Source organism: Paenibacillus filicis (genome assembly GCF_038070315.1).
Lineage (GTDB): Bacteria > Bacillota > Bacilli > Paenibacillales > NBRC-103111 > Paenibacillus_G > Paenibacillus_G filicis.
On the sequence record NZ_JBBPCC010000003.1, the window covers coordinates 1 to 57,671 of the forward strand.

The window sequence follows — 57,671 nt, forward strand, 5'->3', positions numbered from 1 at the left end:
CCCCCAGCCAGCTTCGCTCCGGTTACACTCTGGTCCGCCACCTGTTCTGTATGCACAGAGCCTGCCGATAGATGCTCCGTTCTTACAGCCCCCCCAACCAGCTTTGCACCATTGACGCTCTGATCAGCCAACTGTTCCGTATTCACAGAGCCTGCCGACAGATGCTCTGTGTTTACTACCCCCTCAGCCAGCTTCGCACCTGTGACGCTATAGTCAGCCAACTGTTCCGTACGCACAGATCCTGCGGCTAAATGCCTCGTGCTTACGGCTCCCTCGGCCAGCTTTTCACGGGTAACAGTCTGGTCGGCCAACTGTTCCGTATGCACGGAACCTGCCGCTAGATGCCCCGTGCTTACCGCTCCCTGGACCAGTTTCTTACCCGTTACGCTCTGGTCCGCCAAATTCTTCTCTTGCACCAAGCCTGCCGACAGATGCTCTGTATTTACGGCTCCATCGGCGAGCTTCGCACCGGTTATGCTCTGATCGGCTAACTGTTCCGTCTGCACAGAACCTGCCAACAGATGTCGCGTGCTTATCGCTCCGTTAGCCAGCTTTGTACCTATCACACTTAGGTCAGCCAACTGATCGGAGTGCACGGAGCCTGTAGATAGATGTCCCGCGTTTACCGTTCCAATGGCCAGCTTCGCACCTGTGACGCTTCTGTCGGCCAACTGCTCCGTCTGCACGGAGCCATCGGATAGATGTTCCGTGCTTACGGCGGCACCAGCTAGTTTGGCACCCGTTACGCTTTGGTCCGCCAATTGCTCTTCCTGTACCGAGCCTGCCGCCAGCTTCTCGGTGCTCACCGTTCCGTCCGCCAGCTTGATACCCGTCACGCTATGGTCAGCCAACTGCCACGTCTGCACCGAATTCGCTGCCAGATGCTGAGTATTGATGGCTCCATTGGTCAAATGAACCGAGGTGACGGACTCCTCAGCCAGTTTATCCGCTGAGACCGACCCGCTCTCCAGCTTGTCGCGAGTCACCGCGCCTGTAGCCAGCTGCTGAGTCTTGATTGAAGCCGTCCCCATGTGCGCATGTTGAATCGTTCCAGGGGCCAGATGCTCGGCCAGTACTGCTCCCTTGCCTAACTTATCCGCCGTCACGCTACCTTGAGCCAGCTTGGCAGTCGTGACAGCCAAGTTCGTCAGCTTATCGGTGGACACCGATTCACTGGATATCTTGGACGTCGTCACGCTATGGTTGGCCAGATGCGACGTCAGCACGGCTGCCTCATGCACATGCTGGGACTGGACGGACCCGGAGGCCAGCTTCTCGGCCGTCACGGCGCGTTCGGCCAGCTTCTCGGCCGTCACCGCCTTCTCCAGGAGATGATCCGGGCCAACAGCCTTAGCTGCCAGATGTGCGCCAAGGATGCTCCGGTCGGTGATATGATCGGCGGTGATCGCCCCTCGAGATATATGCTCAGCCAGGATGGCGTGCTTGGTAAGCTTCTTGGGTGTGACGGCCTGATCAGCCAGCTTCTCCGTCGTAACCGACTGCTCGGCGATCTGCGGCGTCTGTACACTGGCTGCGGCCAGCTTATCTCCGGTCACAGAGCGGGATGCCAAGTGGCGTGCTTCCACAGCACCAGCGGACAGATGCCTCGCATCAATGGCAGATTCCTGTACATGGGCCGCCTGTACAGCGCCGTGAGCCAGCTTGGCGGCAGTTACCGCACCATCCTTCAAATGCACAGGCAGCACGGCCTGCTCGGTCAGATGCGTAGAGTCGATCTGCTTGGGAGTCAGGTGCGTACTGCGGATAAGTCCGCTGGACAAGTGCTCCGTGATGATCGCTCCCGGCTTAATCCGCTCCGATGAGACGCTCCAGGCAGCCAGTTTATCTTCGGTGACCGAGCCGTCTTCTAACTTGGAGGCTCCCACGGAGCCGTCGGCCAGCTTGGAGGCGGTGACCGAGTAATCGCGCAGCTTCTCCGTCGTGACAGACAACTCAGCCAGCTTAGAAGTGTTGACCGCCCCGTTGGCCAGACTTGACGTCTGGATAGCTCCGCTTTTAATTTTATCCGTCGTAATCGACTGGCTCTGCAGCAACTCGCCGGTAATGGCCTCTTCGGCCAGATGTTTGGTATGAATGGAATGTTCGGCAATTTTCATGGCATCTATCGTTTTGTCCGCCAGCTTCTCCGAAGTGATGCTGCCGTCCTGCAATTTATCCACGGAAATGGAAAGCGGTTGGATTTTTTCCGTTGTGACTGCTCCGTTGGCCAAATGCTCGGACGTCACAGCCCGCTGCGCAAGCTTTTGGCCGGTGACGCTTTGCGCAGCCAGCTTGCTGGCATCGACCGCGTAGTCTGCTAGATTATCGCGTTGTATGGTACCACGCCGTATACGGGTTCCGTCGACCGCATAACGGGCGATTTTTTCATGGGTTACGGCCTCATCCGCCAGATCATCCGTGTACACGACCGCCCCGCTGCTCCTTCTCGGCTCGGCCTGTGATTCCTGATATCCGTACTGTACAGCCTTCTCCTCTTTCACGTGCTCCAACACAGGCATGCCGCTTATGCTGGCTTCTTCCTGCGTGGGGTAGCGGCTTGCACCCGCGTCGTTAGCCTCCTCCAGCCAACTAAGCTCGTTGACCATGGAACGAATCCGCTTCGGCTGAAGCAATTTGGATTTTCCGGGTTCCCGGCGGCGGTTCTCCTTTTTCATCGGTGTTCCTCCTAATTTAACAATTCGCATCCAATCATTGGTAACATATGCATTCACCCATTTCATGGATAGCTGTCCCGTAAAATTAGGCGGTTCTCCCAAGCCCGTTTTTTCAGCCTGCCGGTTCAGAAACGGCTTAGAGACGCTCGCTGCGGAGAAGCTCCAGCCAGCGCCGGGCTGTACACTCCCAGGTGAAGCACTCCCTTATCCGCTGAGTGCCGCTCTCGCCGAACGCTCGCGCCCGCTCATGATCCAGCAGAAGTACAGAGATACGGTCAGCCAGTTCACGCACGGTGTCAGCAGGATCGACAGTGAAGCCAGTAATGCCCTCCAGCACGATTTCCGGCATCCCACCGGATCTGGTCGCCACTACAGGAACACCCGCCGACATCGCCTCGACGTTGACCAGTCCAAACGCTTCATGCCTTGCCGACGGCACAGCCAGCACATCGCCCAGACGGAACCATTCGTCAACCTCCTGATGAGACACATACGGTATGAACCGGACATTCGAGCGAAAGCCCTTGGCCATGGTACGCAAGCGCCTCATGTAAGGCGTGACGCGCCTAGATCCGTAGAAGGCGCTGCCGACTACCAGGAGCGTTGCATCGGGAACCCTGGCGATGATTTCCGGCATAGCTGCAAGCAGGTGATGCACACCCTTAATCGGAATCAGCCGACCCACATACAAAATGATCTTACGTCCCTCCAGCCCTTGCTTGGACAGAAATGCCTGACGCTGGGCGGCTCCCTCCGGTGTCCACCGGGAGACAAACCGTACCGGATCGACCCCCAGATGGTTGACCGCAATCTTGCCCTCCGCGCGCGGCGCCCTGCGGATCAGCTCCTCACGCAGATAGTGGCTATTCACGATGATCCGGTCCGCTGCAGCCAGACAGCGCCTCAATTCCTTCCTGCCCATATGAGGCCTCGAGATGAATGTGATGGAATGCAGAGACAGCCAGATGCGAGCCCGGGGATGCTTTCGCTTCAGTACCCGGACGAACCTGGGCCGGTTCTCCACCTGAATGACCTGTGGAGACAGCTTGCCCAACTGCCTGCTGATCGAGCGGATATAGGCCCGAGGCGACGGGGCCGGAACCCGTATATACTCGACGCCTCCCCTTCTCTCCTGGGGTGGCTGTCTGATGCCACGGCGACCGAGCACAGCCACTGCAACCCGTCCGTGCAGGCGGCGTGCCACCTCCTCGGCGACGATTTCTACCGAGCTGCTTTTGCCTGAAGGAACGGGAAATGAACCCGGCGTGATCACGGCGGCGTCCAGTCGGCGCTTCATGAGGCTCCCCTCCTCTTGGTTGGCTTACTGCCAGTGTATTCAGCGGGAAGCTGACGCGGATGGGCCTTTGCTCTCCATCACAGAACCAAACGCCGGCCAGGTTTGTAATCCAGGCTGGTAATCCGCATAATAAAGATACACAGGTGATTGGCGGTTCCAGGTGGACGAAGCTGTGAGTTTGCGGCTCGTCACTGGTTGCCTGTGAATACAAATATAATCAGGGCAGGTGATCTGCGCTTGAATCCATCCATGTTAACTGCAATCGAACGTTACGCCGAATTGGCCGTAAGTGTAGGGATTAATGTCCAGCCCGGGCAGACGCTGGTTATTCAGGCTTCGATCTATAACGCTGATTTCGTGAGGCTGATCGCCAGGAAAGCCTATGAAGCAGGCGCCAAGAACGTTCATGTCGAGTGGGATGACGATGAGCTGAAGCGAATGAAATATAAGATGGCACCCGACGAAGCCTTCGATGAATTCCCGGCCTGGAAGGCTCAAGGTTATACCGACATGGCCAGCAATGACGCTGCCTTCCTAACCGTCTATTCGCCGGCTCCCGATCTGCTGCAGGGTGTGAAGCCCGAACGGCTGGCTGCAGCCAGCAAGGCATACGGCACAGCCATGCGTCCCTATCGGGCGATGATGCAAGCCGGCCAGATCAGTTGGGCTATCGTATCGGCTCCTTCCCCGGCATGGGCCCGCAAGGTGTTCCCCGATGCCGAGGGAGAGGAAGCCGAACGGCTGCTATGGGACCATCTGCTGCAGGCAGCCAGGGCGTATGAGGCAGATCCGCTGGAAGCGTGGCGTCTGCATCTGGGAAGGCTGCGCAGCCATGTCGAGCGGATGAACGGCAAGCGGTATACCCGGCTTATTTACCGTTCTCCCGGTACGGAGCTAACGGTCGATCTCCCTGCCGATCATCAGTGGGTCGCCGGGGGCGTCCATAATGCCAAGGGAACCTTCTTCGTGCCAAACATCCCCACGGAGGAACTGTTCACCCTGCCGCATCGTGACAGTGCGAACGGCACGGTGTCCAGCACGAAGCCGCTCAACTGGAACGGCCAGGTGATCGACAAATTCACGCTTACGTTCAAGGACGGTGTGGTTACGTCATGCACCGCGGAGACCGGACTGGAGGCGCTGCAGAGGCTGATTGCCACCGACGCGGGAGCTGCCAGACTCGGGGAAGTCGCGCTCGTGCCGCAGGATTCGCCAATCGCCAATATGAACGTGCTGTTCTACAATACCGGACTGGATGAGAATGCATCCTGCCATCTCGCCCTGGGCAATGCGTACCCGCTGTGCATCGAGGGCGGATCGTCCATGAGCCGGGAAGAGCTGGATGCCCGAGGTGCGAACTCCAGCGTCGCCCACGTCGACTTCATGATCGGGACCGACCAGCTCGATATCGACGGCGTGCTGCCCGATGGCAGCGTGGAGCCTATATTTCGCCAGGGCAATTGGGCCTAGATCGGGCTTGGAACAAGTTCCGGCCATGCTCGGCAACAGCACCCTGTACGAGGAAGCATAAGCGAGCATCCATAGCAACTCTTCCACGGTCCTAAGTGAGCGGAATCGTTTAACAGTTGACACAAGCCTTCCAGGCAGCAAAGCAAAAAAGAGGTTAATTTGGGACGGTTGCATCCCGAGTTAACCTCTTTTTCCTTAACTGCGAAACATCCTAATTGATAAATCCGGCCTTCTGCAGCAGCCGCCGCAGTACAACCGTACCTTCCGCACGGGTAACGGTACCTGCTGGGACAAATGCTCCCTCTTCCCGTCCCTGCAGCAGTCCGGCCCCCACCGCTTGAGCCGCTGCTTCGCGAGCCCAGTCGGACACGCTGTCGCTGTCTGCAAAGCCAGCCAAAACTGCGGAGGACGAAGGCTCAGTCGTCCAGGCTCCCGTCCACTTCAGAGCGCGCATCGCCAGCACGCTCAACTGCTCGCGGGTGATCGCGTCATCCGGACGAAACTCGCCGTCTCGGAAGCCATCCACAAGTCCCGCCTGTACGGCAGCCCCGACGGCAGTCGCGTACCACGCATCGGTAGGGATGTCGCTAAACTCCGCAGCCGCTGTCTCCAGCCCGAGAGCCCGAGTAAGCAGAGCAACGAACTCGGCACGGGTCAATGTCCCTTCTGGCGAAAAGGAGTCTTCGGAGATCCCTTCTACAATCCCCTTCGACGCCAGTGTCTCGACTTCTTGCCTGGACCAGTGGTCGGCTAAGTCCGCGAACCGGACATCGGAGACAACAGCGGCATACGTGCCGCTGCTTCGATCCAGGATGACCGCTTTCCAGCTCTCTCCTCGGGCTTCGCTTTCAAAACGGCCCGGTACAAAGAGGAGACGGCCTGTTTCCGTATCCGCCTTGACGACGGCGGATGGGACGGGATCGCTCACTTGCCCGGGGACCTTGAGCACCCGCTTCGTGTAACTGCCCAGCTTGGGCAGCGTTTGCGACTTTTCTCCCGATTTCACTTCGATCCGAAATGAAACCGGAGTGTCCAGCAGCTTCATACCTTGGCGGACAGCCTGAGCGTTCAGCTCTGCCGCCTGTGCCGCTGAGGCCTGCTCGATGCGCAGCACCAGCTCAAAGTCATCCTGCTGGGGCAGCTTTCCCTGGAGCAAGCCGAGAGGCAGCTCGTAGGCTCCCAGATGGGATTCAACATACAGCAAGGTGCTTGGAGCGGCTCCTGCTACCTGGCGGATGATTGATCCCGGCCAGACGACGGCAGCAGACGATTCGCTGCCCGGTACTTCATAGCGCAGCTCTTGTCGGGACTGCCCGGCCAAGGCGGCAAATTCCTTCTTCAGCGCATCGGCACGAACGGTAACCACGGTCGTGCTGCGTCCGTCCGCTCCGGTCTGCTGCGAGACTGCGCTGCGCTCCAGGGAGGCTGAGGCTGTTGGACCGGGGTTGCCCGAACCGCTGCCGGAATCAGAGCCGGACCCGGAATCTCCATCCGTGCCAGAGCCTGAATCCGATACAAAGACCCGAACCTCCGCTGAGGCGCGATGTCCCTCATAGACCGCCCGGATCACGCTGGTTCCTTCCTTGAGCGCGGTCAGCTTCCCTGTCCGATCGACCTGGACCACAGCCGGCTCTGAAGAGATATAACCGGCAAGACCGGTCACATCCAGAACTGAACCCGCATATTCAGCCTTGGCGGACAGCTGACCCTGTGCTCCCTTGCGCAGGTCGATACGGCCGGGTACGAGCTGCAACGACTTGATGGCTTGGTCATCGCGAAGGACCGTAACCGTCTTCTCATTCGTCTTGAAGCCGTCTACCTTCACGACAACAGTTACCGCATTCAGACCCGGCTGCAGAGACAGATTCGCCTGAAAGCTGCCGTCCTGCCCTATGGGGGTGGCTGTGCCATTCACGGTGACCTCTGCCGTACCTGGACCGAGCACCTTCACGCTGCCGTCCAAGATCAGGTGCTCCGCTCCCGTTCGCAGCTGCTCGAAGGGCAGGAACCCGCTGAGCGCCGCAGCCCGGACCTGATCCCCGACCTGGTAGGCGTTTGCTACCCCTTGACGCTTAGTACGAGTACCCGAAGGGTCCATCGCGGATACGACAAAGCCTCCCTGAGGGATGACGCTGTTCGTTTCCTCGGGTTGCCCCCAGCTCCAGTTGATCGCCTGAGCCCGGTTGGCGACACGGGTCACACGGCCCGTGCTGTCCACGACAGCTTCGACACCGAACCTGCTATTGCCGGTCGAATAACCGAACTCCTCAGTCAGTACGCCGATGTTCCCTTCGATAATGCTGGCATTGTAATAGCTGCCCTCCAGGAAAGAGTCCGGCTGCCCCGGCAAGGAGATGCCGAGCTGGTAATCCTTCACATACGCCTGATCCTTCAGTGCCGCTCCAGCCACGGGCCAGTTGACCTGGGAAGCATCGAATAGCATCAGCCCATTGGTATGGGCAAGTCCGGCCTGGAATACCTCCCGCTGAAGTGCGGGCTCCTGCACATTCGTCATCGCGATGCCCGCGTACAAGGGCACCTCGCCATGTGTCACGATATTCCCCAGCGTCATGTAATGCTGAATCTCAGGCGCCGTCTTCTGGTAAGCACCGATCATGATGAAGTCCAGATTATTGACATACCCGCTCTCGTAATAACCGGCGGTGTACATGGCCGAGTCCTTCCAATTCAAGTGCTCGTCATACCGGAAATTCGGGCTGCCCCAGTGAACACCGTTTAAGTAATACGTTTCAAACCACGAGCCGACATAAGCGGATACTTCCACCTTCTTGCCCTTCTGCGCCGTATACCGGTCCGCCAGCTCCCTCACCTCGGAGGTGAAGCCCTTGATCGTCTTCGACCGGAATTCCCACCAGTCGTTAATCAGCGGGCCATCGACTCTAACATTGTTCACATAACGGAAGACATCCGCCGGCCAGTTCACCAGCTGCTTGCCGCGTGTCCCGAGGAAGGCTTCGAATTTCGCTTTCGTCAGATCGCTGAAATCCGCCGTCTCATTGTCATAGCGTGCCCGGTCCAGTACGACCCCGTCCACGTCATAATGCTGGAGTACTTCCTCGATCGTCTTCAGCTGAAAATCCCGTACCCCGTCATGGGACGGGTTAACGAAGGCCACAGCTCCCTGCTTGCCGGACTCGCGCAGCCGCTTGATCTGGCCGTTATCGGCTGCCGCATACACCCGCTCCTCCCAATCCAGGTGATCATTCAGCACCGCATACTCCCGGCTCGTGATGGAGCCTTCGGCAAAGATATTGAACGCTGCATGAATATCAAGCCCTAGCTCCCGGCTATACTTGACAAATTCTTCAAGCAAATCCAGATCAGGATTGGAGCCTGCTTTTTCCGGCGCCTGAATCATACTGACATACGGGCGCTGCGTCAGCGTACTCTTCTTGTAAGACACGAAGCCCTCGACGCCCTTCACATCGAGCACGACCGAGGTGACACCATGCTCCTTGGCCGTTTGCAGGAATTGCCGCACATGAGCACTTGTCTTGAACTTGCGAGCATTGGCCGCCTGATCGACCCACAGGATGACCTTCTTGTCCGAAGTAAAGCCCGGACGGCTGAACACGACCACACTCTTGGCGTCCTGCGCCTTGCCGTCGCGGGTCACGGCCAGATCCACGTAATTCACGCCTGCCGATAACGGGTGCTCCGTACTGAAGCGTCCGTCCGGACTGATCGGGACTGGGATGCCGTTCACGGTTAGCTGCAGGCGAGAAGCATCCGCAAAGTTACTGATCGAGCCGGAGAGCACGGTGGAAGGCTTCGTTTCCGTGTACATCGCATATTGGTCCAGGGTCAGTCTAGCCGTTGGACCGTTCGCATTCATCAGATCCCTTACGGGTACGACCAGTCCGTTCTTGCGAAGCTTGATGGTGTCGCCAACCTTGAAATTCACAGCCAGATATTTCTTAATGTTCTGGGTCGCATAGCTCGTATCCTGCGCAACTAGGAGATAGCCTCCCGGCGGAATGACCAGCTCTGTCGGTCCCGACCAGACTGGAGGCTGACCGCCTATGGACGGGTTTACGACCTGTAGTACCTTGTTCGCAGCGTCGACCTGGACTGCCACGTTGAAGGCCGGGACCATAATAGGCATCCCCCAGTCGTTCGTAAATAACGCAAGGGTATTCTCGATGCCGTTGATCTCGCGATCGATGTCGTTGATCTCATGACGAGGCCCTTCCACGCTGATCGTAATATCGATCGGAGCCGCCTCCACCTCAATCATGCCGGCGGGGGGCTGCGAGGAGTTATAGGTCACGGTAACTGTGGAGACCGCGACTGCTGTTGCACCCTTGAAGAGCTGGATGGCAATAGCATTGGCTCCAGCCAGCAATTGCACGGTGCTTTGGAAGCTCCCGTCCGCCTTCACCGGCGCCTCGGTACCATTCACCGTCACCCGGATGCCTTGTCCGGCTGCATACCCGGTCACCCGACCGGCTACGGTGAACGCAGGCGAGGTAACTGTCGTTCCCGAAGGAGTCTGCAGCTGCAGACCGGGATCGGGGCTAAGAAAGTCTTCGGCGTGCACGATATCACTCCCCCTATGCAGGGTAAGGAGATCGCCTGCTTTGAAATGCTCGAATAACGGCTTCCTGTACACGGAAGTCCCCCAGGAGGAGTCATTGGCCAGCAGGACGTAGCCACCTTCTGGAATCGGCAGCTGCTGACTCTCTTCCCAGCCCGTTCCCGTCACAGGGATCGTCGTCGGACCGATGACACGGCTCACCCGGTCATACTTGTCGACCGCGATGGCGACGTTCGTCTTCTTGATATATACCTCATGCGGACTGGAGCTGTTGGTCACCTGCGCCCCGCTGGTGAATAAGGCGACGTAGTTATTTTTTTGCGGAGCGGCATCGACATTGATGTTGATCAGGTTCACCGGAAGCTGGAATTGTCCGTCAGCCAACTGCACATACACAGCCTCCGTCACTCCGGACGCCGTGATCGCAGCGTGCTGTGAGGCACCTGCTCCCTCTCCATCGCCTGGTGCCGAAGCTCCTGCCAAAGCCTGGGGAAATAAAGTAAAAAGCATCATGACGATCATCAGCGTGTTCCATCTGGACAGCAACATGTTTTTCATCAACGGCTCCTTTCTTCAGTCGAAACTAGCCAAACCGGAAGCAGCAGGCAGTAAGAAGCCGCTCGGCAGTGGGGCGGAAGTTCTCTCTGTGAACCCCATAGTCGGCGAGGTCCTCTGTCTGCTCTGTAACCTGTGAAGCCATTCTTCCCTAGCCTAAGGCACCTCCTCACATCAGCACGCCAACCTTCGGATTCAGGGCTTGATGGCTGCTTGGTCCTCTATTTACAGTAACACAGGGCTCATATGGGCAATACTGGAATACTATTACTATTTCTGGTACTCTAATTGCCGTTACACTCCGGAAAGAACTGAAGTGAAGCTTGGGGGCCATACGGGTTACGGAGAAGGAAGTATATGGTAAGCAAATGGAATAAACGAGAACCGGGGTCAATCGCGGGAGAGAATAATTGGAGAGGATGAACGTTCTGAAATAAAAAAGAAGGGGGCATCAAGCCTCCCCTTCTCCTGCTGCAGCCAGCTCCGCATAGAGGAAGCAATCGGCTGTATGGTCCATCACCATGCCTGTCGCCTGCATGAAGGCGTAGCAAATCGTCGATCCGACGAACGTGAAGCCGCGCTTCTTCAGTGCCTTGCTCATCGCCTCGGATTCCGGCGTGCTGGCCGGTACATCACGCAGTGCAGCACGATGATTCACCTTCGGAGCCCCGCCGACGAAGCTCCAGATATACCGGTCGAAGCTGCCGAATTCGGCTTGTACCTGCAGAAAGGCGCGGGCGTTTTTGACCGCTCCAGCCAGCTTCAGCCGGTTGCGGATCAATCCCGCATCGGCAAGCAGCTCGGCCAGCTTGCGCTCTCCGTACCGGGCGACCAGAACAGGATCGAAGCCGTCGAAGGCCTCGCGGTAACGGTCTCTTTTTTTCAAGACGGTATACCAGCTAAGGCCTGCCTGGGCTCCCTCAAGGATCAGCATTTCGAACAGCTGGCGGTCGTCGTGTACAGGCACGCCCCATTCCTTGTCATGATATTCCAAGTACAACGGATCATCGTTGACCCATCCACAGCGGCAAATCATTGCATCCGACTCCTTTTCATACGCTTAGGGTACACGCACCTGCTTCTATCCATCTAGCATATCATAGTTTAATAGCCGGGGGGTGCCGATCTTGTACCCGGGATGCATACTTTGCTTCCAAGCTGCGTATCAACTACCATAAGCTTGTTGGAAATGTGTAACCTGAGGGGGGCATCCGATGAACGACCGATATACGATTTATGAGCAGCAAACCGCGCGTGCGCTGATTCGCTGGGAGAAGGAACTGCTGAAGCCTCCCGGGATGCTGGAGAAGACATCCCGGGCCGTCCAGTCCAAGGTCAACCAGGTGATTCCCGAGAAGGTGCACGCCGCCATTACGGCTGCCGTCAAGGGGATTGTCCAGACGGCCTTGTTCACGATGGACTATACGCCCAAAACAGCTCCGCTTACGGACCTGTCTCTAGCCCTGCGCGATGCACGCGCCGAAGAATTGCTCAGCTTCTACAAGAAGCTTGCCGCTGCGGAAGGAGCCGGGGCGGGTGCCGGCGGACTGCTGCTCGGACTGGCAGACTTTCCGATCCTGATCGGCATCAAGATGAAATTCCTATTCGAGCTGGCTCATGTCTACGGACATTCTACACGGGATTACCGGGAAAGACTGTACATCCTGCATATCTTCCAGCTTGCCTTCTCCAGTCAAGAGAAAAAGCCGATGCTGCTGAAGACACTGGAGGAATGGCCCGAATATGCCCGGACCTTGCCTCCCGGTGAAGCCGTAGGCGAGCAGATCAACTGGAGGCAGCTTCAGCAGGAATACCGCGATACGATCGATTTCCGCAAGCTGCTGCAGCTCGTTCCCGGCATCGGAGCCGTCATCGGCGCCTGGGCGAATTACGGGCTGCTAGAGGAGCTTGGCCAGACCGGAATGAACACTTACCGCATGCGCTGGCTGCAGGAGCTTTGATTCACCGCCGCCTATCCCGGGTAAACCTATACCAAGACAAGCTAACAACATTCAGCCTACGGGCCCTGGAGAGGCGGTTGACTTTTATGCTGAAATACTCGATGCTCTTCCTGATCATTGCGATCGTCGCAGGTATTTTTGGCTTCGCCGGCATTGTATCGGCGGCGGCCGGGATCGCCAAGGTGCTATTCTTCATCTTTATCGTCCTGTTCCTTATCTCTTTCCTGATGGGCAGAGGCTCGAAAACCAGAGTATAGCCAGGCTTATGCCATCCTACACATGAACCTTGGAAAGACGGCTCCTTCTGCCCGCGGGCGGAGGAGCCGTTTGTCATATCCCGGCACGTTCAGCCCTGCGGATAAGTGCTGCTGCGGCAGTTAGTGTGACAAGCCGCTCGTTTGCAGCCCTAATCGGAAAGCCTGTAAACGAGCATCTCAAGCGACTTTTCTCATGCTGGAGGGTCCGGCTTATTGTTTCGCCTCCCGCTCGAACAGGTAATATACGTACAGGTTTTCCAAATCCCACAATGAGAGGTGATGGTGATGCCTTGGACCAAGAGAGACTATCCCCCATCGATGAAAAATCTGGACGAGCGCGTGCGGAACAAAGCGATCGAAATCGCCAACGCCCTGCTGGAAGACGGGTACGAGGAGGGCCGGGCGATTGCGATCGCCACCGCCCAAGCGAAAGAATGGAATGAGCATCATCCTGAGCAGGATAGCGACTCGAAATAGACGCGTGCAGATCCAATGTGGCTAAGAGACTCATCACCTCAAGCAAAGGAGAGAGTAACCCATGAGCGTAACGACGAAGGATAGGAAACAGACCCTGCCCCCGCAGCATCAGGACCGTCAGCCCGGATTGGAAAGCGAGATGAAGCCGAAGCCCGTGGCTGTCGACCGCACCTACCGGGGCAGCGGCAAGCTGCAGGGCAAAGTCGCTCTGATTACCGGCGGGGATAGCGGCATCGGCCGCGCGGCAGCCGTCTGCTATGCGGCGGAGGGCGCCAGTCTCGCGATCATCTACCTCGACGAGCACGACGACGCCAAGGAAACGAAGCGGCTGATCGAAGAGCAGGGCAGCGAGTGCCTGCTGATCGCAGGCGACATCGGCGACGCCGCGTTCTGCCAAGACATCGTTAAGCAAACCGTTGATCGCTTCGGACAACTGGATATCCTGGTCAACAATGCGGCCGAGCAGCATCCGCAGCAAGGACTTGAGGATATCTCGCAGGAACAACTGGAGAAAACGTTCCGCACGAACATCTTCTCCATGTTCTATCTGACCAAGGCGGCCCTGCCTCAGTTGAAGGAAGGCTCGGCCATTATCAATACAACGTCGGTGACGGCATACCGCGGGCATCCGGAACTGCTCGACTACGCTTCGACCAAGGGAGCGATCGTCGCCTTCACCCGCTCGCTGTCGCAGAATCTGATCGAGCAGGGCATCCGCGTGAATGCCGTCGCGCCGGGTCCGATCTGGACGCCGCTGATCCCGTCCACCTTCGACGCGGAGAAGACAAGTGAGCACGGTGCCTCGTCCCCCATGAAGCGGCCCGGCCAGCCGGAGGAACTGGGTCCAGCTTATGTGTTCCTAGCCTCCGACGACTCCTCGTACATGGCCGGTCAGGTGCTGCATCTGAATGGCGGAGAGATTATTAACGGCTAACGGCATGCCAGTCAACGACAAAAACCTCGCCATGATTAGGCGAGGTTTTTTCTAGGTATGGCGCGTTGGAAAGGGCCGTTATCATCAGATCCGGAACCGGTACCCGGCTCCCCAGATCGTCTCGATGTATTGCGGGTTCGACGGGTCCTGCTCGACCTTCTCCCGGATCTTGCGGATATGGACGGTGACTGTGGCGATTTCGCCGATGGAATCCATGCCCCACAGATGATCGAACAGCTGCTCCTTGTTGAACACCCGGTTCGGGTTCGACGCCAGAAAGGTCAGCAGATCGAACTCCTTGGTTGTGAACACGACCTCTTGATCATTCACAAATACCCGCCGGGCTGTCTTATCGATCAGCAGGCCCCGGATGCGCACCTCGTCATTCTTCGATTCGCGTTTGCCCATCAGCCGGTCGTAGCGGGCCAGATGCGCCTTCACCCGGGCGACCAGCTCGCCTGGGCTGAAGGGCTTGATGATGTAATCGTCGGCACCCAGACCGAGGCCGCGGATTTTATCGATATCTTCTTTCTTGGCGGAGACCATCAGGATCGGAATATCCTTCTCGCTGCGGATGCGGCGGCAAATTTCAAATCCGTCGACCTTGGGCAGCATCAGATCCAATATGATCAAGTCATAATCCTGGCTAAGGGCGCGCTGCAGCCCTGTATCCCCGCTGATCTCGATATCCGCCTCAAAACCGTTGATTTCCAGATAATCTCTCTCTAGCTCCGCGATGCTCTGTTCATCTTCTATGATCAAGATCCGGCTCATGCTCGCTTATCCCCCTGCTCCCGCTGATGTAGAGGCAAGGCCAGGTAAACCGTCGTTCCCCGGCCCACCGTGCTTGTCGCTCCGATCCGTCCTCCATGCTCTTCCATAATCTGCTTGGCAATAGCGAGTCCAAGCCCGCTTCCGCCCGTCGCCGTATTCCGGGATGGGTCGGCTCGGTAAAACCGGTCAAAAATATGCGGCAAGGCCTCCTCCGGGATTCCCTGCCCGTTGTCTTCTATGTGAATGACGGCCATGCCGTCCATTTCCTGCATCGCCATGCGGATCGTACAACCCGATTTGTCACTGTATTTGATGGCATTCTCGATGACATTCAACAGTACGCGCTTGAGCTTTTCACGGTCGGCCTGAACAAGCAGCTTTTTCTCCGGGAGCTCGCGCAATCCGAAGTCGACGCCTTTCTTTTCCATATCGAATTGCAGCTCCTGAGCGCAATCCTGCAAGTACCCGCCCAAATCCACCGTTTCGAATTGAAAAGGCACTTTCCCCAAATCCAGCTTGGAGAACAGAAACAGCTCATCGATCAGCCGGTCCATATCGACCGCTTTATTGTAGATGGTTTTCACATAACGGTCCAGCTTATCGGGCGAATTGGTCACCCCATCCATGATGCCTTCGACATAACCTTTAATCGCCGTCACCGGTGTCTTCAGATCATGCGAGATATTGGAGATCAGTTCCTTGCGGTTTTCTTCATACTGGAGCTGCAGCTCCACCGATTGCTTCAACCTCTGCCTCATCTCTTCAAAGGCCCGGCTAAGTTCGCCGATCTCGTCATCGGACTGAGGCACGACCCGGAAGTCAAGATTGCCTTCCTTGATTTCTTCCGCCGCACGCTTGAGCGCCTTCAGCGGACGTATAATGCTGCGGGATACCACGTAGGTCAGTACGCCGTTGGTCAGAATCAGAATGAAAATAAACGCGAAGAATACGGTTGTGGAAAACCGGTGTAAATATTTCTGAAACGGACCGCCGTCGAGAAAGATAAAGGCCGACCCCTTCTCCTGATCGGAGAACAGAAAGTCCTCTTGATGGGTGATCCACAGCGAACTCTTGTTATGCTGAAATTTGCCTGGAGCCCCGCCATAGGCAGGAAGCATAGACTTGTTGCGGTCGTCCGTCTCCCTCACCGTAGGAGATGCATAAGTGATCTCTTCACCCTTGCGGATAATCAGGCCCATGTTAATCTTATGCAGCCTGTCTTCCAGTCCGCGCAGGAAGCTGGGGTCGAGAAACTGATCGGGGTTTACTTCCGCCCTCGCCTTGATATACGCGGCGGTATCCGCTTCCTCATCCATGACCCGCTGGATCGGGTTGCCCCTGGAGAAGTCGACCTGAAAGACCGACGTGAGGCTGCCCAGCGTAGCCACGCCGATCAGGATGACGGCCAGTACCGAAAGAGCCAGCGGTACAACAAGCATCGCGATGTAGGAAAGCACCAGCCGTAAGCGAATGGACATCCCGATCAAATCTCCTTTTTATCGAATACGTAAAAGCCTGCTGTAAAAAACAATATACTACACGCTGCCAGAAACATAAAGATACTAGTCAGTTTGCTCCCGGCCAAAGAGCCGCTAAGCCAGAGCATATGCCAATCCGTATACGCAGTCGGCGAATACGTGGCGAGCTGCGGTAGGAAGAACGCCATTACCTTGAACGCCACATACAATAGCAGACTAACCGTCAGCGCCGTGCTGCTGCTGGAGAAGAACTGGGCCAAGAAGGTTGCGGCGATACTCAGCACGATCAACGGGACTATAGCTGCCCCATAGGCGAGCAATCCGTCCAGGATCATTCCTATCCCTGAGGTTTGCTGGAAAAGCAGCGCCGACAAGGTGGAAGCGAGCAGTCCTGCGACCAGATACAGCGCGATATACAGCGCCAGAGCCAGCTGCTTAGAGGCAAATACTTTGAAACGGCTGACAGGACGGGTTAGGACGAGCTTCAGCGTACGGTCGCCTTGTTCACCTGAGAATACGTCGGCCGCCCCCATGAACACGAAGAGCGGGAGAAACACCATCGTGAACAAATTGAGCATCAGGATCGGAAAATCCCTAGAGGCGATCGCTCCAATCCCTATGCCGCTTTGGAAGCGGGAAAGCAGGATGCCTGCCGCTACCGGCAGCACGATCATCACCGCGAGGAAGAACAGCGTTTTCTTCCGTGAGGCGAGCTTGATGGTTTCATTCCATACACCCGCCGTTATACTAGGCATGAGCGGCAAGCCTCCTGACATCTTCGATTTCCCGTAAATACGCCTGTTCTAGCGTACCGCCCTCTTCCCGCAGTTCTGCGACAAGACCTTCCCGTACAAGGCGTCCCTGATGAAGAATACCGATCCGGTTGCACATCAGTTCCATCTCGTGGATGAGATGGCTGGAGATCAGGAACGTGATCCGCTCTTCCCGGGCCAGCCGGACGATGATTTCCCGAATCTGTACCATCCCCTCGATATCCAGGCCATTGGTCGGCTCATCGAGTATAAGCAATTCCGGCTTGGAGAGCATCGCGGCCGCCAGTCCGAGGCGCTGCTTCATCCCGAGTGAATACCCGGCGACCTTCTCATTCTGATAAGGCGCGAGGCCTACAATGTCCAGCACCTCGTCGATACGCTGCCGGCCGATGCCGGGGTAAAATCGCGCGGCCAGCTCCAGGTTGCGCCTGGCGCTCATATACGTATACGCCTCCGCAGTCTCGATCAGCACGCCGACCTTGGCCATTGCCTCCTCGTAATGCGTCTTGACCGAATGGCCGAACAGCCTGACTTCGCCCCGATCCGCCCGGCTTAGTCCGGTCATGATCTTCATAACCGTCGTCTTGCCTGCGCCGTTGGGACCAAAGAAGCCGTAGATATCCCCTTGTTCGACCGTGATATTCACGTCCTCGATCCCCCGCTGATTGCTGAACTTTTTCGTAAGCTGCCGGATTTCCACGACAGACTTCATCATAACCCGCCCCTTGCCGGAAGAAGATAGGGAGGTGAAATGGCTGTGCATTTCGCCTCCGCCCGTTTTGCTTATTTGATCAGGCAGATTGCCTGTTGGTGTTATAGATTCTGTCCCATGCTTGCTTTCTGCTTGTTATTCGTTCTTGCCGCCCCAACGCTTATGGGACAGCTCATCCAGCTTCACGTTCTCCACTTGCTTGCCTGTCAGATCCACCTTATCCGGCGTCGTGCTGTTCAGACTGGAAAGTGCCATGTCTACGTTAAGTACGATATCATGAGCAGCACCTTGGTCGTCCTTGCCCGAGATGCGGATTTCCGCCGATTGGTTGGTAATATGATTATCCGCATCGACCGTAGCATTGACCTCGACCGCGTCCATCTTGATATCGCCTGTTAAGTGCGGCACGCTGTTGCGGATCGTCTGCAGATCAATGCCGAACGTATCGGCTTTGGCCGGCAGCGGGCGCTGGCTGGCTTGTTCCGATGTGCCATGCTTGATGGCCAGCGAGCCAATCGCATTCACGACTGCAGGAATTTGACTGCCGGACAGCTTGAAGTGAATGTCCTTCACATTACCGGCTCCCTCATTCATCGTGACATAGTCTTTCAAATTGCCGACCAGTGCATCCACCACATTCTCTACTTCCTGGATCGTTTGCGGATCAGGCGTATGTCCGCTTCCCTCGCGGGCATGCTTCTGCTTGCCTTGCTTGTCTCCAGCCTCCAGCACCTTGTACACGTCCGAGTCGTCCGTCTTCACAATTTGCTTGCCGTCCTGGTTGTATAGGTACACCTTCTGCGTCTCGGTTCCGCTCGTGACCGCAACCTCTGCGCTGCCGGAACGGTTGCCGGTATCCTGCTTGACCGTGGACTTCACTTGAAGCAATGAATTTCCGTTATCCTTGACCGACACATCCACCAGACGGGTTACATTGTGAACGGTCGCCGTCTGCTTGACGGCAGATTTCAATGCTTCATAGCCTGGAGCTTCGCCGACTCCCGCATATACGCTCGTCACCAGCATCATACCGCCAACCGCCACACCCAATCCCATCATCGTCAGCTTCTTATTCATCTCTTTGCCTCCGCTAAGCCTCTGGCTTAAATTTGGACAGCGTCTCCGCTTCCATAGATCCATCTTAGCCTGCGGCGGTTAACTGCCTCTAAAGCAGTTATAAAAGCCAGGTAAAACAATTCTTAAAATTTTATAAACTGCAAAAAAGCCATCTTCCCGCAAGGTTTTGCGAGAGATGGCTGGAATTCCTCGAATATTACAGCTTAAACTGATTCACCTGCATCAGCATCTCCTCTGAAATACGGCTCACCGAGTCAGCAGAGGCTGAAATTTCCTCCATGGCTGCTAGCTGCTCCTGTGTTGCCGCGGAAATCATCTGCGCGACATCATTCGACCGTACCGCCATATGACCAATCTCCTGCAGGGAGGCGGTGATCTCCTGAGAGCTTGCAGACATTTTTTCCGCGGCGGCAGAGGTTGCCTGCACTTGGTAGACGGTGCTGCGCGTGGCAACGAGAATACGCTTGAACGCTTCGCCCGAATGACGGATCGATTCGACACCGGCTTCGACCTCCTGCTCGCCTTTGTCCATAGCCGCAGCAGCTTCGCTGATATCGAGGCGAATCGCCTGAATCAGCTCCGCCACCTGCAAGGCGGACATTTTCGAGCGCTCCGCCAGCTTCCGGACTTCGTCCGCGACGATGGCGAAGCCTTTGCCCTGCTCGCCCGCCCTGGCCGCTTCGATGGCCGCATTCAGCGCCAGCAGGTTGGTTTGCGTCGAAATATCCGTCATCGTTTCGGCGATTTCGCCAATCTGCTGCGACCGCTCGCTGAGCTTGTTGACCGTCGATGCGAGGCTTGTTACCGTTGAAGACACCGCGATCATTTGCTCCGAAGAATGGTTAATCAGCTCGTGGCCCTGCTCGGCATGAGTTAAGGTGGCCTGAGAGGCCTCGAAGGCCGTCTGTGAAGTGGCCGCGATGCGTTGCGCGCTTGCCGCCAGCTCCTCCATTGCCAGCGTGCTTTCCTGTACGCTCCCTTCCTGCGTCTCATTGCTTGATGCGACTTCCTGCGCCGATAGGGAGATTTGGTTGGTAGCCGCCGTCGTCTCGGCCAAGGTTTCGGATAAATCGCGTGAGGCGGATGACAACGTATCGGCATGGGTGAGCAGCCCCTTCGTAAGCTCACGTAGGTTATTGTGCATCATCTGGAAGGAGGCGAACAAATCGCCGATCTCGTCACGGCTATGTATAGAAAACTCGTTCTCGGACAGGTCGCCCGCTGCGACCAGCCGGGCTTGCTGCGTCAATTGCACCAGCGGTCTGGTAAGCCGCAGCGCAAACCAGGTGATCAGAATCCCGCCTGCAACCAGGCAGCCGATGAGCATATATACGGTCCCTTGCACGATGCGGGTTTGCCCATCCATATAGTCCTGGATATAGGAACCTGCGACGATCGTCCAGCCCCAGTTCGCGTTCCTGAGCGAATAGGCTATTTTCATAGCTTCGTTCGTAGAGTCGGGCAGCGGCCATCTATAGACCGTAAACCCACCGCCCTGCTGCCGTCCCTTCTCGAGCATATCCCGGATATGATAAAATCCGTCGCTCGTGTGCTTATTCAAGAAGCTCTCCCCTTCGGCCGAAGGGTGAGCCAACAGATCTCCCTGGTCGTTCAGCACAAAAAAATATCCGTGCTTGCCGATATCGATATTCGTGCTGATCGTCCGCGTACCGTCCGCTTGTTTCGGACCGAGAAGCAGCTGCTTCACCTTCTCCTGCGCTTCTTCCTTGCTAAGCGCGCCCTTCTGGACGGAGTCTTCGAAGGAGAGCATCAGCTCCGAAGCCATGTTGACCGTGTTTCGAAGATTAGCCTTCATCTGCATGTCGCTTTCGCGGGACGACGCCCAGAGGCTTATACTTGCTACGGACAGCGTCGGGATGATTAGAATGGCGAAGGAAATCCATAATAATTTTTTTCGGATCGTGAGCCGCCACCAGCTTGTTTTCTTACTCATAACTAGGTTCCCCCTGACATCATGTAGTCTCTCTATAGAATTAAAAACAGCAGTCCAAAGTAGCCTTTGAACTGCTGTCTATGGAACGCTGGATTATCGTTTCAACACTTTCAGCAGGGCGGACACGAAGCCCAGATGATCGACCAGATGCAGCGTAGTGGAGACGAGCAGTTCACCAAAGGTTTCAGCTTTCAGAAAGTTCTCTTTCACCGGCACATCCAGCTTACCGTCCAGCAAGACATGGAGCTGGTTGCGCTGGTCCTTCAACTGAGCGATCAGCAAATCCCACGCAGGCGGCTCCTCCTGCCAGTCCGACGGCTTCGTGCCGTAGGCGAACAGTTGCTGATAGTTGGCAGGGAGAACCTGACCTGGCGTATGCTCGGAAAGACCGAATACGTGAAACTCCGTGACGGTGAGCACATGCCCGATATGCCAATGCAGGTTATTTTTGAAGCCTTCCGGAATCGTGAGGCGCTGGTCCTCCGGGCAGGTCTCGACAAGCTCCAGCAATTGCTGGTGGTGTTTGTTCAAAATGTGGAATACAAATTCTGTTCTCATGAGTCATGACCTCCTGAATGTAATTGCATAGTTGGTAAACTCTTAAGATGTTCCCTAACCAAATCGCTTGGCATATGCGCCATAACCCTTGGCTTCCAATTCAGCCTTCGGTATAAATCGCAGGGAGGCCGAATTGATGCAGTATCGGAGCCCTGTCGGCTGCGGCCCGTCTTTAAACAGGTCGCCCAGGAAGGAATCCCCGTCGCGGCTCCGAACCTGCGTGCCCGACAAAAACAATCCGTGGCCCTGCTTCAACACGACATGGTCGGGGTCCAAAGGCTGTGTAAAGCTAGGCCAGCCCGTACCTGCATCAAATTTATCCTTGGAGCTGAACAGCGGTTCCCCGGACACGACATCTACGTAGATGCCTTCTTCATGGTTATCCCAATATTCATTATGGAAGGGAGGCTCGTCGACGTTATTTTGCGTGACGTCGTACTGAAGCTTGGTCAACGTTTTTAGCTTTGCTTTCTTATCGAAATCCGGATGATACTCGTTCTTGTCGGAAATGACCACGACCCGATCGCCTCCCCATGCCTTATTCAAAAAAGAATCTCGTCCCGAGGCCAGCTCTGTCAGCTTATAGCGAATGGGATTTTTGTGAGCGTAGTTCTGCTGGTCTTCCTCCGCCCTGTAAAACTTGCTTGCCGCGGCAATGTCCGTGACAATTGGCTTGGCAAACCGTCCCGAGGTGGCCAGCGCCTCCCTCGAAGCTTCGGCCGATGCTTGCTGCTCCGGGCTGTTGTAGAAGACAGCCGCATGGTACCGAGAGCCGCGGTCCATGAATTGGCCTTCCGCATCCGTAGGATCGATGTTTCGCCAGAACACTTTAAGCAGCTCGCCGTACGTAATGACATCGGGATTGTAGCGAATCTGCACCGCCTCGGCATGCCCGGTTTGGCCGGACGCTACATCCGCATAGGTCGGATTCTGCTTCTGTCCGCCTGTATAGCCGGTGACCACATTCAGCACCCCGTTCAGCTTTTCGAAGGCAGCCTCCGTTCCCCAGAAACAGCCTCCCGCCAAAACGGCGGTTTCGTATTTCGTATCGGATTTGGCAAGTGCTGCAGCCGCAGCGGGATGGGCCTCCATCATGGGGGGCTTGCTCGACGAACCGTACGAGTAATAAACGGCCGCGGCAGCTAGAGCAACGGGCAACAGGTACAATCCAGGTTTTTTGACCTTCAATTCCCTTCACCACCTGATCTCCTCTGACTGCTTACAATTGGATTTTAACAAGATTACGCCCGGACCAAATGTGTGGGAGGTCATGAATAAAAACAAAAAAAGGCCGACTTTTAAGCGCCCAAGCATGAAGATTTTCATGCTCTATGCTAAAAGTCATGCCTTACTGCGTTACAAGAGGTGACGAACTGAAAACACGGCGGCCTGCGTTCTGTCGCGCAGCCCCAGCTTGGCGATCAGATTGGACACGTGGTTTTTCACAGTCCCTTCGGTGATAAACAACAAGTCCGCCATTTCCTTGTTGTTTAAGCCTTGACCCAGCAAGCGGAGGACCTCTTTCTCCCGTTCCGTCAAGTCGTCGACCAGCTCTTGTTCATTCGGGATAAGGAAAGAAGCCGGCTCCGGCTGCTTGGAGGATATCTGCTTGAGCTCCTTGAGCAGCATGGCCGTAATATTCGGCTGCAGCACCGTTCCGCCGTTATAGACCGTTTGTACGGCACTCACGATAGTCTCGGACGGCATGTCCTTCAATAAATACCCGTGAACGCCCTTCTCCAGAACTTGCATGATGAGCTCCGCGTCATCGAACGTGGTTAATATCAGCACCTTCGTCTCTGGAAAATGCTTGAGAATCAGCTCCGAGCCTTCCACGCCGTCCATACCCGGCATCCGAATGTCCATCAAGACCACATCCGGCCGCAACTCCGCCACCTTGGCATACGCATCTCGCCCATCCACAGCCGTTCCCACCACTTCCAGATCCGGCTCCAGATCGAGGATGGTCGCTAGTCCCTCCCTCATTAATCGTTGATCATCCACTATCAGAACTCTCAAGAAGTCACACCTTCCATTTCCGTTGCAGGATAAGGGAATTTCACACGAACCGCAAAGCCCATCCGGTCATCCTTCCCCCAGCTAACCTCACCGTTCCATTCTTTGACTCGCTCTTGCAGATTGATTAGTCCAAACCCAGGCTTCAGCACGGCGGGCACTTCTCCGTCATTACCGATATGGAGAGAAAAACCGCTTTCGGAGTAAACCAACCAGATCCGGGCATGAGTTGCCTGCCCATGCTTCTTGGCATTGGTCAATGATTCCTGGACAATGCGATATGCCGTCAGCTGAAGCTCGCCGGGTAACAGGACGGGGCTTCCTTCTACGTCAAAACTGGTTTGGACCTGGGCAAATTGAGTAAACTCCCCCGCCAGCTTGTCCAGGCTATCGTGCAGAAAGGTAGACTGAACCGGTTCATCCCGGATCGTTCTGACCGCCAGCCGAACCTCCTGCAGAGAAGACCTGACCAGCTCCTCACAGCCCAGATAAGCCTGCTCGCTGCGCGAGGCATCCACCTGGCTCAGCTTGCGTGCGGCCTGCATCTGAACGAGCAGGGCCGTCAGCTTATGTCCGACCGTGTCATGGATATCCCCGGCGATCCGCACCCTTTCCCTCGTGGCAGCCCACTCTTCCGTCTTGACCGCATAATCCTGCAATCGCTCGTGGGATTCCAGCAGCTGCGCGTACAACTGCTGCGTATTCCTGCGCGCTCCCTGATAGAAATGAATCAGCGTGCTGACAATGCCGGCGAACACAATAAACGAACAGGTCGTAAAGTAATTGATAGGATTAAGCTGTTGATACAAAAACCAGTCCACACTCCCCATGGTCACCAGGTAGAGAAACAGTAAAAACAGACTGGTGACGAGGAGCATCCGGATATTGTTCAAGAACATCAAAATAGCTAAGCTCGTAATCCCGATAAACAGCTGACTCGGAAAAAAACCGCCGATAAACACGTACCCGTACGAAGCCGATACGAGAAAATCGAGAATCAGAAGGTGAAACAACCAATTTTGTCGTTTCTTGATTCTGGCGTAGAACAAATTCACAATCAGAAAAATCGCCACGGAAAAAATAACAAAGCTGAGCTTCCAAAACATCGAAATCGACGTTTGAAAGTAAAAAGTAACGGCCAAGACCAAATCGAATACAAGCTTTAACCCAAAGAACAGTTTCCAGGAAAGGGGACCCCTTCTTACATTCACAGCCTGGAACATCGTCGCTTGTTCCCCTCTCATCAAGTACTCCATCCACCCTCAACGCGATTATAGCACAGAACTTCATTCGAACGGGTCGCCCAAACATAATCTCAGGATGAGCATAAACTTAAGTAGCAAAGAGTTGCTTACAGGAGGAGATTATTTGAGCAATATAGACATCGAAGGTTGTCCAGCCCCTCAGAACATTACGCTGGTTCAACGTTTACAACCGATTGTAGGTCAGACGGTAACGGTATTCCAGCCTGGATTTCCTCAACTTACGAAAACGATAGGCAAGCTCTCGGGCGTGACCTCTTCTTCTTTTACTGTGGGATCAACGGTAGTCGTTATCCAAACATCCTTCTTTATCGTCCTGAAAGAACGTGTAAAAACGACAAGACCCTTTGATCTGACGGCCACCGCAGAAGATATAGGTGAGCTTCGTGGGAAATTAATCCGCGTCGGCAGAGATTTTGTCGAGTTTGTTCAGATGCCGGGCCGCATAGTTCCTACCCTGTTTCCACTAAATTTGTTCACTAAAGTCATTTGCGAACGAGAACATGAGGAATAAGCTAGAATCCAATGATCCATTGCGTTAAATGGACACGATATTTCAAAATAGGGAGCAGATTGCCGCGTGCCGGCAACTGTTCCTTTTTTATAGATTAACGGACAGATTAGCGCAATCAGCCTCAAAGGAAAATGCCGTGCAAGGGGTGTTAAGCGATACCGGAGTGTTCCTATTTATATAGCTTTCATGTTCATTATGCCGTTCATTACCCGTTTTATTGTAACATGCTGTAGATTAGACATTAAATCTGGCCGAGCTGTTATTTTCAGTGCAGAAACACGCAATTCTCTTGTCGTTCTCCCCCTTGCCTTGGCTTTGCCCGAAAATTGGAGCATGCTAGTGGCAGCAATTATCGTAACGCAAACTATGGTTGAGCTTGCAGGAGAATTGATCTATATTCGCATCATTCCTAATGTAATTCTACGTGACACAGTAACAGGGCAATCAAGTAAAAATTGAAAAACCTCACAGGTTCAGTCTGTCCTTGTCCATAAAGGTATTCAGCACGGTTATCTCCGTAAGCGGTGGCTTGCCTGCCATGCACGATTTAGAAAGGCATGCCATACTTTCTTTAGACTTCACAGCAAAAAAAACATGCGCAGGCTGTACGCCTTGCGCATGTTCCTCTGTCCTCGCCGCTTGCAGCAGAACTGGCTAAGAGCCATAGGCCGAGTCGAACTCGATGATATTATGATCCGGGTCGAGGACAAAGATCTGGGCGAACCCGGCCCGGCTGTCGGGCCTCGCTTCATACGAGATCGACGCGGCCTCCAGCCAAGCGATCGTGGCGCTGTAGCTCTTGACCCAGACGGCAAAATGTCCGTCGATGGTGCTAATCCCGCTCTCGCGCAGCGTGTCGCCCGCCGGATTCTCCAGCAGGTGAAGCTGCTGCGGTCCTACCGCATACCAGATGCCCTTGCTGTCAAACGGCGGCCGCTGAATCTCCTTCAAGCCCAGCACCTCGGAATAAAACTTACGGGCCCGCTCCAGCTCTCGCACGGCCAAGCTGACATGATGCAAATGCTCGAATTCGATCATTCGCATCTCCCCCTCTCTTGAGCGCACGGACTAGGGCAGCCAGGCTGCCCATTAAAGCGCTTGCTTTCAGCTTACCATATTCCGGACGGAAAGCGCGCTTGGCCATCGACCGTCGGCAAGCAGCCTGCCTGTTTGCTCCTAGTCAGGTCACAGGCTCCCTCCCGGAATCACCAAGGATCAGTTTAGTTTTGACAATCCAACAGTTTGTATTTATTAACAATATAATTCCTTCTAGCTATACTTTCAAAGTGCCAGTTCACCCTTTTCAGTAATTTCGTAAGGATCAGTTACATACCACTGCATTTCCAGGAGGATCGGGGGCAGATAGATTGGAAAAATCCAAGTATAGATACCGTTTGGTTCACGTCTACCTAAACATAGCTCTCCCTTGCTCATCTGCATGACCCATTTGTCATTGGCAACCGTCTTATTGTCTTCTTGCACCATGTGATAGGCTTCTTTAAAATCATACGAAGGGCCAGCGAAGACCAGCGGTTCCAAGGGAGGCAGCGGAACTTCCTCAGAATCCCATACTTCAATAAATTGAAAACCTGTTAGTTTCGCTTCTTCTACAGCTTGTTTAAAACTTTCGCTAACAAAAATGCGCGTCTTTCTAAATTCAGGAATTTTAAAAATATTTTCATTCAATACCAAATTTTCTTGGAATGAATACTTATGAATCTCTTTAATTACATCATACCCTTCGTATTTATCGTAAATCGATTTTGAATAATCTATGCAATCAATTACATTCGTAACATTAATTGCATAGCACTCCAAATCATCGAACTGGTAAGGTAAAACCTCTACATTTTTCTCAAAAAAATGTACTAATTTCTCCAAAGCATTCTTACTAATAGCTGGATTACTGTATATCCTACAATTGTCGTAAATTTTCGATTTTTTGCTTACCTTTTCAATTTTAGTTTTGACCCACTCGTCAATCAGGGTCTCACCGATAAAATAGTCTCTAAACTTTCTTAAATCTGCCTCATTAGATAAAACAAGAGTTGTATCTACATCATCCCATAAATAAATCTTCATCGTTTCTCCTCCAGATCATCAATCTCTTATTTCATATTTCTTTTACATGATGCTTTGGCGGGGATAGAGCCTCATTTTGACGTCCGGCTTGGCATTCGGCCATCAGCATACAGGAACGGCTCCTACTAAATATTTTTGTTTATCACCTAAAATAATCGCTCTCATAATAGTACATTTTTGGCCCAAAATCTACATGAAACTACATCTATTTACAATATATTTAATATTAATATACATTTTTTAGAAATATTTATTTAAATACATATAAAAAAGAGAGCAGCACAAACGCCGCTCTCCCGTATCTTCCTCATCAACAAACGTAAAACTCTATTAACCTTGCCTAAGCCGTCTCCGCTACCATCCGGTTCGTCAGCGCGCCGAGCTTCTCGATCTCGATCGTGACGATGTCGCCGTCCTTCAGATAGACGCGCTGCTCCGGCGGCAGGCCGAGCACGACGCCCTCCGGTGTACCGGTGAGGATAATATCGCCCGGCACCAGCGTCATATGATGCGAGATATAGCTGACGATCTCGTCGCAGTGGAAGATCATGTCCGACGTATTGGAGTGCTGGCGCACCTCGCCGTTGACGGTCGCCTTGATCTCCAACTGGTTCGGGTTGCCGACTTCGTTCGCGCTGACCAGATAAGGGCCGAATTTCACTCTCTTTTGAATGATTTTACTTTTCTTTGTCTAACAAGAAAATATTACTCGGTAAGGACTCATTTCCTGCTTCGTCCACAGCTATTACTCTAAGACCTAGGTATATGGCAGGGTCAATATCCAACTCAACAGTAGTTTGCCCATCTGTCGTTCCTAACAACTTATCCCATGCATAAATTTTATACTGTTTCACACCAACATTATCCTCAGACGCATCCCAAGCCAATGTCAAGCCATTTTCATTTTGTTTCATTAGCACTAAATTTTGGGGTGCTGTAGGTGAAAGTGAATCCTTGATTATTTGCGTAGAACGACGCAAGTCAATAATCTTTTTGTACTCCGCACTTGCCGACTCATAAATTTCTTGCACTGCTTTTTCCACGGAGAGCGATTCATCATTTGGTAACACATTTTGTTCCACCGAACGAAGAAGACTTTGAGATGAAATCGAATTAATTTTAATAGGAACGTTACTATAAGAGGGTTGGGTAGTTCCTAGCTGGTATGAACCATTGGCCCCCCAGCCCCATACAGAACCGTCCGTTTTGACCGCAATGTGATGCGTATAACCTGCTGCCGAAGAAGATACACTATTGAAGTTCGGCATCACTTCAGGTAAAAGTTTTGAGGAGTTTGATCCATTCCCCAACTGACCATACGTACTTGCTCCCCAAGAAAGCACGGTCCCGTCACTGCGCTGTGCCGTACTATGTGATCCCCCTGCTGTAACAGCGACTATGGAGTTTAAACTTGGATTATAAACTGGATACAATCTGGTTGTTCTAGAATTATCTCCAAGTTGCCCATCGTAATTGCCTCCCCAAACCCACACAGTCCCATCATTTTTAAGAGCCATGGAGTGAGTATCACCAGCAGCAATGGATTTTACTGAATTCATAGACCCGATATATTTGGGACTTCTGCTCATCTGAGTTGTTCCGTCCCCAAGTTGACCAGAGTAATTCTCTCCCCAAGTCCATACTCTTCCGTCTGTGCTTTGCGCGATGACATGGTTGGTTCCAGCACTTACTGATTTAATGCCTGATAATCCTGGAACTTGAATTGGGGTGTATTTAGAGGTACTTGAAGTATCTCCATTTCCAAGTTGTCCATAGTTATTGACGCCCCATGACCAAACGGTGCCGTCATTTTTAACAGCAATACTAAAAGAGTTTCCTACTGAAATATCTACCACACCAGTTAGATTTGCAACTTGAACCGGGGTACTCTTTTGTAACCCGCTCCCATCTCCCAGTTCCCCTGCTCTATTGGTTCCCCAAGCCCACACAGTCCCATCACTCCTGAGAGCCAAGGTATGACTGTTAGAATAGGCTACATTAATAATAGAGTATAAGCCTGACACTTGGGTAGGTGTAGCATTACTATTACCAAACTCCCATACACTACCGTCACTCTTGAGGATCAAGCTTTTAAACATTCCAGCCTCTGATAATGTTGGCAGAGCTGCTAATGTCTTAACTGTCACAACATTACTACTTGCAGAATAATTCCCTGAACTATCCTTAGCTTTAACTGAGAATGAATAAGTTGTACCTGAGCTCAATCCTGTAACCGTATAAGAACGAGCATTAACTGATGGCTGTGAATCGACTTGCAAGGTGCCTACTTTCGTTGTTCCTTGATAAACTTCATAGCTTTCAACCGTATAATTATCCGTGGCCTCGGTCCAGTTCAAAATAACCGAGTTTGAAGCTACACCACTAAACGATAAAACGGGGGCTGTAGGCGGAACTGTATCGGTATAATTACCGGGAATTCCTTTGATTTGAATACGTGTAGTCTTATAAGAAATAGACAAATCTCCGTTCCCAAGCGCATAATCCGAATTAGACCCCCACGTCCATACTGAGCCATTAGACATGGTAGCCAAAATATTTTTATCCCCTGCAGAAATCCCCACAATGGAGCCAAGATGCGATACCCGAACAGGTACAAGGCGGTCTACTGTGGTACCATCACCCAAGAAACCTTGACTATTGGCCCCCCAAGTCCATACCGATCCATCGTCTTTGACGGCGGCATTATTGACATAAGCAGCAGCAATCTCTTTGATTCCAGTGAGACCACTAACTTGAACAGGAGTAGCCTGTCCACTCGAAGCTCCGTTGCCAAGCCAACCATTTGTGGAATTTCCCCATGCCCATACGGTCCCATCACTTTTTAAAGCCAAGTTATGCGTGTAGCCAGCGGATATAGCTACTACTGCTTGAAGCCCTGGTACTTGAATAGGAGAAAGTTTATCCTGAGTTGTACCGTCCCCTAATTGACCATTAGCATTACTTCCCCACGTCCAGACACTTCCATCACTTTTCAATGCCATGCTGTGGTAGTAACCGGTTGAAATAGCAACAATGGCGTCTAGATTCCGTACTTTTACAGGCTGTACAGGAGTGGTTTGGCTCCCATCACCCAGTTGCCCGAAGCTGTTACTTCCCCAGCCCCAAACGGTCCCATCCTCTTTTAATGCAAGACTATGGGCTAAACCTGCTTGTACAGAAACTACAGAGACAAGATTCGGAATTTGGACAGGTAAAGGATTTGAAGTTAGAGAACCGCCAGGCACATTCGCATTTCCGTTTGATCCCCAAGCCCAGACCGTACCGTTACCTTTTATCCCAATCGTATGGTTTGCACCGCTTGAAATTTGGCGGAACCCACTGAGATTTGTATTTTGGGTTGGAACCGACTTAATAGCAGTACTTCCATCTCCGAGTTCCCCGCTACTATTTTTTCCCCAAGACCACACTGTACCATCACTTTTAATAGCGAACTGACTACGGCCCGTATTAACGTAAGGACTAGCCAGAGTAATTGACAGTTCATTGCTGGCTGCCGAACGATTATCCACATGGTCCTTGGCTTTAATTGTAAACTTATGAGTACTGGAAGGCGAAATATTTAATGCATGAAACCTGGTTTGATCCGTTGTACCGAGTAAAGTAGCATTATCATATATTTCATATTGCACAGCCCCGTAATTATCCGTTGAAGGATTCCATGCTAAAATTACAGAATTAGCCGTCTTGGTTGGCGCGAATAGACCCGTTGGTACAGAAGGAGGGGTTTTATCAATTTTTACAGTTATAACAGCCTCCGTACTAATATTTCCTGCAAGATCTATAGTCCGTGCGTAAAGCGATGTAATACCTTCCTGGCTAATCGTAACAGTATTACTGTAATCAATCCAGGTGCTACTATTGCCCAATCTATACTGACTTTTCTTGACCCCACTTAAGGTATCTATTCCGTGTGTCAGCGTAACTGTGACATTTTGATTCGTCCATTCCGTAGTACTCGCCTTTAGGACAGGTGTCAAGGGCGGAGTTTTATCCAATTTAACCGTTACTGAGGATTCAGGTCCAACATTGGTAGCTTTATCGATAGTTCTTGCAACTACAGTAGTCGTACCTTCCTGATTAATCTGAAATGTACCTGAGTAATCCATCCATTGTCCGTTTGCAACCAGCTTATACTGACTTTTCTCTGGACCGCTCAAGGCATCCGCTCCATGCACTATGGTTACGGGAATATTTACATTAGTCCACTCTGTAGTCGGCACTTGGATAAGTGGAGCCTGCGGCTTAACTCGATCGATTTGAATAATCTTGGAGCTTTCCTGGCTGATGTTACCCGCGTAATCAACGGTTCTGGCATATACCGTCGTTTGGCCTTCATTTTTCACATACCTTGGCCCCGTATAGTCCGCCCACGCCCCATTGTTTAATTTAAATTCGGATTTAAATACTTTTGATTCAGTGTCATTCCCGTCTTCTATTAGATAATATACTTCATCGTTAATCCAACCCTCATAGCTAAGACTTACCAGTGGAGCAGTTGGTGCCGTTTTATCAATTTGAATTTGAGCCTCAGCAATAGGACTCGTATTTCCCGCCAAATCCAAGGTTCTTGCATAGACCTTTACCCCGGTTGTACTCACAGTAAAAGGATCGGTATAGTCATTCCAATTGCCTTGGCTTCCGATTTTATACTGACTTTTTTGTACCCCACTATGCTCATCCCAGCCATCAGCCAGCTTCACTTCTACATTTCCATTTGTCCAGCCGCCTGGGGAAAGTAGAATACTTGGAACGGTTGGCCCCTCTAGATCAAGGATAATGGTCTTCGCTTTCGCTTTTTCGATGTTCCCTGCCATATCTACAGAACGATATAACACGGTATACACACCAGATTGTTCTAAAGTGACAGCAGTTGTGAAGGGAGTCCATGTTCCCCCTTGGTCTAAGCTATACTCCGTTCGATCCACTTCTGAATAAGTATCCGTTGCCGTAAACGACATTTTAACAACGCTTTTATAATAATCAGTTATTCCTTGCTCTCCCATAAGCTGAATAGTCGTCTCAGGAGATACGGTATCTTCTTTAATAACAAGGATTCGACTTTGAGCGGTTTCCATATTTCCTGCCTTATCCTTGCTTCGATAACTCAACTCTATAGTCCCTGGTGTTCTAAGAGTAACGGGGGATACGTATGTAGTCCACCCTGAATCCGAACCTAAGCGATACTCAGTATAATCAACTCCAGAGCTGTCATCGACCGCAAGGAGTTGAATGCGTGTAAACCCAAAGTATGTGCCTTCTACTCCTGTTGACCCACCTGTTACCTGAATCGTGGTAACAGGTGGCTTACTATCAGCAACGGCCCGAACGTTCTGTGGCGAGATGATGACAGTTTGTATATATAACGCGAGTACTAGAAATAGATAGAACGTTTTTTTTAACAATATCGCTCCTCCTAGCTTTACTTTTAAATTTACAGTTACTTTTTATCATTAATTTCGTAAGGGTCAGTGACATACCACTGCATGTCCAGAAGGATTGGGGGCAGATAGATTGGCAAGATCCAAGTATAAGTACCGTTCGCCTCACGTCTGCCTAAGCAAAGTTCTTCCTTACTCATCTGCATGACCCATTTGTCGTTGGCAAGCGTTTGATTCTCTTCTTGTACCATACGATAGGCTTCTTTAAAATTATAAGAAGGGCCGTCAAAGACTAACGGTTCCAGGGGAGGCAGCGGAACTGCCTCTGAATCCCATACTTCAATAAATTGAAAACCTGTTAGTTTTGCTGCCTCTACAGCTTGTTTAAATTTTTCACTAACAAAGATACGAGTTTTTTTAAACTCAGGTATTTTAAAGATATCTACATTAGATACCATGTCCAATTTAAAAGAATATTTATATATCTCTTTTATTAAGTTATACTGTTCATCTTTAACGTAACCGGAAGTAGAGTAGTCTATGCAATCAATTACATTTATAACATTTATAGCAAAATATTCCGATTCATTCAGTTCGTACGGCAAAACTTCTGCATATTTTTCTATAAAATGCTTCAGATTGTCTAATGCTCTCCTACTTATAGCTGGATTACTGCAGATATTACAATTATCGTAAACTTTTGATCTCTTACTTATTTTCTCTATTTTCATCCTCCCCCACTCGTTTACTAAGCTTTCACCTATAAAATAATGAAAGTAACTGCTATAACTTTCCGATAAAATCAAAGTAGTATCCGTATCATTCCATAAATAAATTTTCATTGCCTCTCCTCCAAACTTATTTATCTATTCCGATCGTCAATGTGCCATTAGATAAAGCTGTTCTTATTTCATTTAAAACTTCTACTCCTTTTTTAACTAACTCTTTTTCATCTAAATTTGCTCCACCAGGTCCAGGCCCATATAAATTGTAAGCATCCTCAATTTTTTTAGAAACATAATCGTAATAATTGTGTGTATGACCACCATTATGAGTGGAAAGTTTAATTTTGACTTGGTCCCAATCTATTAATTCAAGTTTAGCCACACCCTTTTGTTTAGGTAGCCACATGCCATTGGCAACAGAATTTAAATCTATTTTAAAACCAAGTATCAGTATATCTCTTGCATTCTTAGCTCTCTTAGCAGTAGCTGGAATTAAATGATGGGCATCCCATTCAACTATGGTTGAGCGATCCGGCGTTAATCCAGCCCCCTCTAACTCGTCAGCCAATATTTTAGAATTGCTGGAGCCTTTCTTTGGAGCCTTAGTTCTTTGCAGAGACTCTCTAAGATATGATCCTAGAGAAATACAAATCGTATTATGAACCCAAATCCCAGAATCTGCAATAAAATACGTATGGAAATCTTGAACAGTAAAATTATATACCAATACTTTTTCATAAACATGCTCGATCTCATCGATTGAAGCGGTACTTCCGTCTTTTAACAGAACCCGGTCACCAACTTGGAGATCGCTACTTGTTACCCACCCTTTGTTTTCGATCCAAATTGGATGATAAGGGCTTGTGGATATAAGTTCCTGGCCTATATGAAGACGCAGCAGTTCTGTCATTTCATTTACATACGTATCTTCAACCTCTTTATACTCCTGTTGACGAGTTTCTGGATGCTGGGATAAAACTTTGTCTCCAACCTTAATCTCCTCAATCGGCTTCATGCCATGATCCGTTTGGATTAAGGTTCCAGCAGCAAAACAACTGCATGGTTTAGCGATGGTTAAAGGTTCAAAAAACCTTACACCTTTGAATATTTTTTTGCCGCCACCTACTGCTTCTCCGAGTACAGGTACTATTGATAGTGCCGATAGACCTGCATCGGTCCAATTACCCTCTATCAAATAGGCGATCCCGTTGACAGCATCAGCAGGCCCCCCAATAACGGGTATTAATCCAAAGTTATCAAGCATGTCGTGATAATTTTCAATATCACTTTTGTTTTCGTCATACAGCAAATTGTCCATACTATGCCAGAACTTTTGCAAACCATTTGGTCCATACATCTTTTCTAACCATTCTTCATACTGAGGAGCCCCAGAACCGCCGTTGAAATTTAAGACATATTGTATGAAGTAGTCTAAGCAAACATCTCCACAGTCATTCTTATTCTTAGCAGTAATAGGTATCCCATTAAACTGCATTGGAGGAGGAGGAACTACTCTTCCTAGACTTATATCGTTATTCATCACCATAATATTCATGAGATACCTTGGATATTTCTTACCAATCGGATGATCAGGATAAATGACCATATAATAAAGCCCATCTCTTGCGTGGTAACCTTGTATTATCTCACCAAATACTTCAGGATTCTCTAGTTCATAATAAGTTCCATATTGAGTGTTTCTGTTAACAGTTCCATACCAATCATAATAATACTGTGTATCGGCTTCTCTTCTACCAATAGTATCCCTAAATATTAATTGATTGTTATAATTGGAATAAACCTCAACAATTGAACGATCATATGCAGTATGATATTCATAAGGTCCTGCTGATACAAAGTCGATCAAATTAGAAGCATTCAATAAATATTGTTTAATTACTGCCGAATTAGTAAAATCACGATTTTGAGCAGATTTTTTTCCTTTGGAATAAGTGACATTTCCTTTGGAAAATTCAATTTCATATTCATAAACTTTAAAGGTTCTCGGATTATACTTATAAGTAGGGTCATTACTGTTAGGGTAATATTGAACCTTGATGTAGTATGTACCCGGAGATACTGGAACGGTTCCAGGCTTGTTGGCGCTGAATATGCCTTTGAAATTCCCGTTGCTGTCCTCCAATACCGCCGAGTTGGCTGTAATGTTCACCCTCAGTTGGGCAGACTCTGTAATCTCCAGTCTATAATAGTCGGTATCGTACAATGACGAGACATCCCGTGTGAATCCATTCGAGTTTCCCATCACCTGATTCCACACTACTGGTATAGCGGCAGCTCTGGAAGAGTAAAAACTATCTTCTACCATCAATCTGCTATTAAGCCCAGCGTAACCGTTAGCGTCTCTAACGACTACATAGTAAGTGGTACCCGCATTCAAATTATGCTCGATTTTAGAGAATAGTGCTCCGTACGGCTTAGCCCCCACAACATCATTATTCACAGCCAGCCTTGAAGTCAGTTCAGGATCAGCATACAATGATAGTTCTGTATCATTCATAAACCCATTGACTGCGCTAGGGATGGTTAAAAATCGATAAAGCCCAGACTGATTAGGTGTGAACGTATAGTAGGATTTTCCTCCCCCGGGTGCGGAAACGTTAACCGGCACTTTGTTTGCAAGTGGAATAAATTCATTTTGGCGATCAGCCGATGCCTTTAATCGAGTTTTTAACGACCTACCCTGAAAACCAGAAACTTTCACATAATACGTTGTTCCCTTATTTAGATTCAGTTTTAACTGAGAGAATACTGTTCCTCCGAAGTCATCATTAAAACCACCAGGAAGTCTTTGGGTCAGCTTGGGATCGCTAAACACTTCCAATTGGGTATCATTAAACCCGTTACTTGCATATCCTCCGAGAAATCCAGTATTCATAATATATGACTTACTTGACAGAGGAATGAATTGGTAGACAGCACTTTCTTTACCGCTAATGTCCACAGGTGTGTCTTCTTGTAGAAAAGGTATGGAAGAACTTTCTGTCACAACCTTGATCCTGGCAAGCAGCGCTTTATTATTCATACCGTAGACTTTTACATAATAAGTTTCCCCAGCCAATAACACTTGTTTGAGTTCAGAGAATAAAGAACCATTAGCATCATCGTTGTATCCTATTCTAGCTGTTAACGACTCGTCCGAGTACAACTCGATTGCTGTATCATTAATCGTGTTTCCGCCATTATGGGGACTAGTGAAAAATTTATAGTATCCCGTTAAGTCAGGTTTAAAGGCAAACAATTGATAGCTTCCACCAGACTTACTCATATCCTTCGGAGTATCAAGTTGCAAAAACTCTGGTTTCGTTTTGGATACGATTGTAGCGTACTCGCTAGTACCATTTACATTTTCAGAAGCAACTCCTAACGTATAAGAAGTAAGTGGCGTTAGATTCGTAAAATCATAATAATTTTGAGTAGTCGTACCGATAGGTTTGCCATCAAGTTGCAGAAGAAATGACTTTGCTTCTGAAACAGGGTTCCAGATCAGCCTTAACTTCAGATCAGTAGCTTCAACCTTGAGTCCGGTCGGCTTTGTCGGCTTAACCTGAACGATATTTCCCAAGGTTAAATAATAAGGAGTAGCACTGAATGCCCCCGAAAAGCCTGAAATCAAAATGTAGTAGGTTGCACCGGTCTCTACATTAATTGTTAGCTGTTCCTTTACTCCTGATGAATTTTTGCTGGATCCTATCATGTTCTGTGTTGAATCGAACACGTACAAATCATAGTCTTTAGTAGCAGGTACATCCAATACGATTTCCAGAGCTCCAGTAGATGAGGCTTTCAAGCGGTAATAATCAATATCTGACGCGGTTGAAAGATAAGACGTATAGGTCTGGCCAGTATTAACCGTATAAGCTGATATGAAAGTATCATTAGGTTCATATGTATCAGGAGAATTGGTTTTCTGCGTTACGTAGACGGTAAAATAATCATCATAATTGTTATTAGGGTATGCAGGATAATGATACCTGATCACATAGGTTCCTGTAGGAGTTAATTCATTGGTTTGCCACGTATAAGATATTTTAGTATTCAAGCTTGGATTATAGATAATTTTAGAATCCACAATATTTGCTGAATCTTTTGGGTAAACACTGATTTCAATCCTTTGATGAGGATTTTGATTATTTTGATCCCCATCCAGTTTAAGTGATACGGTTATGGAATCACCTGCCTTGACTTGTCCCCCATCACCTTCTTTATCGAAAGAGGAGACATGAACATCGCCTTCTCCTCGCCCAGGAGGAAGTTCAAATTTGACTACACCAGCATCCAGGTACATCGGAGCGATAGCACCATCTATTATTCCAAGTGCTTTGGCTGTATTTAATAGTCCCTTTCCGTAAACATCCCCTAGTACGGTCGTTGTGTCTATCAATCGCTTTTTAACTTGATTATTATCCCAATCTTTATTCTGGGACCATACTAGTGCAGCTCCTGCTGCCACAGAAGCCGCCGCCATCGAAGTTCCTGAAGCTGAACTGTACTTATTGCCAAGCGTTGTACTAACAATCAATGATCCCGGTGCTACCAGATCAAGAGAGGGTCCGGTCGAAGAAAACGACGACAACTGATAGTTGCGATCGACAGAGCCTACAGAGATGACTTCCGGATATCGAGCAGGGTATTGGATTGTATCTGTACCGATTCCTTCATTTCCAGCTGCAGCTATAACCATAATCCCCTTACTAGCTGCGTTTTGAATAGCCTCATGTAACGCCTGGCTATCCGTCTTTCCTGTGAAACTCATCGAAATAATATTCATTTTATTTTGTATTGCCCAATCAATACCCTGAATAATGTGACTGTATGAGCCATTCCCGTGTTCATCCAGGACTTTGACTGAGTATAAGTCAACCCCAGGAGCACCACCCTGTATACCGATTTCATTATCCAAAGCTGCTATGGTCCCAGCAATATGAGTCCCATGCCCGTGCTCATCCTGGTCGAAGTTTCCTTGTACAAAGGATATGCCTCCTTGGATATTAAGATCTTCATGAATGGAAACTCCTGTGTCCAAAACGGCTACCTTGATTCCGTTCCCGTCTATCCCTTGTTGTGAGGCCATATAACTTCCAGTAGCATGACTACCCCAAGTTATGGATTGAGATGCTTCTTTCATTCTATAGACGGATTCATGAACAGAAGACGTTGACCATTCCTGGACGATATTCACTGAGGAGTCTAGTTCGATAGAGACAACAGAGTTATTCGTATACATTTCCTGCATCTCTGACTCTGTAAGATCTGCAATGAGAATGGTAGAATCTCTTCCTTGCACAGATTTTACGTTACCCTCTGGCATTCTTAAGGCTGACTTTCTGAGATTAATTTTCTCTACGACTTCCTTAGTATTCTTCGTTCGAATTAAGTATCTCTTAACGCTTCCAATCTTAGCTGGTTTGTATACATTTCCTGTTGCAGTAGTTTCGTAAACGGACTTAAAAACGTCAAAACCATTATTTCCCAGTGATTGTGCATTTCCAAGACCTGAGATATTAGCTGCTGCTAAAACTTGTCCAGATAACAAAGATAAGCTCAGAAAAACCATGATTGGAACTTTTACTTTTTTGAGAAAACTTCTCACTTTCAACGATATTCCTCCTACTAAATATTTTGGTTTATTACCTAAAATAACCATTCTCATAATAGTATATTTTTGGAATTAAATCCACATTAAACTACATCTATTTACAAAAAATTCAACATAAATAGACATTTTTTTATTTTTTTCGCAATATTTATTTAAATACATATAAAAAAAGAGAGCAGCACAAACGCCTGCTCTCCCTTATCTTCCTTATCAACAAACGTAAACTTCCATTAACCTTGCCTAAGCCGTCTCCGCTACCATCCGGTTCGTCAGCGCGCCGAGCTTCTCGATCTCGATCGTGACGATGTCGCCGTCCTGCAGATAGACGCGCTGCTCCGGCGGCAGGCCGAGCACGACGCCCTCCGGCGTGCCGGTGAGGATAATGTCGCCCGGCACCAGCGTCATATGATGCGAGATGTAGCTGACGATCTCGTCGCAGTGGAAGATCATGTCCGACGTGTTCGAGTTCTGACGCACCTCGCCGTTGACCGTCGCCTTGATCTCCAGCTGGTTCGGATTGCCGACTTCGTCCGCGCTCACCAGGTAAGGGCCGAGCGGCGAGAACTTGTCGCAAGACTTGCCTAGCAGCCACTGCTGTGTGCGCATTTGCAGATCGCGGGCGGACAGGTCGTTCACGCAGCAATAGCCGAACACATGACTGAGTGCGTCCTCCTTGGACACGTACTTGGCCGTCTGGCCGATGACGATGACCAGCTCCGCCTCGTAGTCGACCTCGGAGGTAACCTTCGGCAGCGGGATGTCGTCGCCTTGGGCAGCCAATGTGTTGTTGAATTTATTGAATAGGATCGGGTACTGCGGGATCGGAGCGTTCGTTTCCTCCGCATGCTTGCGGTAGTTCAGCCCGACGCAGATGATCTTGTTCGGACGTGTGACGCACGGACCGAGCTGCAGCTTCGCTTCGTCCAGCCAGTATGAAGCGCCTTCCGATGCGGAAGCGCGGTCTACCAGCGCCTGCAGTGACGCGATAGCAGCTGTGCCCCCTTCGATAACCTCGTGCACGTCAGTCGGCACTCCTGCTTGTCCGTCCGTGAACAGAGCCGCCTGGGCTTGCTCGACGTCCAGGATGCCGAGATCGGTTTTCACGCCCAGCTTGTAGGCTTCTGCTTGTTCGAATGTAACGAGTTTCATCGTATGTCCCTCCTAGGCGTTTTTGCCAAATACGACTCCGCCGTCGATATAGAGCGGCGAGCCCATCATGAATTTCGATTCGTCCGATGCTAGGAAAACAGCAGCCTGCGCCACATCCTCCGGCCTGCCCAGATCCCCGCTGAGCTGGCGGCGCTTGATGCCTGCCAGCCCTTCCTCCGGATCGGCATACGACTGCTTGAGGTAGTTCTCGACGAAGGGAGTCAGAATCGTCCCCGGCAGCAGCGCATTGACGCGGATGCCGTACGGTGCATAATCCACCTGCATGGACTTGGTCAGCGCCAGCACCGCCCCCTTGGTCGCCGCATAAGAGGCCCGTTGGGCCAGACCGATCTCGGCGATGCAGGACGACATGTTGATGATGACGCCGCTGCTCTGCTCCATCATATGAGGCAGCACATACTTGCTCGGTAGGAACGTCCCCCTGATGTTGACGTTGATGACGCGGTCCCAAACCTCCGGCTCCACCTCATGCAGCGCGCCCACGCCGCTGATGCCGGCGTTGTTGAACAGCACGTCGATGCGCCCGTACTCGGCGATCGCAGCCGCGACAAGCGCCTGCACAGACTCGGGGTCGGTCACATTGGCCTTGATGAACAAGGCCGACCCTCCCGCCTGGCGAATGTCCGCCGCCGTCTCCTCGCCCTTGACTTCATCCAGGTCCGCAATGATAACGGAAGCCCCTTCCTCTGCGAAACGCAGCGCCGAGCTGCGGCCGATGCCTGAGCCTGCGCCGGTGATCAGCGCGATTTTCCCTTGCAATCTCATCGTGTTCCGTTCTCCCTCCGCTTGATCTCCCGTTTCCCAATTTTACCCACATTGGGCGAATAGGGTCAACCCTATCCTAGGTCGCAGCCAACCGCAGCTTCGTGTACGGTCAACCGCTTGCAAAGCTTCCTTCCCGGCAGCGCCCGGAATCAGATCCGGTAAAAACGTGCCGCATTGCCGCCAAATACGGCAGCCCGCTCCGCCTCGCCCCAGCTATCCGGCAGGAGGCGCTCCAGCAAGGCGGCAACCTCGCCGTAGCTTGCCGCCAGCAAGCAGACAGGCCAATCGCTGCCGAACATCAGACGCTCCGGCCCGAACAGCCGGCACACCTCGGTCACATAAGGCCGGATGTCCGCATCCGTCCAATGGGCCAGGTCTGCTTCCGTCACGAGGCCGGACAGCTTGCAGAACACTTGCGGGTGTGACGCTACCTTCTCCAGCCCGCTGAGCCATGGCTCCAACTCGCCGCCAGCGATGGCCGGCTTGGCGATATGGTCGACTACAGCTGCAAGCTCCGGCACGCGCTCCAGCATCTCCGCCACATAGGGCAGGTGGCGCGGCCGGACAAGGATGTCCAGCGTCAGTCCCCGCTCGGCGAGCAGAGACAGCGAGCGAAGCACTTGAGAGCGCAGGATATAGGCGTCATCCTCCAGATCCTGGAGCATAGGACGAACACCCTTGAAGTACGGGGAGCGGGCCAGCTCATCCAGCAGCCGCTCCACCCCGTCATCCTCCAGGTCGACCCAGCCGACAACGCCCGCGAGTGATTCCTCCCGCTCGCAGAGCTCAAGCAAGTACCGGGTTTCCCCCACGGTCGGAGCGGCCTGCACGACGATCGTACGCTCCATCTGCTGCTGCGCCAGCTCAGGGCACAGCTCATCCGGGCCGTAATCCCGGTACAGGATGCCCTGCTCCGGCGTCAGCCAGCCGTAATCTCCACGCTCGACCTTCCAATAATGCTGATGCGCATCGATTCTCATCGTCTTCACGCTCCAGTTTCCGGCCCGCCGGCCTGCTGAAGTACAACGCCCTTGGTCAGCACGATATTGGCATACTGCGCCCGTTCTCCGGTAGCCACGATCGCATACGCCTTCTTGGCCCGCTCGTAGAACTCGAACCGCTCCACGAAGGCTTGCCGGATCGGCCGTCCTTCATGGCGGTCTGCGATCTCCCGGTACTGGTCCCAAATCGTTGGTACGACCGGGTCGCCCGGCACGACCTGCATCAGGGCAACCGGCTCGTCGATATACGAGTCGAGCGGGTAAAGCTGGAGCACGGCGTCGAGCAGCTCCGGGATGCCGTGCCCGTCGGCCCGGACGAGACGCCGGGCGCAGGCAGCCGCCGGGAAGTTGCCGTCGGCCAGCACCAGTTCGTCTCCATGGCCCATTTCCATCAGAATCGCCAGCAGCTCAGGCGATAGAATCGCAGGAATGCCTTTTAGCATGAGACTGCCTCCTCCTGAGCGATCTCCTCCAGACGGACCGGACGGTTCTCAGCCATCGACCGGTAAGCGGCGAACACGATCTGCATCGTGAGCAAATTGTCTTGCACGCTGTTCTCCGGCTCGCGGTCCTCCTCAATCGCCCGCAGCAGCTCGCCCATCGTGCCGAGGAACGCATGCGGGAACCATTTGCCGTGCAGGGAAGGCGTGAACCAGTAGTCCGGATGCACGCGCTTCGAATGGAAGCTGAGCGTATCCTCCCGACCGACCGGGTAATTGTACAGCGAGCCGTTCGTACCCTTGACGATCCCCTCGGTGCCCTCGAACCGGTACGTCGCGTACCAGTCCTCCTCGCCCGCGATGTGGTTATGGTTGTCGTGGATCAGGCCGCGCGCCTCGCCGGGGAATTTCATATGCAGCAGCGTGCGCGTCTCGCCGACGCACTGCTGGCCCGGAAACCTCGCCCCGTCCGCATAGATATATTCCGGCGTGCCGAACAGAAAACGGATCGCATCAATATAGTGAATGCTGTGGTACATGAATTCCAGCGTCGGCATCGTACGCAGCCAGCCCCAATTGGCGAACTCCTGCTTGACATTGACCGCGATCGACGCCTGCAGCAGCTCTCCGAGCCAGCCGCGCCGGATGATCGTATGCGTGGCCCGGATGCCCGGCGACCAGCGCATCTGCTGGTTGACCGCGCCCTTTACCCCGGCACGGGAGCAAGCGTCTGCGATCGCCACCGCCTCTGCGTACGTCTCAGCCAGCGGCTTCTGGCAGAGCATGTGCTTGCCCGCCTCAGCCACCCGGGCCGCGATCCCCGGCTGCGCCTTGGCCGGCACTGCCAAGTCAACCACGCGCACCTGCGGATCGGCCAGCAGCTCATCGAGCGTGCCGTACACCTTCGCGATGCCAAACTTATCAGCAAGCGTCCTGGCTTTGGCCGCATCCATGTCGTAGAGACCGACCACGTTCAGCTCGCCCATCCGGTACGCCGGAAGGTGGCAGGCCTCTACAATCTCGCCTGCGCCCACAATGGCGATGCCGATCGAGCGGTCCTGCGGCACCCGGGGCTTATAATCTAGGTCCAGCCATTCCGTATTGCCCAGTGTCTCTGTCGCTGTCACAAAGCTTCCTCCTTCTCGTTCGGTCCGTTACAGGCTAGGCCCGATCCGGTTGATGCTGAACTCCTGATGGCCCAGCTCCTCGGCCTTGGTCAGCTTGCCCTCCGCGACCTCCAGAATCTCCTGCCAGATGCGGTCGCCCGCTTGGCCGAGGCCGAGTGTGCCGTCGAGCATCTCGCTGACGTCTACGTCCATGTTGTCCTCCATCTTCTCGAAGGTCCGCTGGTTGCCTGTGATCTTGATGACCGGGATAACCGCCGAGCCCGTAGGCGTGCCGCGTCCGGTCGTGAAGCAGACGATATGCGCTCCGCCCGCCGCCATGCCGGAGACGCACTCGATATCATTGCCCGGCGAGTCCATGAAGTACAGGCCGCCCTCCGGCAAATGCTCCGCGTATTCCACGATGCCCCGTATCGGCGCCGTGCCGCATTTGCTGATACAGCCCAGCGATTTCTCTTCGATCGTGGACAAGCCGCCCGCGATATTGCCCGGACTCGGGTTGCCGCCGCGCATGTCCGCGCCCATCCGCTCGACTTCCTTCTCGAAGCGGTCAACGATGTGGTACAGCTGTGCCTTCGTTTCCGGTGTCGCGCAGCGCTCTGCCAGCACATGCTCCGCGCCAATGATCTCCGTCGTCTCACCGATGACGATCGTACCGCCCCGCTCGATCAGCGAATCGGCCGCTGCGCCCAGTGCCGGATTGGAAGCGAGACCGGAGGTCGCGTCCGAACCGCCGCACTTGACGCCGACCTTCAGCTTGGACAGCGGCACCGGCACCTTCGGCTGCTGCTCCAGCTCGGCCATCAGCTTGCGGGCCAGCTCCGTGCCGTGCTGGATCGCTTTGACCGACCCGCCGACGCTCTGAATATCGAAGAATTCGACAGGTTTACCGGTAACTCTAATCGCCTCCGCAAGTGCCTGCGGATCGACCACTTCACAGCCGAGGCTGATGATCAGTACGGCCCCGACATTGGGGTTCTTGCCCGTACCTGCGAGTACATCGAAGGTGCGGTCTTTGTCTGCGCCGATCTGGCTGCAGCCGTGCTGATGCGGTATCGCGACCGCTCCCGGCACATTCTGCATGATGCGGGAACAGACCTGATTGGAACAAATCACAGTCGGAATGATCAGCAGATGATTGCGGATGCCGATATCTCCATTGGACCTTTCATATCCCATAATGGTTGTCATAATATGCGACTGCCTCCCTGGTTGAAATGTATACGCTGAATGCTCTCGTAACCGCTTACGTTCCGTGCTTGCGTTGCCGCTTACCGGACGCCGGCGAGTTTAATCTCTGATTCCCCATGCTCCAGCTGACCTCATGCCCGGCTTCCTCTTTCCGCGCCAGGCCAAGCTTCTTTACAGGCCAGCCCGCTTCCCTGGCTCATCTATCGATTGCCTGTAGGCCATGGTTAAGCGCTAGCTTGCCCGTATAGCCATCTTACCTCGCTACCGCCTGATCGCCGCGGCCCCGAATGCCTTCGATATTATGAACATGAACATGTCTGCCCGGCTCGATCGCACATACCGTACGTCCGATCACCTCACCATACTTGCGAACGTCAAAGCCTTGCTCCATCGGAACGATCGATATCTTGTGCCCGAACGGGATGGCATCCAGCAGTAAGATCTCCTCGACGCGAGCGCCGATCCGATAACGGATCGATTCGCCTGCAGCCAAATCCTTGAGTGCTGTCGCAACGTGATCCGCTTCGTCCATCACCAGCGCATCGGCGCCGGGTTCAATCGAATGTGCCATCTCATTAGCCTCCAAAATGTTAATGTTATCGATAACATAAAAGTATCAACGGAATGACTTGCTGTCAATCACTTTTTTACATACAATGAAACCTAGGCTATAACCAGAAAGGGGCGTCACGGTTGATTACGATCTACGATATCGCTAAAAAAGCCAATGTATCCGCGATGACCGTCTCGAGGGTTATCAATAACAGCGGCAAAATCAGCGACGCCACCCGTCAGCGCGTCAAGCAAGTGATGGAAGAGTTGCATTATGTGCCGAATTCTAACGCACGCAGCCTCGTGCTGCAGAAGACACATATCATTTCCCTACTGATCACGGATATTACCAATCCGTTCTATACGACCTTGGCGCGCGGCGCCGAGGATACGGCCAAGCGGCTCGGGTACAAGCTGCTGTTTGGCAACAGCGACGAGAACTACGCTAAGGAAAAGGATTACGTGGACATGATCCTCTCCACGCGTGTGGACGGGGTACTGTTCGCTCCTACGGGGGACGGGTCGGCTGCCCATCTGCAGCAGCTGCAGAAGCACAACATGCCCCTTGTCCTGCTCGACCGCGAGGTGCCCGGCATCCAGGCCGATACCGTGCTCGGGGACAGCAAGGAAGGCGCGCGGCGACTCGTTGAGCATCTGCTCTCGCTCGGCCATCGGCGGATCGCGCTCATCAATGGCTCGGAGGACGTCTCGACCGCCCGCCAGCGGCACGTCGGGTATAAGGAAGCACTGAAGCTGAATGATGTCCCCTACGACGAAGCGCTCGTCCTCTACGCCAACTACCGGGAGATTCAGAATGAGACGGCGCTAAGCCAGCTGCTGCATCTGCCGGACCCGCCTACGGCTATTTTTGCGGCCAATAACTTTCTCGCCATCGGCGCCATTCAAGGTCTGCGTGCTCAAGGCCTGCAAGTGCCGGACGACATGTCCGTGGTCTGCTTCGACGACCTGGGCCTTGCTTCGGCCCTTAATCCCTTCCTGACGGTGGCTGCCCAGCCGGCCTACCAGTTCGGCTCGCTCGGCATGCAATGGCTGATCGACCGGATTGAGGGCCGTTCGCAGGACGAGCCGCGCACGATCATCCTGCCCTCCGAGCTGATCGTGCGCTCGTCTGCTGCGAAGCTTAAGAGCTAGAGCTCCGCTCTCGAAAGCACAAAGAGCAGTCCCCCAGGCATTCAGGGACTGCTCTCTGATGTTCTTTTCCACAGCCTTTTAGGCAGCTCCTCGCCTTTTGTCCAATCATTTTCCGACCTTTTCTCCGATAGACCCAGCCGTTCAGAATCTTAGCCCAGTTCCATACGAAGCCGCCTTACGTCACGGAATCTCCAAGGTCCACGGCCCACGAACCACGGTCTTCAGCTCCTGTACATGGAATACATATTCCCGGTCCTTGGAGCTCACACCCAGATCCATCGTGATGGCTGCTTGAGTATGTTCGTCCGTCACAAAGGAAAGTCCTCCGTAATCCTTGAAAGGGTCCGGGAAAAAATATAACAGCGATTCCGGTGCGCGCAGATCCGTATGCATATCGAGATGAAGGCGGATCGTTTCCTGCCACATTCCCGAGTTTTCTTTACTCAATCGTTCCACGCGAAGCAGCTCGACGGGAAACCCTCCGACATCAACGGTTTGCCCCAGCTCCATGACGCCTTCCTGAGGAATGGGAATGCGCAGGACCGGCTGCTTCGTCAGGCGGCGGGTAAGGGCCAGCTCAGGAATCGTAAGCGTGAGAGGGCCCGAGCCTTCTTTGACAAAGGTAAATTCATTCGGATTCGGGAATATCTCTTCCCGCCTCAAGGCCAATTGGCCCCCGCTCTCCTCGGTCAAGGTCAAGGTGTCGATAATAAGGTCGCCCGGACCATTCGTCGTCCCATAGTTCGTAATCCGTACACCTTCCGGCACCTGCGGCACCAGGGTTACATTCGTCCGCCCGTCCTCCAGCGTCCGGGTAACCGCCGTTAGGCTGATCCCCTGATGCGTATCCGTAGCCCCCATCTCTTCAATCGTATCTTCATGGCTTGGTACCGTGAGGTTCAACGCAACGGAGGCATCCATCCCCGCAATGCTCAGCATGATCGGTCCGTTTACGGGAATAACCCCCTTATACTCAAGATTTCCGGTCCACTGACCGGACTCAACCATCATGACGGATCGAAACTCGTATTGTTGTCCGCTGCCGTCTATGAGTTTAAAAGCCCTCACCGGAGGAGTCCCGGTTCCATTCAGCGTGGCATAAGCATACTTATCGCCAATCGTCAGCCCTCTAAGCTGAACCTTTCCTTGGCCAACCGATAGGGTCAACGGATCAGGGAGTACGTAACGGATCATCTGCTCCTGCTTATCCTGCACCGCGCCGAAGCCGGGGATGAATTGAATCGCCTTGCTCAGCTGGGCTCTGACCTCAGGCGAGCCGGCAGCCATGGCCGCCAGCAGCAAGATGGCCGCCGCGAGCGCTGCCGCGGCGATCCGCTGGCTCCGCTTGCGAAGCCCTCCCTGGACGCCGACTCTTCGCTCAGCGATGACCATTGTCTGTGCAGACGGGCTGTCGCTCCTGCCCCTCTGTCCATCCGCGACACCGGCATCTGCACGGAAGCTTGCTTCTGCCATGAGCAGGATCGGATCGGCCTGGGCGGCCTGCTGACGTCCATCCTCCTGAGCCATTCCCTTCAGTTCCAGCACCGAACCGGAAGCGTCCGCTTCCAGGAGCCCCTGACCTCCTGAAGCCATCTGCGGCAAGCCCAGCTTACCCAGCGCCCGGGCTTTGATCCGGCCCAGTACCACCTCACCAGCAGGCTCAGCCTCCCCAAGCTCCAACTCGCCAAGCTGCTGGAGGGCACGAGATTGATCCACCTTCTCCAGCAGCTCATACCATGACGCATCCTTATCCCTGCTCATGACCATCCCTCCTTCATCTCCGGGCTCATCCGCTGCCTGAGAGCCATTCGTCCGCGCCGCAAGCGGTTCTCTACCGCCTTGCGCGTGAGCCCCAGCGACTGGGCGATGACTTCTAACGACTCGTAGAACATATATTTCCTAAAAAAGATCACCCGATCGACCCGGTCGAGCGTATCGAGCAATCTCAAGATATCTTCGGACTCCAGCCGCTGGAGCACCGCTTCTTCCACATCCTCTGCGCTGCGCAGCTCGCTCTCCAGCTTCTCTTGTCCGGGCCTGGCTCCCAGCTTGCGCCGATAATCGAGCGCTGTATATTTGGCGAGAATATACAGCCAGGTTTTCAAGCTGCCGCGTCCCGGATCAAACGCTTCGATCTTGTGCCAAGCAGCCACGAAGGCATCGCTCACACATTCCTCCACATCCTCCTGGCTGGCGATCCCTGCCAGCACACGGCTCGCCAGTTCATGCACACAGGAGCCATAACGGTCGATGACCGCTTCGAGGGCTGCCGGGTCCCGCGCTAGCAGGCGCCGGACTAATTCTTGCTCAGATACCTCCATGACGCCACCTCGCACGATGAATGTCCTTCTACCATATACTACGCAGTGATGTCGATCCATCCCTCACGCTATAGAAGAAGCGGACGCTTGACTTTTTTTGCCGATTCAATTATCTTAATATTAAGATAAAGACAGACGAAACCTGATATCAACCTCACCGAAAGGAGATGATTCCCATGTCGAGTCAACAACGGGACGATTCCCTGCATCTGTTCATCGTGCTGTCGCGGGCTTGCGAGTGGGTCACCGCGCATGCGCATCGGGATATCCGGCGGCACGGGTTGAATCCGACTGAATACGGCGTGTTGGAGCTGCTCTATCACAAGGGTCCCCAGCCGCTTCAACAGATCGGGGAAAAGGTACTGATGACCAGCGGCAATATTACGTATGTCGTCGACAAGCTGGTGGGCAAGGAGCTCGTCATCCGCAGGCCATGTCCGGACGACCGCCGGGTCAGCTTCGCCGAGATTACCGAGCGCGGCGTCGCCCTGCTGAGCGAAGTCTTCCCTGAGCATCGGGAGGCCATAGACAAAGCCGTCTCCGGGCTGACCCCTGAAGAGAAGCGGCAAGCGATCGACCTGCTCAAGAAGCTCGGGCTTCAGGCCAAGGAAAGCTTCAAGCAGGGCGGCAGCTAGAAGAATCGGCCAGGATTAGCGGCTATCCAAGCCGCTTCTTGGTTGCCGACCGGAGACTTGAAGTTCCGGCTGCCTCCTCGTTTCATTCATTTTCTGCTCAACTATCTTAATATTAAGGAAAAAGGAGATGTTTATGATGCAAATCATGGTCTATACCCCTTCCATGCAAGGCTCCGGAAGCTTCAATGGCGGTAAAATCACAGAGCAAAAACCGATCGGCTTCTCAGGTGAAGGCTCGGTCGTCAAACGGATCGGCCCGCTATTCTACTGGGCCTGGGCATTCTCGCCGGAAGAAGGCCATATCGGCTCTCATCCTCACAAGGCCTTCGAGATCATGACTTACGTCGTGCAGGGCCAAGCGGAGCATGGTGATTCCCTGGGTACCCGCAGTGTGGTCGGACCAGGCGGCGCTCAAGTGATGCAGACCGGCTCCGGCGTTTCTCACCAGGAGCACTTCATCGGACCTGATATGGAGGCATTCCAAATCTGGTTCGAGCCGGAGCTCGAAGCAGCTTTGCTGCGCCAGCCGACCTATCGCCAGTACGAGCATGAAGATTTTCCCGTCCGGGAAGGAGATGGCTTCCGCTTCAAGACCGTCATCGGAGCGGACTCGCCTATCGAGATTGTAGCCGATGCCAAGGTCTGGGATCTGGAGGTAGATCCCGGAGGCTCCTTCACCTACACGGTTCCGGCAGGCCGTACGCTGGCGGCCCTCGCAATTCGCGGCGGCGGCACCTGGGAGCATGCCGGTTCCCCTCAGCCGCTAACCGCCTTCCGCCATCGCGACTTCATGGTTATGCGTGCGGATAGCGCGTCCGAGGTCAAGCTGCATGCCCCGGAAGGAGAAACGCTTCGCATCCTCGGCATCGAAGTACCGTCCTCCGTCGATTACCCGCTGTATCCGAAGCGGTAACCGCCTCACCCCTGCAACATGCCAAGGCCCCGCTCCTGCGGGGCCTGTTCTGCGTTCTCTCAGCTCAAGCCTTCCGGAATACGCGCGTCGGAGTCTGCCTGCAGAGCAGCCATGAACGGGGATATTCCCCTCCGCCGTTCCATCCAGGCTGCCGAAGCATGCGCGTCGGCCGTATTACGCATCTCCAGCACCCAAGTCCCCTGGAAACCGGATCTGATGATCATGGCCACACATGCTTCCAGAGGAACTGTCCCTGTGCCCAAAGCCAGATGGTCGTCGTTCTGTCCATAATTATCGCTGAGATGCACAGCCTCCAGATCGGGCAGTACCCGCTCCAGCGAGCGCAGACAATTGCCCTCTCCCGTCAGATGTGCATGTCCGGCATCGAATACGATCTTGACCCTCGGCGAATCCGTCAACAGAAGCACACGTTCCAGAAAAACCGTGTCCACCCCGACCAGATTCGGATAAGGCGGAACGTTCTCCAGCGCAATCCGGACCCGTGAGCCGTGGGTTTCCTTGACAATATGCCTAAGAAAAACCGCCACTCGATGCGCCGCTGCCTCCAGACTCCGTCCTGCATAGACCTCTTCCTTGCTTTCCTCCAGACCGAGCGCCACCCGCGGACCTTCATTCTGCTCCGAAGGCTCTTCTCCGTCTAGCTCTGGGTCTATGGCTTCTTCCTGATCCGTACGCGAGGCCTTCCATTCCCAGGTACCATGCTCGGCTAAGCTCCAGCCTCTCCCTGCAGCAGTCTCCGCTTCCTGCGGAATCGGCTCGAGCTCCCCCGGGTGAAGCACGATATAGCTGCAGCCCAGCTCCTCTGCAATATGCAGACTGCGGAGAACGATGCGTTCGGCCTCCAGCCTTGCCACGCCATCGCTCGCAGCCGGGTTGCAGCCGGTGATCGGAGCATGGACCGTCCAGGAAATCCCATGCTCCTCGCCAAGCCGCTTCAGCCAGGCGATTCTGTCCTCCGGCCAGTCCAGCAGCTCCTGATGAGGGCCCTCTCCCATGATCTCGATGGCCTTCCAGCCCTCCCCAATCAGCCGGATCACGGCCTCCTCCAAGGACAATTCCAGTAATGCATAGGTCGATACGGCACAATCCGTACGCATGGACATCCAAGAACCAACCTCCTTTTTCTCCTACTTAATGCCCGATTGGATGAAGCTGTTCATAAACTGGCGCTGAAAGAGCAGAAATCCGGCCAGCAGAGGCACGATAACGAGCAGCGTCGCAGCACTCACCTCGGTCCATTGGGCCCCAATCTCGAACGACTGAGCGAATATAGCCAGCCCTACGGTCAGCGGACGATTCTCCACCGAGTTCGTGACGATCAGCGGCCAGAGGAAGTTATTCCAGTGATAGCTTACAGATACCAGACCGAAAGCGATATACGCCGGCCGGGACAGCGGGAAATAAATTTTCCAGAGCACCTGCCACTTGGTGTAGCCCTCCATCACGGCCGCTTCGTCGAGCTCCGGCGGGAGCGTCTTGAAGGTCTGCCTCAGCAGGAAAATGCCAAAGGCCGAGGCAAAATACGGCATCATCACACCAAGCTTCGTATCCAGTAGGGACAAGTCTTTCAGTACGTTATAATTCGGGAAGATCAGCACATCCGCCGGCACCATAATCTGTACCAGGAAGAGCATGAACACCGCGCTCTTGAACCGGAAGTCCAGGCGGGCGAACGCGAACGCCGCCATCGTGGCGGTCACCATCTGCACGGCGAATACGCCTACGACGATAATCACCGTGTTCAGATAATATTGAGCGAAGGGAGCTGCCTCCCAGACCTTCTCAAAGTTTGCCAGAGTGAACTCTAGCGAGAATGAAGGAGATAACGCGATTTGCTTGGGACGGAAAGCGGTGACCGTCATCCACAGCAGCGGCACCAGCCACAGCAAACCGAATATATAGAGAAGCCAGCGGCTTATGTTCATCGTTTTGAACGGCATAGCATCGCCTTTCTTTCTGCCGCCCATGGCAGCCAGGAATTAATGATAATGAATCTTCTTGTCCAGTCCGAAGAAATTCAGCGCAGCCACCAGCAGCAATACGGCTATCATAACCACCGTCAGCGTCGAAGCGATCCCCTGATCCCAGAAACTGAACGCCGTTTCGTAAATATAATACAGCAGCAGATTACTCGCATTATTCGGCCCGCCCTTGGTCATGATCACCAGATGATCGACGAGCTTGAAGGAATTGGTCAGCGCCACGATCGAAACGAACAACGTCGTCGGCATCAAGAGCGGAAATGTAATTTTACGAAAAACCGTCCAGCGGCCGATACCGTCAACCTGTGCCGACTCATAGAGCTCCGGCGAAATATTTTGCAGGCCGGCCAAATAGAAAATCATGAAATACCCGGCTTCCTTCCAGACCACCATGGCAACCATCGCCCACATCACATATTCCGGCGATCCGAGCCAGTTGATATCCGACTGCCCGATCCCCTGCATGAACCGGCTGAGCAGACCGTACTTCGGAGTGTAAATAAACAGCCATACGTTAGCCGCGGCGATCATCGGAATCAGCGTGGGATAAAAGAACGCCGTGCGCAGAAACCCTGTTCCCCGCAGCGCCTTGTTGGCGAATACCGCCATCAGCAAAGCCAGCGCGAGGGACGTCGGGACCGTACCGAGCGCAAACCACAGGTTATTGCCCATGACCTTCCAGAAGATGGAGTCATCCATCAGATGCGTATAGTTATCCAGTCCGACGAACTGAGGCACAGGAGTAGCCAAGTCCGCTTGATACAGACTAAGTCCGATCGTCTTGGCAATCGGATAGAACGTGAATAGAAACAAAAAGACAAGGGATGGCAGCAGGAGCAGCCAGGCGAAAACATTGGTCTTCCAGCTCTTCCGTGATTTCGTATACCCTAACAATGTGGACCTCCTGGCGTAACTCGGATTAAGAAAAATGGAGAAGCCCGGTGCGGAGGGACCGGCGGCTTGCCGCCTGGCCCCCGGTTGGGGGACCTTCGGCTGAAGACCCTGCCCTAGCCGTCCGCAACGAAGCTTCATCCTGCATGTTAGCTGGCGTCGTCCGGCTCGGACGATTATTTATTGAATGGAGCGAGCGCCTTGTCCGCTTCTTCCTGAGCCTTCTTGAGCGCATCCTCCGGCGACGTGCTGCCTGCCAGAACCGCCTGCACCTGGTCGCTCAAGGCCTTCATGACTTTGCCGTTGTTATGAGTCGACAGCTCGGCGGCTGCATATTGCAGCTGGTCACGTGCGACCAGAGCCGCAGGGAAATCGGCTGCATATTTCTTCATCGTCTCCGTCTCATAGGCGGATTTCTTAACGGCTACATAGCCGGTGTCGATACTCCACTGAGCAGCACGTTCCGTTTCGGTCATAAACTTGACGAACTTCCAGGCCGCTTCCTGCTTCTTCTTGTCAATGTCCTTGAAGATGTAGAAGTTGCCGCCGCCCGTCGGGCTGCCGAAGCTCTTGTTCTTAGGCAGGAAGCTGACACCGAAGTCAAACTTGGCATTCTTCTTGACGTTCGTCAGATTGCCCGTCGTGTGGTACATCATAGCCGTTTTGCCTTCCAGGAAGTCCGATGGCACCGTTCCCCATTCCGTAACGCCTTCTGGAATAACCTTCTCCTTCTTCGCCAGATCCGTCCAATATTTCAGCCCCTCGATGTTCTCGGGCGTATTGAACATGACCTTCTTGCCGTCCTCGGTCATTAGGTTCTTGCCGTTCTGCAGAGCGAAGGTTTGCAGCATCCAGTAAGCGAAGCCGGATACCGGAATCTCCAGTCCCCATGTGCCGTCCTTGGTCAGCTTCTTGGCATAGTCCTTCATCTCATCCCAGGTTTGCGGGCCCTTGTTGGGGTCGAGTCCCGCCGCCTTGAACTTGTCCTTATTGTAATAAAGCACGATCGTGCTGCGCTGGAACGGAATGCTGTAGACTTTCCCCCCGGTCTGGGAATTGGCCATAAACGCCGGGTAGAAATCGGACAAATATTTGTCCCCGCCCTCTTGAGCGATGAACTCGTCCAGCGGGATAATCGCGTTCATGTCCAGCAGGCTAAACAGCTCGGTCGATTGCAGCACGGCGAGATCGGGAGGCGTCTTGGCCTGCACGCCGGCCTGCGTCTTGACTGCGGTATCCGCGTAGCTACCGGTGTAGACCGGCTTTACCGTGATATTCGGATTTTCTTTGTTGAATGCCAGCGCCATCTTTTCGATGTTCGCCGTCAGTGGACCGCCCACCGCAATCGGATAGTAGAAGGTCAGTTCGACCTTCTCATCCTTGGCCGCTGGGGCCGGGGTAGAGGAAGGAGCAGCGGTGCCGGCCGTTGCGGCAGGCTTGACAGGCTCGGCTTTGGCGCAGCCGGCAGCTACAGTCAAGCATAAGGCTACACTCATCATTTTCGGTGCAAGGGAACGCATGGGAATCTCTCCTTTGGGTTATATGGTATCGTTGATCAACAGTTCCTCAAGCCTCCTCCTCCCACTCTAGCAGAGCTATGTGAGAGGACGATTACGGCTATGTCAAGCTGAAGTAAAATCCATCATCCTAAAGCCTGTGTACAGGCAGCAGCTCCGTCAACGAAGACCAGATATAATCGGGCTTCACGGAGAAGCGCTCCGCATCGCTTAGGGAAGCGACCCCCGTCAGCACCAAAGCCGTCTGCAAGCCGTTATTGTGACCCAATAAAATATCCGTCTCCAGGCGGTCTCCCACCATCAGGCAGCGGTCCGGGGTCAGTCCGCTCCACTCCAGCACCTTGTCGGCATAATACGCCGAGGGCTTGCCGATAACAGTTTGCGTGTCGATACAGCTGGCAGCCTCGATGGCCTTCACCATCGACCAGGTGTCCGGAATCACATCCTGCTCGACCGGACAGTACGGGTCTGGGTTAGCGGCGATCAGCGCCGCTCCGTTGCGTACCGCCTTCTGGGCCTGGTGCAGCTTCTGGTAGTCAAACTGCATATCCATGCCGACCAGCACATGGGTCGCAGCGAGCGGATCTGTCGTCCAGCGGACGTCCTGCTCGTCCAGCTCCTTGAGCATCGCCGTCTCTCCGACGACGAAGACCAGCGGATCTGTCGTGGTCTCCCTCAAATAAATAGCCGCCATGTAGGAAGCCGTCACCATCTCTTCCAGTCTTGCCTCGAGGCCCAGCCTGTGCAGGCGGTCCCTGCATTCCATACGGGTTCTTGTGGTCGTATTGCTCAGAAAGTATACCCTTCTGTTCTTCTCCCGCAGTCCGGCTAGCGTCTCGGCTGCGCCGGGAAGCAGACGGTCTCCAAGCAAAATCGTGCCATCCAGATCAAAAAAATAACCATCCCATTCCATCACATCCGACAATCTCTGCGCAGCTCCCTTCCTGAGAACAACACAAAAAACCCTTTACGCAACAAACAGAAGCGGCGCGCCTGAACAGGCTCCTCCATTCGTTGCATAAAAGGGTTTTCTCCTCGTCTCCTACCCTTAACTATTCGGTTGGTTGATCTCACTGCCTACTGTACCAGTTTAATGTTATCGGCAGATCAAGGCCAGATGAAGGAATTGTAAATCGATAAGGCAAAGCATCAGACTGTCGGAACAGTCCCTCCGTCAATCACATATTCACCTCCTGTGATCGACGCTGCGCGGTCGGATACCAGAAAAGCCACTAGCTCGCCAACCTCCTCTGGAGTTCCAGGGCGGCCAACCGGGATACCTCCCAGCGATCCCATGAGCAGCTCCAGCGCGCTCTCCCGGCTGCCCGTCTGGGCCGCGAAGCGGTCGATCATGGCATCCGCAGCTTCGGTTTGGATAAAGCCGGGAGCCACCGTGTTGACACGTATCCCGCGTGGTGAGAACTCGTTAGCCAAGCCTTTGCTGTAATTCGAAAGCGCAGCCTTCGCCGCTGCATAAGCCAGCGTGGATTCGTAGAGCGGCAAACGTCGCTGGATTGACGAGATATGAACGATAGCTCCGGCTCCCTTCTCCACCATGAGCGGCAGTAAACTACGGTCCAGACGAACTGCGCCGAGCAGATTCCAATTCAACATATGAAGCCAGTCCTCATCGCTCAGAACAAGCGCGCCTCCTGGCGGTGTCGTCGATCCGCCGACGCAATGGACCACAATGTCGATCCCGCCGAAACGCTCCTTCACCGCTTGAATGACCACCTCCACGCCTTCCGACGTAGCCAGATCGGCTTGAACAAATAGCTCAGTCTGCGACAGTCCCGCTGGCAGGCTGCGGGCTGTGGTCATTACTGTGGCGCCGGATGCGGCGAGTCTCGATGCAATGGCTTTGCCCATCCCCTTCGTACCACCGGTAACGAGCGCTTTTTTTCCTTTAAACTCTTGTGACGGCTGTTCATAGGATGTACTCATGATATTCCTCCTGATATTCGAGTGAAGACACCCGTTTCTGCGTTCCTGTAGACTGTTCATGGCTAGCTTCTTGGACTTCCCACCCCTGAGTCGCCATCCGGCAACGGGTCTGTCTGTGAAGTTCCAACGTCATCTTACCTCCAGCTCTGGTATAACGTCTAATTTATATTTATAATCAAATTCATGAATAAATTTCATACAAAGGTGATGGAATTGTGGAGCTTACCCAATTGGAATACTTTTTGACGGCAGCAAGGCTGCAGCATATGACGATGGCTTCCAAAGAACTGAATATCACGCAACCGGCGCTTAGTCATTCCATTTCCAAGTTGGAACATGAACTAGGTGTCCCTCTATTCGAGCGCAGCGGGCGCAATATTCAGCTGAACCGGTATGGCATGATGTTTGTCAAATGGGTGGAGCAGGCACTGGACAACATCCGCAACGGCATGCAGGAGATCGAGGAATGGTCTCATCCGGATACGGGAGTCGTCTCCATCTCTTATCTCAATATTCTAGGCGTCGACCTCGTGCCCACCCTCGTCCGGGATTACCAGATACGTTATCCGCAAGTTCGTTTTGAGCTGAAGCAGGGGAATAACGGAGATATTAACAATCATCTGGAACAGGGCAGATCGGATATGCTGATTACCTCCAAGGAAACGACCACAGATCATCATGAATGGCTTGTGATCGAGCAAATTCCTCTATATATTGTCGTATCTTCCCGGCACCGTCTGGCTGACCGTCCCAGTTTGAAGCTGGATGATCTATCCGGCGAGCCGTTCGTTGAATTGAAAAACAACTGCGGGTTGCGTAATTCGATCCTATCCCGCGTTCAGAACAGCAGCTTCACGCTCGATTCCGCCTACGATGCCGAGGATTTGGCTACGGTTGCCGGATTTATTAAAGCCGGACTTGGCGTTT

At 53.0% G+C, this 57,671-nt stretch carries 44 protein-coding genes and 2 pseudogenes (1 of these 46 running past the window's edge); 11 read left to right on the forward strand and 35 right to left on the reverse strand.

Annotation, left to right across the window (positions count from 1 at the left end; all coding sequences use genetic code 11):
- Window positions 1-2,675, reverse strand: a pseudogene (locus WMW72_RS06345) (hypothetical protein); the annotation flags it as partial.
- 136 nt (window positions 2,676-2,811) lie between these two features.
- Window positions 2,812-3,972: a glycosyltransferase family 4 protein gene (locus tag WMW72_RS06350; protein ID WP_341414602.1), complete on the reverse strand. Its 1,161-nt coding sequence runs from the start codon at window positions 3,970-3,972 to the stop codon at window positions 2,812-2,814.
- 249 nt (window positions 3,973-4,221) lie between these two features.
- Here WMW72_RS06350 and WMW72_RS06355 point away from each other — a divergent pair, with 249 nt between their 5' ends.
- Window positions 4,222-5,442: an aminopeptidase gene (locus WMW72_RS06355; protein ID WP_341414603.1), complete on the forward strand. Its 1,221-nt coding sequence runs from the start codon at window positions 4,222-4,224 to the stop codon at window positions 5,440-5,442.
- Window positions 5,443-5,653: 211 nt separating this feature from the next.
- Here the strand turns inward: WMW72_RS06355 and WMW72_RS06360 are convergent, their stop codons facing one another.
- The gene (locus tag WMW72_RS06360; protein WP_341414604.1) at window positions 5,654-10,558 is read right to left on the reverse strand and encodes an S-layer homology domain-containing protein; all 4,905 of its coding nucleotides are present in this window, start codon (window positions 10,556-10,558) and stop codon (window positions 5,654-5,656) included.
- 448 nt (window positions 10,559-11,006) lie between these two features.
- Window positions 11,007-11,591 carry a DNA-3-methyladenine glycosylase I gene (locus tag WMW72_RS06365; RefSeq protein WP_341414605.1) on the reverse strand — a complete coding sequence of 195 codons (585 nt, stop codon included), beginning with the start codon at window positions 11,589-11,591 and terminating at the stop codon, window positions 11,007-11,009.
- A gap of 178 nt (window positions 11,592-11,769) precedes the next feature.
- On the opposite strand from WMW72_RS06365, the gene WMW72_RS06370 reads away from it, so the two are divergent.
- From WMW72_RS06370 to WMW72_RS06385, 4 genes are all read left to right on the forward strand, one after another.
- Window positions 11,770-12,516: an EcsC family protein gene (locus WMW72_RS06370; RefSeq protein WP_341414606.1), complete on the forward strand. Its 747-nt coding sequence runs from the start codon at window positions 11,770-11,772 to the stop codon at window positions 12,514-12,516.
- Between the two features lie 86 nt (window positions 12,517-12,602).
- On the forward strand, window positions 12,603-12,773 hold the full coding sequence (locus tag WMW72_RS06375) for a DUF1328 domain-containing protein (RefSeq protein ID WP_341414607.1): 171 nt from the start codon (window positions 12,603-12,605) through the stop codon (window positions 12,771-12,773).
- Between the two features lie 285 nt (window positions 12,774-13,058).
- Complete coding sequence (locus WMW72_RS06380; RefSeq protein WP_341414608.1) at window positions 13,059-13,250, forward strand: DUF2188 domain-containing protein; 192 nt, start codon at window positions 13,059-13,061, stop codon at window positions 13,248-13,250.
- Between the two features lie 61 nt (window positions 13,251-13,311).
- Window positions 13,312-14,184: an SDR family oxidoreductase gene (locus tag WMW72_RS06385; protein ID WP_341414609.1), complete on the forward strand. Its 873-nt coding sequence runs from the start codon at window positions 13,312-13,314 to the stop codon at window positions 14,182-14,184.
- Window positions 14,185-14,268: 84 nt separating this feature from the next.
- Here WMW72_RS06385 and WMW72_RS06390 read toward each other — a convergent pair whose 3' ends face one another.
- The 10 genes from WMW72_RS06390 to WMW72_RS06435 all read right to left on the reverse strand — a co-directional run bounded on the left by WMW72_RS06390 (window position 14,269) and on the right by WMW72_RS06435 (window position 24,599).
- The gene (locus tag WMW72_RS06390) at window positions 14,269-14,958 is read right to left on the reverse strand and encodes a response regulator transcription factor (RefSeq protein WP_341414610.1); all 690 of its coding nucleotides are present in this window, start codon (window positions 14,956-14,958) and stop codon (window positions 14,269-14,271) included.
- Window positions 14,955-16,436 (reverse strand): sensor histidine kinase, encoded by a 1,482-nt coding sequence (locus tag WMW72_RS06395; protein ID WP_341414611.1) that lies wholly within the window; start codon window positions 16,434-16,436, stop codon window positions 14,955-14,957. The genes WMW72_RS06390 and WMW72_RS06395 overlap by 4 nt, the downstream gene beginning before the upstream one ends.
- Window positions 16,437-16,441: 5 nt before the next feature.
- Window positions 16,442-17,191, reverse strand: coding sequence for an ABC transporter permease (locus WMW72_RS06400; protein ID WP_341414612.1), 750 nt, complete (start codon window positions 17,189-17,191; stop codon window positions 16,442-16,444).
- Entirely contained in the window at window positions 17,184-17,924 is a 741-nt protein-coding gene (locus tag WMW72_RS06405; protein WP_423227520.1) for an ABC transporter ATP-binding protein, read from the reverse strand. The genes WMW72_RS06400 and WMW72_RS06405 overlap by 8 nt, the downstream gene beginning before the upstream one ends.
- Window positions 17,925-18,056: 132 nt before the next feature.
- Entirely contained in the window at window positions 18,057-18,998 is a 942-nt protein-coding gene (locus tag WMW72_RS06410; protein ID WP_341414613.1) for a hypothetical protein, read from the reverse strand.
- A gap of 196 nt (window positions 18,999-19,194) precedes the next feature.
- Window positions 19,195-20,952, reverse strand: a complete 1,758-nt coding sequence (locus WMW72_RS06415; RefSeq protein WP_341414614.1) for a methyl-accepting chemotaxis protein — start codon at window positions 20,950-20,952, stop codon at window positions 19,195-19,197.
- 93 nt (window positions 20,953-21,045) lie between these two features.
- Window positions 21,046-21,510: a DinB family protein gene (locus WMW72_RS06420; protein ID WP_341414615.1), complete on the reverse strand. Its 465-nt coding sequence runs from the start codon at window positions 21,508-21,510 to the stop codon at window positions 21,046-21,048.
- Window positions 21,511-21,564: 54 nt separating this feature from the next.
- Window positions 21,565-22,698, reverse strand: coding sequence for a peptide-methionine (S)-S-oxide reductase MsrA (gene msrA / locus WMW72_RS06425; protein ID WP_341414616.1), 1,134 nt, complete (start codon window positions 22,696-22,698; stop codon window positions 21,565-21,567).
- A 168-nt stretch (window positions 22,699-22,866) separates the two neighbouring features.
- Window positions 22,867-23,496: a response regulator gene (locus tag WMW72_RS06430; protein ID WP_423227524.1), complete on the reverse strand. Its 630-nt coding sequence runs from the start codon at window positions 23,494-23,496 to the stop codon at window positions 22,867-22,869.
- Window positions 23,497-23,525: 29 nt separating this feature from the next.
- Window positions 23,526-24,599 carry a sensor histidine kinase gene (locus WMW72_RS06435; protein ID WP_341414618.1) on the reverse strand — a complete coding sequence of 358 codons (1,074 nt, stop codon included), beginning with the start codon at window positions 24,597-24,599 and terminating at the stop codon, window positions 23,526-23,528.
- 295 nt (window positions 24,600-24,894) lie between these two features.
- Between WMW72_RS06435 and WMW72_RS06440 the strand changes: the two genes are divergently transcribed.
- Complete coding sequence (locus WMW72_RS06440) at window positions 24,895-25,302, forward strand: hypothetical protein (RefSeq protein ID WP_341414619.1); 408 nt, start codon at window positions 24,895-24,897, stop codon at window positions 25,300-25,302.
- Window positions 25,303-25,461: 159 nt separating this feature from the next.
- Window positions 25,462-25,761 (forward strand): annotated as a pseudogene (locus WMW72_RS06445) (arsenic resistance protein); the annotation flags it as partial.
- A 195-nt stretch (window positions 25,762-25,956) separates the two neighbouring features.
- Here WMW72_RS06445 and WMW72_RS06450 read toward each other — a convergent pair.
- The 13 genes from WMW72_RS06450 to WMW72_RS06510 all read right to left on the reverse strand — a co-directional run bounded on the left by WMW72_RS06450 (window position 25,957) and on the right by WMW72_RS06510 (window position 45,387).
- Window positions 25,957-26,340, reverse strand: a complete 384-nt coding sequence (locus WMW72_RS06450; RefSeq protein WP_341414620.1) for a VOC family protein — start codon at window positions 26,338-26,340, stop codon at window positions 25,957-25,959.
- 243 nt (window positions 26,341-26,583) lie between these two features.
- A complete protein-coding gene (locus WMW72_RS06455) occupies window positions 26,584-27,384 on the reverse strand; it encodes an Imm43 family immunity protein (protein ID WP_341414621.1) in 801 nt (266 codons plus the stop codon).
- 340 nt (window positions 27,385-27,724) lie between these two features.
- Complete coding sequence (locus WMW72_RS06460) at window positions 27,725-28,060, reverse strand: fumarylacetoacetate hydrolase family protein (protein ID WP_341414893.1); 336 nt, start codon at window positions 28,058-28,060, stop codon at window positions 27,725-27,727.
- 1 nt (window position 28,061) lies between these two features.
- Entirely contained in the window at window positions 28,062-32,807 is a 4,746-nt protein-coding gene (locus WMW72_RS06465; protein ID WP_341414622.1) for an RCC1 domain-containing protein, read from the reverse strand.
- Between the two features lie 35 nt (window positions 32,808-32,842).
- Entirely contained in the window at window positions 32,843-33,625 is a 783-nt protein-coding gene (locus tag WMW72_RS06470) for an imm11 family protein (protein ID WP_341414623.1), read from the reverse strand.
- 16 nt (window positions 33,626-33,641) lie between these two features.
- Complete coding sequence (locus WMW72_RS06475; RefSeq protein WP_341414894.1) at window positions 33,642-39,119, reverse strand: S8 family serine peptidase; 5,478 nt, start codon at window positions 39,117-39,119, stop codon at window positions 33,642-33,644.
- A gap of 246 nt (window positions 39,120-39,365) precedes the next feature.
- Window positions 39,366-40,274 carry a fumarylacetoacetate hydrolase family protein gene (locus tag WMW72_RS06480; RefSeq protein ID WP_341414624.1) on the reverse strand — a complete coding sequence of 303 codons (909 nt, stop codon included), beginning with the start codon at window positions 40,272-40,274 and terminating at the stop codon, window positions 39,366-39,368.
- A gap of 12 nt (window positions 40,275-40,286) precedes the next feature.
- The gene (locus tag WMW72_RS06485) at window positions 40,287-41,060 is read right to left on the reverse strand and encodes an SDR family NAD(P)-dependent oxidoreductase (protein WP_341414625.1); all 774 of its coding nucleotides are present in this window, start codon (window positions 41,058-41,060) and stop codon (window positions 40,287-40,289) included.
- Window positions 41,061-41,209: 149 nt separating this feature from the next.
- The gene (locus WMW72_RS06490) at window positions 41,210-42,040 is read right to left on the reverse strand and encodes an amidohydrolase family protein (protein WP_341414626.1); all 831 of its coding nucleotides are present in this window, start codon (window positions 42,038-42,040) and stop codon (window positions 41,210-41,212) included.
- A gap of 5 nt (window positions 42,041-42,045) precedes the next feature.
- A complete protein-coding gene (locus WMW72_RS06495) occupies window positions 42,046-42,504 on the reverse strand; it encodes an RbsD/FucU family protein (RefSeq protein ID WP_341414627.1) in 459 nt (152 codons plus the stop codon).
- Window positions 42,498-43,628 (reverse strand): Gfo/Idh/MocA family protein, encoded by a 1,131-nt coding sequence (locus tag WMW72_RS06500; protein ID WP_341414628.1) that lies wholly within the window; start codon window positions 43,626-43,628, stop codon window positions 42,498-42,500. Before WMW72_RS06500 ends, WMW72_RS06495 begins: the two co-directional genes overlap by 7 nt.
- Before the next feature lie 27 nt (window positions 43,629-43,655).
- Window positions 43,656-44,816 (reverse strand): UxaA family hydrolase, encoded by a 1,161-nt coding sequence (locus tag WMW72_RS06505; RefSeq protein ID WP_341414629.1) that lies wholly within the window; start codon window positions 44,814-44,816, stop codon window positions 43,656-43,658.
- A 253-nt stretch (window positions 44,817-45,069) separates the two neighbouring features.
- Entirely contained in the window at window positions 45,070-45,387 is a 318-nt protein-coding gene (locus WMW72_RS06510) for a UxaA family hydrolase (protein WP_341414630.1), read from the reverse strand.
- Between the two features lie 122 nt (window positions 45,388-45,509).
- On the opposite strand from WMW72_RS06510, the gene WMW72_RS06515 reads away from it, so the two are divergent.
- A complete protein-coding gene (locus WMW72_RS06515) occupies window positions 45,510-46,520 on the forward strand; it encodes a LacI family DNA-binding transcriptional regulator (protein ID WP_341414631.1) in 1,011 nt (336 codons plus the stop codon).
- 180 nt (window positions 46,521-46,700) lie between these two features.
- Here the strand turns inward: WMW72_RS06515 and WMW72_RS06520 are convergent, their stop codons facing one another.
- Complete coding sequence (locus WMW72_RS06520) at window positions 46,701-48,281, reverse strand: hypothetical protein (RefSeq protein ID WP_341414632.1); 1,581 nt, start codon at window positions 48,279-48,281, stop codon at window positions 46,701-46,703.
- Complete coding sequence (locus tag WMW72_RS06525) at window positions 48,278-48,841, reverse strand: sigma-70 family RNA polymerase sigma factor (RefSeq protein ID WP_341414633.1); 564 nt, start codon at window positions 48,839-48,841, stop codon at window positions 48,278-48,280. Before WMW72_RS06525 ends, WMW72_RS06520 begins: the two co-directional genes overlap by 4 nt.
- 176 nt (window positions 48,842-49,017) lie before the next feature.
- On the opposite strand from WMW72_RS06525, the gene WMW72_RS06530 reads away from it, so the two are divergent.
- Entirely contained in the window at window positions 49,018-49,476 is a 459-nt protein-coding gene (locus tag WMW72_RS06530) for a MarR family winged helix-turn-helix transcriptional regulator (protein WP_341414634.1), read from the forward strand.
- Window positions 49,477-49,612: 136 nt separating this feature from the next.
- Complete coding sequence (locus WMW72_RS06535; protein ID WP_341414895.1) at window positions 49,613-50,389, forward strand: pirin family protein; 777 nt, start codon at window positions 49,613-49,615, stop codon at window positions 50,387-50,389.
- A 59-nt stretch (window positions 50,390-50,448) separates the two neighbouring features.
- Here WMW72_RS06535 and WMW72_RS06540 read toward each other — a convergent pair whose 3' ends face one another.
- From WMW72_RS06540 to WMW72_RS06565, 6 genes are all read right to left on the reverse strand, one after another.
- Window positions 50,449-51,513, reverse strand: coding sequence for a sugar phosphate isomerase/epimerase family protein (locus WMW72_RS06540; protein ID WP_341414635.1), 1,065 nt, complete (start codon window positions 51,511-51,513; stop codon window positions 50,449-50,451).
- A 24-nt stretch (window positions 51,514-51,537) separates the two neighbouring features.
- A complete protein-coding gene (locus WMW72_RS06545; protein ID WP_341414896.1) occupies window positions 51,538-52,335 on the reverse strand; it encodes a carbohydrate ABC transporter permease in 798 nt (265 codons plus the stop codon).
- A gap of 54 nt (window positions 52,336-52,389) precedes the next feature.
- Complete coding sequence (locus tag WMW72_RS06550) at window positions 52,390-53,286, reverse strand: carbohydrate ABC transporter permease (RefSeq protein WP_341414636.1); 897 nt, start codon at window positions 53,284-53,286, stop codon at window positions 52,390-52,392.
- A gap of 173 nt (window positions 53,287-53,459) precedes the next feature.
- Window positions 53,460-54,803 (reverse strand): ABC transporter substrate-binding protein, encoded by a 1,344-nt coding sequence (locus WMW72_RS06555; RefSeq protein ID WP_341414637.1) that lies wholly within the window; start codon window positions 54,801-54,803, stop codon window positions 53,460-53,462.
- 127 nt (window positions 54,804-54,930) lie between these two features.
- Window positions 54,931-55,713 carry an HAD-IIA family hydrolase gene (locus WMW72_RS06560; protein WP_341414897.1) on the reverse strand — a complete coding sequence of 261 codons (783 nt, stop codon included), beginning with the start codon at window positions 55,711-55,713 and terminating at the stop codon, window positions 54,931-54,933.
- 236 nt (window positions 55,714-55,949) lie between these two features.
- The gene (locus WMW72_RS06565) at window positions 55,950-56,744 is read right to left on the reverse strand and encodes an SDR family oxidoreductase (RefSeq protein WP_341414638.1); all 795 of its coding nucleotides are present in this window, start codon (window positions 56,742-56,744) and stop codon (window positions 55,950-55,952) included.
- 215 nt (window positions 56,745-56,959) lie between these two features.
- Between WMW72_RS06565 and WMW72_RS06570 the strand changes: the two genes are divergently transcribed.
- On the forward strand, window positions 56,960-57,671 hold the 5' portion of the coding sequence (locus WMW72_RS06570; RefSeq protein WP_341414639.1) for a LysR family transcriptional regulator. The gene runs 188 nt beyond the window's last position; the window shows 712 of its 900 coding nt (coding positions 1-712); it begins with the start codon at window positions 56,960-56,962; its stop codon lies off the right edge, out of view.

What these genes read in the sequence shown, in the direction of transcription:
- WMW72_RS06350 (WP_341414602.1), bottom strand. Translation starts at nt 3,972, where the DNA reads ATGAAGCGCCGACTGGACGCCGCCGTGATCACGCCGGGTTCATTTCCC.
- WMW72_RS06355 (WP_341414603.1), top strand. Translation starts at nt 4,222, where the DNA reads ATGTTAACTGCAATCGAACGTTACGCCGAATTGGCCGTAAGTGTAGGG.
- WMW72_RS06360 (WP_341414604.1), bottom strand. Translation starts at nt 10,558, where the DNA reads ATGAAAAACATGTTGCTGTCCAGATGGAACACGCTGATGATCGTCATG.
- WMW72_RS06365 (WP_341414605.1), bottom strand. Translation starts at nt 11,591, where the DNA reads ATGATTTGCCGCTGTGGATGGGTCAACGATGATCCGTTGTACTTGGAA.
- WMW72_RS06370 (WP_341414606.1), top strand. Translation starts at nt 11,770, where the DNA reads ATGAACGACCGATATACGATTTATGAGCAGCAAACCGCGCGTGCGCTG.
- WMW72_RS06375 (WP_341414607.1), top strand. Translation starts at nt 12,603, where the DNA reads ATGCTGAAATACTCGATGCTCTTCCTGATCATTGCGATCGTCGCAGGT.
- WMW72_RS06380 (WP_341414608.1), top strand. Translation starts at nt 13,059, where the DNA reads ATGCCTTGGACCAAGAGAGACTATCCCCCATCGATGAAAAATCTGGAC.
- WMW72_RS06385 (WP_341414609.1), top strand. Translation starts at nt 13,312, where the DNA reads ATGAGCGTAACGACGAAGGATAGGAAACAGACCCTGCCCCCGCAGCAT.
- WMW72_RS06390 (WP_341414610.1), bottom strand. Translation starts at nt 14,958, where the DNA reads ATGAGCCGGATCTTGATCATAGAAGATGAACAGAGCATCGCGGAGCTA.
- WMW72_RS06395 (WP_341414611.1), bottom strand. Translation starts at nt 16,436, where the DNA reads ATGTCCATTCGCTTACGGCTGGTGCTTTCCTACATCGCGATGCTTGTT.
- WMW72_RS06400 (WP_341414612.1), bottom strand. Translation starts at nt 17,191, where the DNA reads ATGCCTAGTATAACGGCGGGTGTATGGAATGAAACCATCAAGCTCGCC.
- WMW72_RS06405 (WP_423227520.1), bottom strand. Translation starts at nt 17,924, where the DNA reads ATGATGAAGTCTGTCGTGGAAATCCGGCAGCTTACGAAAAAGTTCAGC.
- WMW72_RS06410 (WP_341414613.1), bottom strand. Translation starts at nt 18,998, where the DNA reads ATGAATAAGAAGCTGACGATGATGGGATTGGGTGTGGCGGTTGGCGGT.
- WMW72_RS06415 (WP_341414614.1), bottom strand. Translation starts at nt 20,952, where the DNA reads ATGAGTAAGAAAACAAGCTGGTGGCGGCTCACGATCCGAAAAAAATTA.
- WMW72_RS06420 (WP_341414615.1), bottom strand. Translation starts at nt 21,510, where the DNA reads ATGAGAACAGAATTTGTATTCCACATTTTGAACAAACACCACCAGCAA.
- WMW72_RS06430 (WP_423227524.1), bottom strand. Translation starts at nt 23,496, where the DNA reads ATGAGGGAGGGACTAGCGACCATCCTCGATCTGGAGCCGGATCTGGAA.
- WMW72_RS06450 (WP_341414620.1), bottom strand. Translation starts at nt 26,340, where the DNA reads ATGATCGAATTCGAGCATTTGCATCATGTCAGCTTGGCCGTGCGAGAG.
- WMW72_RS06455 (WP_341414621.1), bottom strand. Translation starts at nt 27,384, where the DNA reads ATGAAGATTTATTTATGGGATGATGTAGATACAACTCTTGTTTTATCT.
- WMW72_RS06470 (WP_341414623.1), bottom strand. Translation starts at nt 33,625, where the DNA reads ATGAAAATTTATTTATGGAATGATACGGATACTACTTTGATTTTATCG.
- WMW72_RS06480 (WP_341414624.1), bottom strand. Translation starts at nt 40,274, where the DNA reads ATGAAACTCGTTACATTCGAACAAGCAGAAGCCTACAAGCTGGGCGTG.
- WMW72_RS06485 (WP_341414625.1), bottom strand. Translation starts at nt 41,060, where the DNA reads ATGAGATTGCAAGGGAAAATCGCGCTGATCACCGGCGCAGGCTCAGGC.
- WMW72_RS06490 (WP_341414626.1), bottom strand. Translation starts at nt 42,040, where the DNA reads ATGAGAATCGATGCGCATCAGCATTATTGGAAGGTCGAGCGTGGAGAT.
- WMW72_RS06495 (WP_341414627.1), bottom strand. Translation starts at nt 42,504, where the DNA reads ATGCTAAAAGGCATTCCTGCGATTCTATCGCCTGAGCTGCTGGCGATT.
- WMW72_RS06505 (WP_341414629.1), bottom strand. Translation starts at nt 44,816, where the DNA reads ATGACAACCATTATGGGATATGAAAGGTCCAATGGAGATATCGGCATC.
- WMW72_RS06510 (WP_341414630.1), bottom strand. Translation starts at nt 45,387, where the DNA reads ATGGCACATTCGATTGAACCCGGCGCCGATGCGCTGGTGATGGACGAA.
- WMW72_RS06520 (WP_341414632.1), bottom strand. Translation starts at nt 48,281, where the DNA reads ATGAGCAGGGATAAGGATGCGTCATGGTATGAGCTGCTGGAGAAGGTG.
- WMW72_RS06525 (WP_341414633.1), bottom strand. Translation starts at nt 48,841, where the DNA reads ATGGAGGTATCTGAGCAAGAATTAGTCCGGCGCCTGCTAGCGCGGGAC.
- WMW72_RS06530 (WP_341414634.1), top strand. Translation starts at nt 49,018, where the DNA reads ATGTCGAGTCAACAACGGGACGATTCCCTGCATCTGTTCATCGTGCTG.
- WMW72_RS06535 (WP_341414895.1), top strand. Translation starts at nt 49,613, where the DNA reads ATGCAAATCATGGTCTATACCCCTTCCATGCAAGGCTCCGGAAGCTTC.
- WMW72_RS06540 (WP_341414635.1), bottom strand. Translation starts at nt 51,513, where the DNA reads ATGTCCATGCGTACGGATTGTGCCGTATCGACCTATGCATTACTGGAA.
- WMW72_RS06545 (WP_341414896.1), bottom strand. Translation starts at nt 52,335, where the DNA reads ATGAACATAAGCCGCTGGCTTCTCTATATATTCGGTTTGCTGTGGCTG.
- WMW72_RS06555 (WP_341414637.1), bottom strand. Translation starts at nt 54,803, where the DNA reads ATGCGTTCCCTTGCACCGAAAATGATGAGTGTAGCCTTATGCTTGACT.
- WMW72_RS06560 (WP_341414897.1), bottom strand. Translation starts at nt 55,713, where the DNA reads ATGGAATGGGATGGTTATTTTTTTGATCTGGATGGCACGATTTTGCTT.
- WMW72_RS06565 (WP_341414638.1), bottom strand. Translation starts at nt 56,744, where the DNA reads ATGAGTACATCCTATGAACAGCCGTCACAAGAGTTTAAAGGAAAAAAA.